Genomic DNA, 53,338 nt, shown 5'->3' with positions numbered 1-53,338 from the left:
GAGCTCGTCGATGTTCTGGCAAACGGCGTTGATGATCAGCGACTTTCCCGTTCCCGATGGGCCGTAGAGAAGCAGGTTCGGCGGACGCTCCTGCTGGATCACGACGCTGAGATACTGCGTGATCGACTCCAGCTGGGCGTCGCGACCGACGATACGGTCCTCGTCAACGACCTCGTTCGGATCGAGGAGCGTTCGGTCCCGGATGAGACTCGCCGTGTCCTCCTGTTCGAGAAGGAGCTCTCTGATCGAACTCCCCTCCGTTCGCTCGTCACCACCGGGACCGGACATACGCGTCCAAACTCATTCGCCCACCAAAAAGGTTCCCCCATCGATTTGTATTCCGCCGCCAGAAGCTACAGATCTTGCATTTTTCACAGTACAGGTACAAGAGTAGATAACCGTCGACGATATGCTCTTGCCGAGCGCTGACGAGGCCTTCTAGGCTGGTTCTGTTTGGATCGTCGGCATCGACTGCTGGCTGGAGGCACACCCACACACCTCTATCGATTTGTTTCGGCTGGTGGTGGGGAGGGGGTGAGAGCCATCTGGGCGATGCTATCCAGAAGACTCGCTAGGAAGTGAACGAGCCGCCCTGACAAGGAAGGCCACTCGGAGAACAAACCGATAGAGGTGCGAGAAAGACCAGCCGTAGTCGGGTCTAATGACCTCAGGCAGGTAGAACCCCGCTGCTGTGAACGATTGTTCGATGGCGGAGTGATCGGCGGACACGTCGTCGAGAACCAACACCCACACCCCTCTATCGATTTGTTCTGGCGGATCACGTGGGGGGCGGGGGTTTACTCCCGATATACCGATCTCGTGTTTGCAGTACATACTATGGCAGTATTCGTGGCGCACTACCGATTTCCATCCATCTTTCTCTTCTAGAACTAGCTATAGCTAGTATAGTAACTAGATGGACACACCCCGTTATCGATTTGTTGAATCCATATGCCGTACTGCGATTTTGGTGCCTCTCTAGTACTTAAACCACTAAGACTACAGCTTTGAGCATGCTACCGACGAGAAACGACCGATGTTCTTCATCCAACCTGTCGTCGTTCAACGACTCGTCTACTTCTGCGTCAATCAACTCCCTCTCTTTTTCCCGCGAACAAATCGATAGAGGTGTGTGGGTGTTAGGGCCGATCCGAGAAAGTTCTGGAAGGAGAGATAATCGGTGTCAATACTCCCGTCGACCGAGTCGCTGCTCGGAAAGCGATCGAAGAAGAGAACAAACGATCAACAATGGATACCGAATCGATAGAGATACCCACCACTATCTCCAGCTCTCTATACGACGACAGGCACTCGGCGAACGGGGTGGCCCCTACTTATCCCCCGAAACAAATCGATAGAGGGGTGTGGGTGTTGGCGGACTCACTTGGCCTCCTCCCAAGGATCCCTAGAAAAGGATATTCAGACATTGCGAAGTCGGCGAACCTCCGGACGTCCTCCGCGCCGTCGATCATCCCGGCCGGCGCGCTGCTCGTGCTCGCGTTCGACGATCGCGTTCTCGGAGATCTCGCAACGACCGACGCACCACCCATCCATCACTACCTCGATGAGAACACTCCTACCGCCTCTCGACGATCGCAAGGACGTCAGGTATGACCGCTGCGATTTCCGCAATTTCCAGATACCCGCGCCGAAGCGTTTCGAGCGCCAACGTCCACTCCTTCGCGCTGTCTCGGTTGACGTCGTCGAGCGTTTGTCCGATTCGGCGGTCCTCCCACTCCAGATCGTCGACCAGTTGGACGCACAGGTATCGACCGAGCGGGTCATCGCCGACCTCGTCGAGTCGCCCGGTCAACTCGTCGACCGCTCGCCGTTTGGCCGCGCGTACGTCCGCAGCCGTCGTGTCGAGTTCGCCGACCGCCGGATCGTCCGGATGGCTGACTTCCGGAATGTCCTCGAACGCTTCGAGGGACAACGCGGCGGCGGTCCGTTCTGCGGCCATCCGCGTCGCGAGTGCGAGCCGTCCGTCGTCGTACTCGTCAGCCCCGTCAGATTGGGGCCCCACTATCCACTCCGTCCAAATTTCCGTCGCGTGCGTCGACACGTCGTCATCGTATTCGAAGTCGGTCTCGTCGAGTACCGCTTCCGTTCGTTCGCGGAGCGTCCGATACCGATCGTCGAGGGTCCCGTCCATCGCCTCTGGGGTCGCTCCATCCTCGGCGTCGCGTCGCAGTTCCTCGATAAATCGGCGCACGTCACCGAGGCGGTGGCGCGCGTAGAGCGCTCTCCCGTACGAGTGCCGTGGCCGCTCGGGAATGTACCCCCGTCCCGTGCTGATGCTCCCCTGCACTCCTTCTAGTACGTCGTCCAGCTCCCCGTACGCGACGATCGCCCGCGTGACGTCGGAGGCGTAGTACTCTACCTCCTCGCCGGCGGTCCTGTACTCGTCGTCGAGTGCATCCAGTTCCGTCTCGATTCCTTCAACCGTCACCTCGTCGTGCGCGAGCTTCGCCAGTCCCAGCATCCGTCCCGCTCCTGTGAGCTCGCCGCGAAGCTCTTCGAGCAGGTCCAACCGTTCCTCTGCGTTCAGTTGCGCGAACTCGGAGCGTTTCGATTTCGCCTCCTCGAGCGTGGCTTCGGCGTTTTCGAGCCACGACTCGGCCCGCTCGATCACGTGTTCCTGATATTCTGTGAACTCGGTCTCCGACGCCGCATCCCGGGCGTTTTCGACGACGCGATCGAGATCAGCGAGGGCGGTTTCCAGGTGTGATTCGGTGACGGTGAGGTTCGTCGTCAGTTCCGCAGTCGGGTGGTCCATCGCGCGGGTCGCGTTCAGTCCCTCCTTCTCGGACCAGCGCTTGATCCGTCGGCGTTGATGATACCCCCCGAGTCCGAGGACGCCCGCGAGGCCGCCGGTAGAGAGCAGCAGGTTGCGGCGATTCATCGTCCGTATCGGCAGACTTGACCTCCCGGAACATATAATCGACCCAATTAATCGCGAGATGAAATGAGTACGTGCTGATAGATGAGAGTCCGCTCTCCCAGCCCAGACGGAACTCGGGTCCGTCACCGATCGCGCACTTCGTCGACGAATCGCGTGAACCGGTCGGCCATCTGGTCCCGCCGTGAGAGGCTCAGTTCGAGCCCGTCCGGCGTGACGTCGATCACGATCTTGTCGAGCGTCGCGCTGTACACTTTGTAGTGGTGCCCTTCGGAATCGGGCTGGAGATTCTCTTCGAGCAGGTCGCGCTCGACGAGATCGTCGAGTCGGCGGTACACGGTCTGGGGCGACACCTCGCAGACCTCGCTCAGGTCGTCGGCGGACATCGGTTCCGTGGTCGTCTCGATGAGGATACGCTGGGCGCATTCGTCCGCGAGCAGTGCTGCGATAGACCGTATCTCCTCGTCGTCGCTACCCATTGGCGTACCTGGTTGTACGGCTCGTCGTTCCCGGTACTACACTCGTAACCGACCGCTCACTAATTTCTTCGTATACATATTGTATCAGATATGCTGGTGATGGTTGGCCGGAATCACCGATCTCCCCGCTGCTGGCGGGATTGGGCGTTGCTCGTCCGTGCTCTGATAGGGAACTAGTTGCGCCCGCGATTGGCGGTGTTGCGGGATTGGATGTAGACGGCAGAAGCTGTCGCTGACGTCTCGGCGAGTTAGAACTGCAAAGCTTGCACGCGCAGACGGTCTCTGACAGCGGAGGCCGTCTGGCGCTCTTTTGCCGAAAGAAACGACGCGTCCGGTTCACGCAAAAACAGCCGGCGGTGCGCTACAGCTCCTGGCTATCGGCCGATTCGTCCTCGTTCAGCGCCTCCTTGATATCCCGGAGGGAATTAATCCCGTAGAGGCCGAGCGCTAGCCACACGATCGAGAACACGACGCCGAGGACCGCGAACGTCAGTCCGATGGTCGTTTCGTTGATGGCCACCATTGTATCTCGGTCTACACGCGCAAGGGACATAAGAAGGTGACCGCAGTTCCAACACTTGGAACTGTGCCGACGTATTGACCTTGGCACGCGCACTGGTATGCTATACAAAGCGTGAACGACGATCGGACGAGCACCACTCGCCTGACGGAGGAACCGTAACAGTCGTCCGACGAAGGTACTATCCATGTTCCGGAGATCCACTACTGGCAGCGTGCTGCGACACTGCGAACGGACCAGCGATGATCGTACAGGCACCGTGCAACTCCCGGCCCGTCGACGGTTCTCAACCACGAGTACGTCTCCTACGACGCTACTACAGTGGCATCTATTCGGGACCGGACTGCCCACCCCGCAAACGGTTCCGCCTCACGTTCGCCGGGTTCCGAGTACACACCACCCTGCTAACGCACGTCGGTGAGGAGATATGGTACAGTTACTCGCACAACTCGGCGTTCACACCGGCGAACCGGTCGGGTTCGCTCTCTCCGTCGTCGCCTCGGTTCTCGGGCTCGCGGTCGGCTATCTCGCGTTCAGGGGCTACCGGCAAAATCGGAGTTTGCCGATGCTGTTCATCGCCGTGGGATTCCTGCTCGCGTTCTGGACGCCGGTACTGCTTCTCGCCGGCTTCGGCGTTCTCGGAGTGGTCGGACAGTTTGCCCCAGGGATGGAGGCGACGGTCGATACGGCGTTTTCTCTTGCCGGTGAGACGAGTCGCATCATCGGTCTCTTGTGTATTCTCTACGGGCTGCGGATGCCGTTCGGTCGAGAGTGAACACCGGTAGCGGGTGTTTGGTTCTTCTATCAGAATGATGGTCGATCGGTGGTCGAACGCTCCGATCGGCGATCGACTGCCCGTGACGACTGTGTATCGCGCTACGGTTCGTTCTCCTCGAACTCGATCGAGTCTCCTGAGATCGTGATGTAGAGGTAGTGGTCGGTTGAGGGGAGTTCCCACTCGTAGCTATCCGACAGTCCGCTCGTCGTTTCGACCGCGAACCGATACCGCGTCGCCGACTCGAACACGTCGTCGTACTTGGCTGCCGCCGCTGCGTCGATGTCGGCCGTGTCTGCGAGAACCTCGTCCTCTGCGCCGATATTCGTGACCGTAACCGTTGCTGTCACCGAGGAGTCGGTGTCGTTGAATACGGTCACCTCGCCCGGGTCGCCGCCGAGAGCTCCCGTGATGGCCGAACAACCGGCGGTGAGCGGCAGTCCCATCGCGGCGACGGCGCGGCCGATCGACCGGCGGGAGACGGTTGCTGTGAGACGGTCTTCGTTTGCATCTTCGGATCGGTCGCTTGGTGAGGCGCGTGCCATACTCGTATGTGTTGCCGACGTCAAAAAGTGGCCCGAGCCGAGTTCCAGTCGGTGGAACCGTGCGTCTCGCTTAACAGCTATACCGTTCATCGTCGCGACCGCTGTCGACTCGATTCCAACCGAGCGGCGATCGCTACAGACGGCCACTCCCGATGTAGGCGAGGCCGAGACTCCCACCGAGAATCAACGCGCTCTGCGCAGCGCTCGGAAGCTGTACGAACTCCTCACCAACCACGCCGATGGCTACGAGCGCGACCGCCAGAACAGACGGTATCGGATGGACGACGAGCTGCTGTGCGAAGGCCCGAAGCGACCAGAACGTCATCATCAGGTTCGACGTGACTTTCTCCCCGAGCGGCCGGTTTCCGTCCGGGTTCTTGGCTTCCGGGCACTCGGCGAGCTCATCGGAGCGAACCGTCACGATTTCGCCGCTGTTCACGCGTTGCCCGTCGGCGTCCGCGACTCGGAGCAACGTCACCGTCCCGTCGTCAGTGCCGACGACACGATAGACGCCGTCCGGGTGGTCGAGGTCGGTCACCTGGAAATGTTCGTACACGGAGGGTGGGGTCATGCCTGAACAGTGTTTTACTCTCTTTGCCGTTGATACTTGTTCCCATCTGCATATATCATCCGTTTTCACAGATCACGGAGCGGACTCGGCCGCGGAAAGCGGTCAGGGTGGAGTGTATCGGTCGAACCGTCGTACTGCGCGCCGGTAGAGCAACGACGAGACGAGGACGCCGCCGATCAGCAGCGCCGCTGCCCCGCCGATCTGCAACTGCTCGAGTCCGATTGCCTGAATCGCCCGTCCGATGCCGCGAAACGGCTCGTCGGCCCCTGCGAGGAGCCCGCCGTTCGACGCCGCAAGCAGTTCGAGCAGGATCGCCGGGACGAACCCGAACACGCCGGCGAGGATCGCTCGCGCGACCGCCGGGGAAACAACGAGGATAGCAAGCAACGCGCCGGGTCCCACCGTCAGTGCGGCGTGGACGCCGACGGCGCTCATCCGCGGCGGGATCACGTCCCGACTCTGGCCGACGCTGATCGCGCTGAACCGTGGGAGCGCCATCCCGATCGCCGGCGCGATCACGACTGACACGACCGTGAGGTAGCCGCCGAGAGCGAGCAGGCCGCCCTGTTCGACGGGCGAGTAGGGCGAGGCGAGCCCTGCGATTCCGGTCACGACGAGGACGATCGGGAGCCCGAACACCAGTCCCGGCACCGTGAGGCCCCGAACGTACTGTTCCCCCGAGACTGCCGTGAGTGTCACCGGAAGCACCACACCCTCGTCGCCCAGCGGATTCATCGCGAACAGGGAGCCGGCGAGCCAGGGCAACCCAACCGCCCCGAGCGGCGCGGCCAGCGCGCCGATCGACCCGGATCGGACGCTCGTACTGACGAGCGGACTGCCGATGGCGAACACCGGGATCATCACGAACATCAGACGATTGGGATCGCGCCGCGTTCGGAGGAGCGCCCACTCCGCGACTGCTCGGACCGGCGCCGAAACGACGTTCGGGACGGTCAGGGGCCTCACGGCGGCCGAGAGGGAACTCCCCCGCGACAGCCGCGACGAGTCCCCGCTCCCCGCAGGCCCAGCCTCGCGATCCGCAGCCGACGGCTCGACGCTCACCGGTTCGGTGAACCACAGCGCCACGGTTTCGCGCTCGACGACGGCGCCGCCGCCGACGAGGTGCCCCGCGCTCGCGACGAGTACGCCCACCGCCCGGAGTGGCGATTCTGCGAGCCCGGTCCCGACGATCGCGAGATCGACGAACCACCCGACGGGCAGCCACGCGAGCGCCGCCTGGCTCGCCCACTCGATCTGCGGGAAGAAAAACAGAAAGTAGAACCCCATCCCGGCGAACGAGGCGACGGAGCCGATCACCATCTTGTGTCGGGCGACGAACCGCGACGTCGCGACGAGCCAGGCTACCGCGTACCCGGCCGCCGATCCTGCGACGACGACGGTCGCCGTGAAGAGCACTGCCGCTGCCGGGACGAGTACGAGCCCGGCCAGCGAGTCGAGGAGGAAGACGCAGATGCCAGTCAGCACGAGTACCGGCGCTCCGACGTAGGCGAGGACGCGAAGGATCTCCGCGACGATCAGCCCCGCCGCGACCGTTCGCGCCGACACGGTCGTCAGCATCAGCGACTCGGCCTCGATCCGCGTGCGCGCCGACACGACGCGCTGGCCGATCAGGAACACGGCGAACAGCCAGAACAGCGCGACCGTCCCGCGGACATAGGCCGGCGCGGGAAGCGTCTGGACGCCGCTGATCGACTCCGCGAATACGACGACGAGGGCGCTCGTCGTGAGCGAGGGGAGCAGGACGCCGAGGACGGTGAACGCGAACCGCGCCTTGTCCGCCCAGAGCGCGCGGACCGACCGACGAAACTCGAAGACGCCGATGTCGAGCGCGTGCCGCGGCCAGCCCCGTTCAGCCATCCCTCGCCTCCGCGTCGTCGGCGTGATCGGTCCCGGTCAACTCGAGGAACACGTCCTCGAGAGTCTGCGTCTCGCCGGTCGCGGCGCGCCGGGTCAGCGCGTCGGGAGCGTCCTCGGCGACGAGTTGCCCGTCGTAGAGGATGCCGACCGTGTCGGCGACCGCCTCGACGACGGGGAGGATGTGCGTCGAGAGGAAGACGGTCGTCCCGGCGTCGGCGAGGTCGGTGATCATCTCCCGAATCGTGCGAGCGGCCCGCGGATCAAGTCCGGCCGTGGGCTCGTCGAGGAACACGACGTCGGGTTCGTGGAGCACGGCCTGGATGTAGGCCGTTTTCTGGCGCATCCCTTTGGAGTAGTCCGCGATCCGCGTCGCGGCGTCGTCGCGGAGATCGAGCGCATCGAGGAGGTCGTCGATACGCGCTCGCGTCGGTTCCTCGGGCAGGTCGCGCAGCCCGGCGATGTAGTCCAGCTGCTCGTAGGCGGTCGCCTGCTCGTACAGCGGCGGTTCTTCGGGCAGGTAGCCGATGTGCGGCCGAAGGCTGTCCCGGTCCGTGATCGAGACGCCGGCCACGGACCCGCTCCCGTCGGACGGTCGAGCGAGTCCGGTCAGCATCCGCATCGTCGTCGTCTTGCCCGCGCCGTTCGGCCCGAGAAAGCCGTAGACGACGCCCTCTGGGATCGACAGCTCGAGGTCGTCGACGGCGAGCGTCTCGTCGTAGCGCTTGCTCAACGCCGTGGTCTCGATCGCCGTCATCAGAAGAGGTCCCCAGCCAGATCGCCGAGATCGAGAGACCGACCCAGTACTTCCTTGATCGCGATCAGCGCCGCGACGGGGCCGATCGCGGGAACGAACTCCGCAAAGGCGGCACGCAGCCCCTGGTCGTTCTCCCGCGAGCCGAAGAACAACACCAGCGGCTCCTCGGCCGGACCGTACACCGCCATCTCGCGGCCCTTCTCGGAGTAGACGGTATCGACGACCGCGACGAGCCCGGCTTCCTCGAGGTTGTCGAGGTGGTAGGTGGCGTTCTCCACGGACATCTCGAGGGACTCCGCGATCTCCGTCGGCGTCATCGGCTTCTCGGTCAGGGCACGAACGACGGACCGGGCGGTGTCCGACTGGACCGCGGCGAGGATCTCGTCGGCCCGATCGTCGTCGAGGCAGATCAACTGCGGATCGCCGCCTCGGTCGACTGTCGCCTCGCTGTTCGTCGGAAGTATCCGGGCCATGGGTTCTTACCGGAAGTTGTAATCCGATCAACAAAATCTCTTGGATGGCCAAAAACCCGTTTTCGGCCTACGGGAACTTGATCACCGCACGCGCTCTATCAGAGCACATGAGTTCGTCAACGCAGCGACGAGGGGTGACGGGGCCAACGCGGCTCGGCTGGGCGACGATCGTCGTCGGACTCGGCGTGATTTTGGTCGAGATCGTCGGCGTTTACGTCGCTCTCGGAAACTGGACGACGTCGCGCGCGATCACGTACGGCGGAGCGGCGGCGACGGCGCTCGTCGTCGGCGGTTCGTTTCTGGCCGTCGTCGGTCGACACGGCGTCGGCGCCGGATCGACGACCGACGCCGACGACAAATCGCGGTTCGCACGGCTCTCGGAACTGGTCGTTTCGGTGTCGGTGCTGACCGCCGTAACCGTCCTGCTCGGATCGGTTGGCGGGCTGGTGCTCACGATCATCGCAACGCTCGGCGGCCCCGATCCGAAAACGGCCGACGGTGAGTTGCTACGGGACCGACTGCTGAGTTGGGTACAGCGAAATCGCGAGTTCATGCGGCACAACGGCCGAGGCCGACTTCCGCTACATCCTTGAGTCGGGGGAGGATGTCCACGGTCGCCGGCGAGGTCAAAATGAGGGATCGGGACTCTCGCTTCGTGCTGGTTCGCTGCCGGTCGACTCGGTTTTCCGGATGGGGACCCCGAATTCTCCGCGTTCCTGCTGTCGGTACTCCCGGTGGAACTCGTCGCCGGCCTCCGCATCGATCTAGTGATACAGCGATTTTCGGGTCGTGATCGGTGACGAAACCGAACCCATCGCCCGTTTCGGGGTCGGCGTAGGTCGACGGCGACAGCGTCAGTACCCGGTCCCGAGGTAGGTATGAACGGCGTTCCCCTCCTCGAGTTCGTCGACGAGGGCGACGGCGAAGTCCTCCATCGAGATGTAGCTGTCGCCCTCCTCGTCGGCGACGAGCTCGCCCTCGGCGGTCCGGTACTCGCCGGTGCGCTCGCCGGGTTCGATCATTGCGGCGGGCGCGAGGTACGTCCAGTCGAGGTCGTCGGCCGCCTCGAGGACGTCGTAGGCGTCGATGGCCGCGCGGGCGAGAGACTCCCACTCCTCGGGGAAGTCGTCGGTGTCGACCAGGCGGGTGTCCGGGCCGACGTGCAGGCCGCCGGCTCCGCCGGTCCACACGAGGCGGTCGACCGACGCGCGGCCCAATCCCTCGATGACGGCTTCCATCATCTCGACGAGCACGTCCGGGGACTCGTCGTCGCCCGGGCCGAGCGTCGATGCCACCGCGTCGTGGCCCGCGGCGAGCCGTGCGACGTCGTCGGGATCGGTCGCGTCGCCCGCGACCGAAACGAGCTCCGGATCGTCGACGCCCTCGATCTCGCCGCTCCGCGAGACGCCGGTGACGCCGTGGCCCCGATCGAGCAGTTCGTCCGCGACGCGGCGACCGATACGACCGCTCGCACCCAGGAGAAGTACATCCATCGTATCGCTACCGTTCCGTCCGGTCCTTCCAATACCTTTGGACGACTGTCGGTCTTGCCCCTATACTTCCTTGCTTTCGTTGAGATGTCCTGTTTCCCCCGTTCCCCGGACGCTCACCTGTTTCACCACGAGTAGTCGCCCCAGTCGGGAAGCTCATCGATCTCCGTGAGCGCGACGGAGCGGGCGCGATACTCGGCGAAGACGTCGAGCGCCCAGTCGACGGCGTCCGGGTCGTCGGCGGTCGCGTCGAGGACGTACGCCCCGGACTGGCGGTCGTACGCGCGCAACTCGACGAGCGCGTCGTCGTAGATCGACATCCCCCACGCCGGCACGTCATCGTACACCCAGTACCGGGGCCGCGCCCCTCGCTCCAGGAGCTCGTCGTGGAGTTCCGGGAACCGCTCAAGGCGGTCTTTCACCTCCGATTTCGGGTAGATTGATTCGACTCGCGCCGCGTTGTCCGCGAGGGTGCGGAGGATCTTCTCGTGATAGAGGTCGGGGACGGGCGTCCAGTCGAGGACCCTGAGCACGTCGACGCCCTCGACTCGTTCGATCCCCCTGTCGATGGAGAACGACTGGTCCCCCGCGACCGTCCACTCGACGTCGGCGAAGACGTCGAACGCGACCGTCTCGCCCCCGCCGTTCGCAACCGTTTCGTCGGACGCATCGAACAGTTCGAGCAGCCGCCGCATCCGTGCCGCTCTCGCCACGCGTTCCTCGAACGTGGCCGTCTGCTCCGCGACGATGCGGCCGAACAGCGTCAGTTCGTAGCCCGCCTCGGTTCGCCGGATCAGTCCCCGTTCGTCGAACGACCGGAGGATCCGGTGACAGGTCGTTTTCGACACGTCGAGTTCCTCCTGCAGCGCGCGGCGTCGCCTCGACCCCTCCGATAGCGCCGCTAACGCGTCCTTGCGGGTCACGGCGAGTTCCAGTAGGTCGTCGTCACGTTCCATCCGGACTGTGGCTAGTGGTAGCAATCCCCCTCGTCTAAGGCGTTTCGGGAACCGAAACAGATCCGGTTTCCGGAACCGTTTCTGACTCCCGTAACCGTTCTGATGCGTGCCTACAAGCACCGGCAACGGCTACATTACAGCAGTACGGTGCCATGCGCGAAGCCATCGTCCGCCTGCACGACTGGGACCTGGCGTCCCTCGAACTCGACGCCGTCGTCGACGTGCTCAGAGCCGCCGGCCTGCAAGACGTCGCAGAGCTCGACTCCGAGGGCGTCCACCAGGTCCGCGTCGCGGAGCCGATCCCCGCCGCGGAACTGGAGCGACTGGACGCGATCGAATGGTGGGAAGCGGTCGACGAGTCGCAGTCCGGAGCCACGTACCTCTGGAAGGCTCGGGCGTCGCCCTGCGACGAAGCCTGTCCGCTGGACGAACACAGCACCGCCTACGAGATCTCGGCTGTCCGCGAGCGGGGCTTCGACCTCACGCTCGTCGGTTCGCACGACGAGATCGGCCGGAGCATCGAGCGGATGCTCGGAGCCGGCGTGAACGTCGATCTCGAACGGCTGTCGGAGCTCCGCGGACCGACGTCGACGATGGACCGCCTGACCGATCGCCAGCGCGAGGTGCTCCGGACTGCCCACTCCCTCGGGTACTACGACGTTCCCCGCCGGACTTCGACCGAGGACCTCGCCGAGGAACTCAATCTCGAGCCTTCGACGGTGTCGGAACACCTCCAGCGCGCCGAGCGCAACCTCGTGGACGACGTGCTTGTTCCGGGCGAGTGACCGACGTAGTCGGTGCCGACCCTCCCGATAGCGCCGCGAACTCCGCAAAAACGGACCTGGTCTGCTCGGAGCAACCGACTCGGGCGACGAGGCCGCCGATGCGCTCGGAGGCTCACACCATGCCACCCGACGACGAACGCGCGTCTCGCCGGCACCGGGACCCACTTTCATCATGCCCTCCCTCCAACTGTAGACTACGAACGTACGGCTTCCCCGGTGAGATGAAAATGGGTGCCTCGCCAGCGTCGGCGGAAACCTCAGTTTCGACGGACGTCGCGATCGTCGGGGCGGGAATCGCGGGTACCGCCCTCGCGTACCTCCTCGCGCGGAGCGGCGTCGACGTCGTGCTCGCGGAGCGCCACACCGACCTCTCGCGCGAGTTCCGCGGGTTCGGGTTTCAACCGCTCGCTCTGCAGTACTTCGACCGGATGGACCTGCTCGAGAAGGTGTACGCGCTCGATCCCGTGCGGATCCGGCGGCCTCACGTCCACGCGTTCGGGAAGCGCTACGCGATCGCCGATCTCTCGACGTACTCCGATATCTACGACCACGTGGTGTTCATGGAACAGCCGCCTCTCCTGCGACTGCTCATCGACGAGGCCGAGCACTACGCCACCTTCGAGTACCGCGACGGGACGCCCGTCACCGGGCTTCTGACCGAGCGGGACCGGATCGTCGGCGTCCGGGCCACGGATCGGGCGACTACCCGGGGGCTCGACGTCCGCGCGGACGTCGTCGTGGCCGCCGACGGCCGATACTCGACGGTCCGCGACGAGCTGGGACTCGGTGCGAACCGCTTCGAGTCCGACGTGGAACTCGTCTGGGTCAAGCTCCCCGATTCGACCGCCGCGGAGCCAGTGGACGTCTACATCAACGAACACGGCGTCCTCGCCAACTTCGGACTCCCGGGCGGCGAGGTCCAGCTCGGACTCCCCATCGAGGCGGGAACGTACCCCGACATCCGGGCGCAGGGGCCCGACGCGTTCGCGGCCCGACTCGCGGCGATCGCTCCCGGGTACCGGGAGACGATCGAGACTCACTTCACCGGCTTCGAGCAGTGCTCGCTCCTGCGGATCGCCCCGGGGATCACCGAGAACTGGACGCGGGACGGCCTCGTCCTGATCGGTGACGCGGCCCACGTCGCCTCGCCGTTCGGCGGCCAGGGGAACCTCATGGCCCTCAAAGACGCGGTCGCACTCCATCCAATTCTGGCGGACGCTCTCGCAGAGCGCGACGAGGGCACTCCCCTCTCCGAAGGCGCGCTTCGCGGGTTCGAGCGCACGCGCCGCCCACAGGTCGAAGCGACCGTCCGCCTGCAGCGACGGATGGGCGGCGGTATCGGGTGGATCGCACGCAACAGCGACGCACTCCCGCCGACAGCGTTTCGACTCCTGTTCCGGGCGCTGTTCACGCTGGGCGAGCCGATCATGCGAGATACCGTCCGGCACATGTTGTTCGGCGACGACCCGCCATCGGTAGCGCGGTCGTACTTCGCCGCGGCGCCGGAATCGTGCGAGTAACTGCCGCCTGGAACCCCGACGAGCGGCATTCAGCCGCTGATCGCTTGCTGTCGGACGAACAGGTCGAGTATCGGCGTGTGTTCGACGACGCCGTTCCGGAGCCGACGCAGCGGTTCGGACTCCACGAACGTGACTGCGGCTTCGACGCGCGCTTTCCGCTTCTCCCGTTCGACGGGCTTCCTGCGCCGCGCTTCGAAGCGGTCGAGCGCCGTCGAGACGCGCTCGGGCCGCGTCGTCGCGAGTTCCTGGGCGAGGACCCGAGCGTCCTGCAGGGCGAGCGACGCTCCCATCCCGGCGATCGGGTGGAGCGCGTGGGCGGCGTCGCCGACGAGCGCGACCCGGTCGGTCCGCCACCGCTCGCAGGTGACCTCGCGCACGCGGTCGAAGAACGGCTCCTCGTCAGTCTCCTCCAGGAGCGCCGGGCGCTGCCAGTCGACGGCGTCGGCCAGCGTCCGCAACTCGTCGAGTGCCGGCGGCTCCGGCGCGCTCTCGAGACGGGCGGCGAGGTTGACGCCGACGCGGTCGCCGACACGAGCGACGAAGCCCTCGCTGCCCGGCCCCCAGACGCTGACCATGTCTCCCCCGACATCGACGTCCTCCTCGACCCACAGCGACCAGACGTAGGTGTCGAGATCCCTGAGGGTCCACTCGGTGAAACACTGCTCGCGAACGGTCGAGTGGATCCCGTCCGCGCCGACGACGAGATCGAACGTCTCGGTCCGCCCGTCGTCGAAGGTGACGTCGACCCCGCCGCGTCGCTCTCTGATACGTGCGGGCGTCGTTCCCATCCGAATCCAGTCCGCCGGAACCGCCGTTCGAAGCGCCGCGTGGAGGTCGGCGCGATGGACGGCGAGCAGTAGCGTCCGGTCGGGCGGGATCGTCGTTTGCCTGAGGCGTTCGCCCCCGGTCGCGCGGATCTCGATTCGGTTCGGGTCGGCCGCTCGCTGCCGGACCGCCCCGAGACAGTCGAGCTCGTCCAGCACGGCGAGCCCGTCCGACCAGAGCCCGATGCCGTACCCGCTCGATCGCCACTCGGTCGCCTGCTCGACCACAGTGGGCTCGCACCCCTGTCGGGCCAGATACCCGGCGAGCCCGAGGCCGGCGATACCCCCGCCGACGATCAGCACGTCGAGGGTTGCGGAACGCGTCATGGATGAATGTCTAGCGGGTCCCCGTGAGCGTCTCGTAGCGACGGCTGTACTGGCTGTCCCGCGACGAGTCGAACCGCCAGCTGTTCGCTACCATCGTTCACCGTTTACTTTCTACCACAGACGGTAAAAAGCGGGTTTGTCTTCGTAAATCGTCGTCGGTGGGTTGCACCCTCCCCACGCGTACTCGCTCGTATCGCCGCTTCGCCGTATCGCCGCTTCGTCGTATCGCCGTTCCGTCGCGAACTACCGACCGCGGCCGCAGAGATGGACCGTCCGTTCGTCGAACGACCGGCCCGGACACGACCCGACCGTGACGACGCTCCCCGAGGGCAGGACGTGACGTACCTTCTCACCCGAGATCCGAGCGCTCGAACCGCCGGTACCCCAGCACGACCGGGAACACGCCCCACGCGAGCAACACGACGATCGAGAACCACTCCTGGAGGTAGAACGGGACGTCGCCGGCCAGCCGGTTCGCGAGCTCGAGCCGCTCGGGGGTCGCCGGCACGTCCTCGACGGGGAACTCGGGGACTGCGCTCACCTCCTCGTCGAGCACGGCGCTCGCGAGGACGCGGAACGCCTCCAGCGGGTTGAGCCGCTTCAGCAGGACGTACCACCGATCGGCGCGGAGCCCCGGCAGGGAGCCGGTGACCGCGTAGTACAGTCCCGCGGCGACGGGCTTCCAGAAGAACACCATCGCCACGAACGATCCGACGGTCAGCGTCATCGCCTGCCCGCGCGACGCCGCGGCGGCCGAGCCGCCGACGGCCAGGCCAGTGAAGGTTAGCCCGACCAGCACGCCGGCGCCCACGAATCCGGCGAACGCCGAGACGTCGGGGACGCCGTACAGCGCGACGACGAGCACGCTGCCGACGGCGTAGCCGACGGTGAGCGCCGTCGCGGTGACGCTGAGTCGACCGACGAGTTTCCCGACGACGACGTCGCGCCGGGAGAACGGGTAGCTCAGCAGGACGCGCAGGCTCCCCGACCGGCGCTCGCCGACGACGGCCATGTAGCCGGCCACCAGCGCGATGCCCGGGACGAACAGCTGCGCCAGCATCGCGACGCCCGACAGCGCCTTGGCGGGCGTGACGGTCACGGTTTCGGGAAACAGCTGCTCGGCGACGGGGAGCGACATCGCCAGGAACGCGACGAACACGGCGATGAACCCCCAGAGCATCTTCGAGCGCGCGGCGTCCGCGAAGTCCTTGCGAGCGAGGCTGGCCCAGGTTGCCGTCATGCGACCACCTCCCGCGCCTCGGGGGCGTCGTCCTCGCCGCCGTCCCGCTCTTGCCCCGTCGTGTAGGCGGTGAACACGTCCTCCAGCGATGGCTCGTCCGAATCGACGTCGAGCACCTCGACGCCGCGGTTCACGAGCCGTGCGACGACGGCCGCTTTCGCGCGCGGATCGTCGGTCGTCACCCGAAGCTCACGTCCGGCCCGGGCGACGGACGCGACGCCGTCGATCTCGCTCACGTCGACGGGGATGTCGGTCGCGACGCGGAGCCGGAGTTCGGACCCGGCGCCGACCGTCTCCCGGAGGCTCTCGACGTCGTCGACGGCGACGAGTCGGCCCTCCGAGAGGATCCCGACGCGGTCGCAGACCGCCTCCACCTCGCCGAGGATGTGACTGGAAAAGAAGACCGTCGTCCCGTCGGCGGCCTCCTCCCGGACGATGTTACGCATCCGGCGGATCCCGTGCGGATCCAGCCCCGACGACGGTTCGTCGAGGAGCAGGAGGTCCGGATCGCCGACCAGAACCATCCCCAGGGCGAGTCGCTGTTGCATCCCCTTGGAGTATCCGCCGACGGTCCGCGCGGCGTCCGCGGTCGAGAGCCCGATCCGATCGAGGATCGCGTCCGCGTCGTCGTCGGCGTCCTTCCAGTCGACGGCGAATTCGAGGTGGCGGCGCCCGGTGAGCCGGTCGTACAGATCGAGTCCCTCGGGGAGGACGCCGATATGACGTCGGAGTTCCTCGGACTCCGCGTGAACGTCGCGCCCGAGGATCGTCGCGGTCCCCTCGGTGGGCCGGACGTAGTCCAGGAGCATGTCGATGGTCGTGGACTTGCCGGCGCCGTTGAGACCGAGAAAGCCGAACACCTCTCCGGACTCGATCTGCACGTCGAGTCCGTCGACCGCGAGCACGCGCCGCTCGCCGGTGCCGTACCGCTTCGTCAGGTTGTCCGTTTCGAGTACCGTCATCGCCGATTCGTGCTGTACAACGCCGTCCCCCGACTGAACCCTTGATCCGGAGATGCTGGGATGATTTAAGAGTGCGACCGTCACATCCCGAATCCGAAAGCGAGCGGAGGCGCTGACTCCCCCGCCCCACGAGCGATCGATCCCCTCCCGTTACTCGCCAGGGTCCCGACGAGCGATCGTGACCGTATAGAGGCCACCGAGGAACTGTTCTCGCCGGCCGACGGTGAGGCTCGTATCGGCGAGCATCGGTTCGAGCGGGCGGTTGAGATCCGCAAACAGGAGACGGGCGATCGGATTGGCGATTCGCCTGGCGAACGACGGGTCGCCGTCCTCCGGGCCGAACTTGTCGTAGATCGAAACGCGACCATCCGGCGTCAGGACGCGCTCGGTTTCGGCGACCACGGCTGCGGGATCGGGGACCACCGAGAGGACGAGGTGCAGCAGGACCGCATCGAACGACCCCTCGGTAAACGGTACGTTGTGCGCGTCCGCGATTCCGACGGCGACGTCACGATCTAGAGCGGTCCCACGAGTTGCAGTCCGTCGGACCATCCGGGATGTCAGATCGATCGCCGTCACCGATACCGACTCCGGAAGGTACTCGAGATCCATTCCGGTTCCGCAGCCGAGAATCAGGATCCGACTGTCCAGGCTCGGATCGAGTCGCTCGATCGCCCGCTTTCGACCCCGTTCCAGCGGCCGCGCCACCGTGTCGTAGATCGGCGCGTACAGCCGGTACCGAACCCGGTTCCAGCGGTTCGTTAGCGCCATAGTCGAGGCCCGTTTTACTATCAAAATTAGACCATATAAAGATTCCAGCCGTATCGTACACGTCCGGGCGCCGCTCGACTCGAGGGTCGAATAACTGCACCTGTGACTGAATTGGTTGAGGTGGTGTCCCTGGGCGCCGACGGGCCCGTTCTCATCGTCGGATCCGTGTACTTACTGCGATCTCACCACCAGACTATTGCACCTATTGCAACTATTGTAACTTTTTCACCTATTGCGCATGGGTGGTTTTGGATCGGAGTAGCGTGGGGGCGTTGCTGGTTAGGCGGCTTGGCAGACGAGGGAAGAGAGTTCTGACTCGAGAACCGACTGGAGTCCTACTATCAGACGGGTATCTCCGAAAAAACACTAGTTCAGACGATTCACCGACTCGCCGCTACGCTCTACGAGGAGATTGTGGAGGAGACTAAGATACGAGAATGTTTCTGCGAGTAGCTGCCGAAACGTCGGTAAGTGGCTACGAGGCACTTCCTACTGGGAACTCGGCTCATCCTTCGATGGGTTTTCACCAGTAGAGCGGTAGTATACGCAGTATGAGCCAATTCGATCGGACCGCCGGCTCCGAGCCGGACGCGGACACGGATTCGGACTCCGAGAGCGACGCTGCGCCCGCCGCCCGGACCGAATCGGAGCTGCTCCCCGCGGACGTCTTCTCGACGCTCGGGAACGACACCCGCGTCGATATTCTCCGGGCGCTGCTCGAACTCGGCGCGGACGACCACCCCGTGAGTTTCACCGCCCTCTTCGATCAGGTCGACATCGACGACAGCGCGAACTTCAGCTACCACCTCCGCCAGCTCACCGGCCACTTCGTCAAGCAGAGCGACGACGGGTACGAGTTCCGCTACCCCGGCCGAAAGGTCGTCAGCTCGATCTTCACCGGCGCCCTCACGGAACGCGCGCAGCTCGGCTTCTTCCCCGTCGAAGGGTCGTGCTACGCGTGCGACGGCGAGCTCCACGGCTGGTACGTCGACGACACCCTCTCGATCGGCTGCGTCGACTGCGGCGCCGTCCAGGTGAGCTACCCGTTCCCGTCCGGCGGGCTCGACGACCGATCGACCGACGACCTCCTCGAGGCGTTCCATCACTACGTTCGCCACCACTACTGCCTGGCTGCCGACGGCGTCTGCCCCGAGTGCACCGGCGCCGTCGAGACGAGTCTCGTTCGCGATCCCGCGGATGCCGACCTCGACGTCGGCGTCGAGCACGTCTGCCAGCGCTGCCAGTACAGCCTCCAGTCGACGGTCGGCGTCACGCTGCTGGACCACTCCGACACGCTCGTCTTTTACGCGAACCGCGGCGTCGATCTGAACACCGAGCCGTTCTGGCAGTTCGACTGGTGCGTCAGCGACGAGTACACGACCGTCGTCTCGGAGGAGCCGCTTCGCGTCCGGCTGTCGCTGCCCTGCGGGGACGACAAGCTGGACGTGCTGATCGACGAGACCGTCTCCGTGATCGAGACGACTGTTCGCGAGCGGGCGGACCGGCAGTAGTTGCGTATAGCTGACGAGCGCGCAACGAGACAAGTACTACAGAATCACTGTTTGCATTTAGGGCCGCCATATTCAATTACTGGGGGGACGTAGAGCGGGTACGTGCATGAGAGACGCCGAAATAGAGGATGCGGCGCCTGGCGAACTCGTCTCCTACGGGAGAGAGTCGTACTACAGGCCCGCTCCGCTGCCCCCTTCGCGTGACCTCGCGGTAGACGCGGACTTCTACGATCTGATCGCCGACGCCACGTTCTGGCTCGGCAAGCTCAGCGGCATCAGCCTCGAACTCGATTTCCCGCCCGTTCTCTACACGTCGCTCCTCCGGAAGGAGGCGATGGAGTCTGCCGAGATCGAAGGCGCCGACGTCGACTACAACGCGCTCTACAGCCTCGAAACCCGCGCACTCGACGAGGGTGCGGACGGTCGTTCCGCCGAGTCCGTGCCGAGCGGAACGGGGATGAAGGATACGCAGGAAGTCCTCAACTACGAGCGGGCCGTCGAAAACGGCATCGACGCCATCGACGCCGGCGAGGAACTCTCCGTCGATCTTCTTCACGACCTCCACGAGACCCTCCTCGCGGACGTCTCGGACGACCGCGTCGACACCGACACGATCGGCGCCTACAAGACGGTGCCCAACCACCTCGGGGACTTTCTCCCGCCGGTACCGGATGCGGTCGACGGGCTGATGGACGCGCTGATGACGTACTATCGAACCGGCGGGAGCTATCACGCGCTCGTCGACATCGCCCTGTTTCACTACCAGTTCGAGACGATCCACCCGTACGGCGACGGGAACGGGCGACTCGGCCGCCTTCTCATTACGCTCCAGCTGTACGACGGCGGCCTTCTCGAACGGCCGAACCTCTACCTCAGCGAGTACTTCAACCGGAACAAGGCCTCGTACGTGGACCGAATGGAGGCGGTACGCACCCGCGGCGACTGGGAGGGCTGGCTCTCGTTCTTCGTGAAGGGAGTCGCCCAGCAAGCCGAGGAGTCCGTCGACCGCACCCTCGCGCTCGATGAGCTGCGGCGTCGCTACGAGAACGAGTACGGCGGCGTCCGGTACGCGAAAAACCGTCTGGCGTGCAAGCTGTTTGAGCAGCCCTACGTGACGACCAACACGGTCGCGGATATGCTCGACATCGAGCGGTCCACGGCGTACCGGGCGATCGACGCGCTGGAAGACGACGGCGTCTTGGAGGAAGTCACGGGGAAAGACCGTAATCAGGAGTATCGCGCGAAGGAAATCTTCGAGATTCTCGAACGGCCGCCCCAGACGTACTGAGTACTCGTTTTTCCTGTCCTGTGTCGTTGTTTCTGCAACTGCCTGCGATGGGATGTCTCAGCGTTGTTCCAACCGTCCGCTTTTTGTACGATAACTATAATTAGACCGTTATGAAGTGTGAGAGAGCATGTCACTGAGTGATGCCCACAGACCGGCGACCCGACGCGAGCGGTACCGGTTGATGACTGATGCCGCTACCCGGCCGTTTGCGGCCGGTGCTATCGCCGTTCCACTGGTACTTCCCATCTTGGGATATCTGTCAAACGACGTCCGAATCATGTTCACGGTCCACCTCTTCCTTGGTGCGTTCTGGTTCGGAACTGCGGTACTCGGAGCGGTCGTCCTTGGCCCCGTCATGGGGAGTCTCTCCGAGGAAGCAAATGCCGAGTTCGCCGAAGGGTTCGTCCCGAAGATGAATCTTCTCATGGAACCGGTTTCAGTCGGTACAATCGGATCGGGGATCGGCCTCGCCAGTATGATGCGACTGTGGGCCTCTCCATCACCGACCCTGTTGGCGGCGCTCGCTATCGCTATCGCACTGCTCATCCTCGGATTCGGTCCCCTACATACGTTTACAGCCGGGATGTTCGATGAGATCGCTGCCGAAGATACTGACCACGAGCGACTGGCGGCCCTGAATAAAAAATACGGAATGCTGAGCCTGGTCGAACTCGTGCTCATGATCGCCATCGTCATCACGATGTCCGGTCTCCGCTGGGGATTCTAGCGTTCGCCCGAATTCCCCTACTCACGTACGTAGGAACGTACCTGTGGAGGTATACTAGAACGCACTCGGGGACGTACTTGAGCTGGTGATAGATCGTTGTGATATCGCGTCGTACGGGGACTGGTTTATAGTTGCGTGCCAGTCTCTGTTCAGCGTGGCGGTCGCGCCCCGCCGACAAGTTACGCCGTTTGTCGATGTGACCCGCTGTTAAGTCGGTGTGCGTACCATCCGATGTTCTCCAGTATGCCACCCGGAGCACACCGTCATCATACCTGCTTATGGAGCGGGGAGATGTCTCTCTCCTATGCCCGATTCGAGTGGCGACGAGTTCGACCCGACAGCACCGGACCAACGCGAGATCGGCCGCGAAATGGTTGACGACAGTACGGGACTCGGGTCGGTGATGGCCCACGCCTACCGCGGAGAGATTGACCGAGTGGGGACGTGGCGGCAGCGCCTCGACGAGACGACGAAGTGGGCGGTGACGCTGATGGCAGCAATCTTGACGTGGGCGTTTTCAAGTACTGACAACCCACACTATATCCTGCTGATCGGGGTTGTCGTCGTCACCATCTTTCTGGGTATCGAAGCACGGCGGTACCGGGACTACGACGTCTTTCGCTCTCGTACTCGAGTCATCCAAGAGAACCTGCTTGCAAACGCCCTCGATCCGTCCCAAGGCACTGAAGATCACGACTGGCGAGCGGAACTGAGCAGTGACTATCGCAGGCCGACGCTGAAAGTCTCATTCTACGAGGCACTCGCAAACCGGCTCCGGCGCGTGTACCTTGCGCTACTCGGTGTCCTCTTGGTCGCGTGGGTCTTCCGGATCACAGCGTTCGCACCGCGCCAAGACTGGCTGACAACCGCTGGAATCGCCCGTATCCCCGGGATTGTTGTGATTGTCGTTGTGGGTGTGTTCTACGTCGTACTGCTGGGCGCCACTTTCTGGCCCCATGAGCGCCATGCCAAGGGCGAATTCCGTGAAGGAGACCCGGACGACTGGAAAGAGACAGATCAATGAATCCGTTGTCTTTAACTGCTGCTCGAAAAACAAGAGTCCAACCCGCTCTACGACACTTTCAGCTCAGCACCGAAAAAACGACTGCGGTAGAATACCTCTCGGTTGCGTGTCCTACTCGAACTGCTCGACGGCCTGCTCGTAGCGACTGGACGGCTCGTCCCAGTCGACGACCTCGAAGAAGTTCTCGACGAACTCGCCGCGGGCGGGGCCGTAGTCGTGGTAGTAGGAGTGCTCCCAGACGTCCAGCGCGAGGATGGGGTGGCTGCCCCAGAGGGCGCCCTGGTCGTGCTTGTCGACGACGACGTTGCGGAGCTGGTTGCTGTGAGAGTCGTAGACCAGCAGCGCCCAGCCGCCGGCGGCGGACGCCGCGGCCTCGAACTCGCCCTTCCAGGCGTCGTAGGAGCCGAAGTCCTCCTCGATCCGGTCGGCGAGAGCGCCGCTGGGCTCGTCGCCGCCCTCGGGGCTCATCGACTGCCAGAAGAGGTCGTGCAGCACGTGGCCGCTCCCGTTGTGCGTGACGTTGCGGATCGCGCTCGCCGACGACGAGAAGTCGCCCTCCTCGCGGTTCTCGGCGAGCGTCTCCTCGGCGGCGTTCCAGCCGTTGACGTAGCCCTGGTGGTGGGTGTCGTGATGCCAGGTGAGTACCTGTTCGGAGATGTGCGGTTCCAGCGCGTCGTAGTCGTACGGCAGCGGCGGTAGTTCGTAATCGCTCATATCTACACGCTTGTATATAGTCGGCAACCATATGAACGTTCTCTGTAGGACGTTTTAGTAACATTCACGAAATATGGGATAGCGGTGAAATCGTAGTTCTGGTGGCTATATGGCGTCTCTGAATATGATTGGTTCTAATCTTGCCAATTAAGAGGTTCTGCGAGCAAGACGCTTATCAGTTCCAATCCCTCAGATCCACTATGTCATCTGACGAGGTGCGAGACGCCGTCGCCGAGCCCGTGGCCGGAGGAACGGTCCGCCACGGGCCCGGCGTGACGGCGAACCGGGCGTTCCCGACCGACAGCTATCCCAGCCATCTCGATCCGTTCGTCCTCTTCGAGCGCTTCGACATCGATCCGGACCAGGGCTTCCCGATGCATCCCCATCAGGGCTTCGAGATTGTTACCTACATGCTCGACGGCGGGATGGACCACGAAGACTCGCTCGGCGTCGAGCACACCGCCTACGAGGACGAGGCGATGCACATCGTCACCGGGGGCGGCATCGAACACTCCGAGTTCGCAGCCGACGGCGAGGCGTGCAACGGGCTCCAGCTCTGGGTGAATCTCCCGCGAGACCAGAAAGAAGCTGACCCGACGTACACCGATACGGACAGCGAAGCACTCCCCACGGAGGAACTCGACGGGGCGACCGTCACGACGGTCGTCGGGACGGGTTCGCCGATCGATCCCGTCACTCGGATGGAGTATCTGGACGTTCGCGTTACGGATGCCTGGACCTGGTCGTTCCCGGACGAGTGGGCGGGCTTCCTCTACGGCGTCGCCGGCGAGGGCACCGTCGACGGCAGTCGCTTTGGCGAGGGCGACGTGCTGCCGGTGGCGGGGTCGCGCGACGTCGAACTCCGAACCGATGGTTCGCTGCGAGCCGTCGCCGTCTCCGGGCGACCGCACGGGGAACCGATTCAACAGCAGGGGCCATTTGTTTTCTAGAGGCGATCTTACCAACGAATACGTCACGCACAGACCGGCAGGCGGACTCCATGCCCGAGAACTAACGAGTTAACTGGCGAGGACGCCGTCGACGGTCAGCTCGTCGAGGGCGGGGCACCGGCTACGCCGTGCGAACTCCCGCCGGACGACGACCTCGAAGCCGGTCAGGAGTACCCGTGTCCCGAAGCGAGCCGCGCGGTCACGATTCGCTACGAGTTCAGCGTCGACTCGAACGGCGTTCCGTTCCGAACGATCGACGGTACGCGGTCGTACATCGAGAACGAACCCCACCGATCCGTCGCGATGCGAGTCCACGAGCGAAAGAGCGGCGGGACGGTCAAAGTGACCGACGACGGCCATGCGCTGACCTACCTCGGCGAGTCGCTTCTGTTCGTCGCTTCGTGCCTTCGAAAGCGGACATCACGTACGAAGAATCTGGTTCGATCGTCGACCCGGTCGACGACGAACTCCTCTAACTGCCTCTCTGGCTTGGCGGCTACTGCAGGTATCCCAGGTAGCGTGGCTTAGCTGCCTTAGTTACCTATCTTAGCTATTGTACTGGTCTCCCTGCCATGCGATCCGCAACGCTCGGACACTTTCATTGGAGAATAGTCTCCTATTGTAGATGTTGTCGCTATTGTGTTGGCATAGCTGTTGTACTCGAGACAGTTCTGCACGTGCTCGCTCGCCCAGGTTCGTGGTTCGCGTTCTTCTATCGCAGATATTGCACCTATTCTGCCTATTGTAGTCTAGTAATCCCACTTCCCAGGCTCGATCTCTGTGGGCCAGCTGTTGATACATAGCACTGAATCAAACTATTGGAGCTATCTCACCTATTGTTGTCTGTCCCTCCCTGTCTCGCTGTTTCTCGGGTCTATTTCGTGGGCCGGTCCGGGATATGCCTACCTTAGCTACCTCACCTATTGCATCTATTTCGCCTTGTTCGCCTCTGGCTGCTATGATTGCACTGTGGAATATACGAGGTCTCTCTGAGAATATGTGCATATCGTAGCTACCTCAGCTATCGCACCTATTGTACCTTGTTCACCTCCGGAAGCTTTAGTACGTTTGCGGAATAGTTGCAAAGCGACCGAAGGTGCGGGAGCTACCTATCGTAGCTACCTCAGCTATCGCACCTATCGTAACTGGCCCAACTATGACAGCTACCGAACCACGCGCCGTCGACGTCGTGATCCTGAAAGGCGGCGTCGGCAAGTCGACGATCTCGATGAACCTCGCCCGCCAGCTCGCCGAACAGCACCGCGTGCTGTTCGCGGACCTCGACCCGAACGGCCACGCGACCAACGGCCTCGGCTTCGAGGACGCCTACCAGTCCGACATCAACGTCGGGGACGTCGTGCTCGACCAGGGCGACGCAACGCTGGACGACCTGATCCAGCGGACTGAGTTCGGGTTCGACCTGCTGCCATCGTCGAACACGCTCGAAGACGTCGAAAACGACCTGAAGGGCGCGATCCAGGGCTCCGCCCGCGTCAAATCCAACGTCGTCGACCCGCTGCTGGGTGACGTGTACGACTACATCGTGTTCGACAGCCCGGCGTACCCGGGGATGCTCAACAACAACGCGCTCGTCGCGACCGGCAACGTGATGATCCCGATCGCCCCCGGCTCGAGCGCGATCGGCGGGTACAAGCGCACGATGGAACGGCTCATCGCGCCGGCCCAGGAGTACATCGACATCGACGTCCTCGCGGTCGTCCCGAACCAGATCCAGGACCGGATCGACCAGCAGACCGAGGCGCGCGAACTTCTGGAGAATCTCAACACCGCCGAAACCACCGAGGGCAAGGTGCCGAACTTTGCCCGCATCACTGCCGAGGAGTTCGAACAGATCGATGCTGGCGAGACGGCACCGCCGAAACCGGGAATCCGGCACCGCGCGGCGCTCTCTCGGTCGCTGAAGTACAACCAGCCACTGCAGGACTACGATCCGGACAACGACCAGATCCAGCACTTCGAGGAACTCGCTGGGATCGTCGAGAACGGAGGGATCGAGCGATGAGCGGGAATCCCTTCGACGACCTTGACGGGCTCGACGACGATGCCGATGACGACGCCGAAAGCGAGGCGTCATCGAGCGATTCGCAGTCGGACAGCTCCTCGTCAGCGGACCCGGGTGTCCAGCGCGACGAACGGGAGCCGTCGCCGGCTGCTGACGACCTCTCGGGTTCCCAACCCTCGACCGGCGCCGACGGCGTCGACACGACCTCCGATCCCGCGAGTCCGAGCGACGGACCCGCGTTCCCGTACGACGAGGTGACACAGCGCCCCCTGTACGCTCGCGAGGCAGCGTGGAACGCCTTCGAGGACGCGCTCGAACTGGACGTCGAACGAACGCTTCGGGAGTACGACGTGCGCGACGCCGCCGGTCGGGAGCTCCACGACGCGGCGCTCCGCGTCGCCGCCGAGCATCCCGAGGAAATCGCAAAGCAGTTGCTCGAACTCCGGGGCATCGACGTAAACCAATAACCGCGATATGAAGCTCGACCGCCGGCAGTACCAGAGTTTCGGAGGGTAGGTCAGTTTTAGAGTACATTCATCCGAATCGGGGCACTGTCTAGCTACGGAATGAGCAGGTCGAAGATAGGCGTCTATGCCGCTCAGCGACCTGCTCAGGGAGAAATTCGCGACGGATGATCTTGAGTGTCGGCAGCGTGAGCGGACGCCGACGCTCGTCAGGGCGTTCGGCGTCCGCCTCACCGCTGCCGGCGTATCGATCAAGTAACAACCGCCGTGTGACGGTTACTCGGCGTGGATCGATCGCACAGAGCGATCTGGTAATGACTCACCGGCTGGCCGACAGCCCTGACGGATCCGCCGACGGCGACGCCGTCGCGGATCGCTTTCGACGAGTTGGCTGTCCAAATCAACGGTGTGCTCCACTGTCTCTATGCAACGATCGACACCGACACAACCCCCGCTGGGCGCTGAGCTCTTCGAACACTGCGAAACGGATGCCGCAGAGGCGTTTCTGCGCTCGCTCAACCGGAAATACGAGTTTGCAGACATCGTGTTTCTGGTCGATGGCTACGGCTATCTGACTGTCCTCGCACGCCTCGATCTCAGCGATCAGCTCGACTACTCCTTCCGAAACCATATCCAAAGTGGTCTTAGACCCCAGAATGCGGAGCGACCGCTTTCATGCGTCCTGGGTGGGCAGTCAGGCGAGCCCCCAAGCAGTAGCTCGCTGTCTTCCTCGACTATTATAATTGACAGCGTCTGCATCAGGCATCAACCACAGTACGCCGGCTGCGGAGGTACTACACTAGATAGTGCCACAGATAACCCGTGTTCGAGGACGACTACGAAAACGGGCCTGAGTACCTACTCAGCGACGGCAATCAGGACGAACGTCTCCGGTCGAACTGCCTCGTGCTCGATGCGGAACCCGTTCGCTTCCAGCGCCGCGGCCGCCTCGGCGGCGCTGAATCGCTCCTCGATCGGCGGGCCGTCATCGCCGGACCCGCTCGCCGCCCAGTCGACGATCGAGAGTCTACCGCCGTTCCTGAGCACGCGGCGAACCTCGGCTAGCGACTCGTCGCTCGCGAACTCGTGGTAGGTCATCGTCGAGAACGCGGCGTCGAGTGCGTCGTCGTCGAACGGGAGATCGCTCACGTCGGAGGTGACCAGCTCGACGTTGTCCGGGACGCCCTTCTCCCGATAGTGGTCGTGCATCTCCTCCTGGACGTCGACGGCGTAGACGCGTCCCGCGTGCGGAGCGACCTCGTCGGTGTAGAACCCGGTGCCGCTGCCGAGGTCGGCGACGGTGTCGTCGGCGCTCGGATCGACCGCCCACAGCAGCTCTTCGGCCGAGAGGAACCGGTAGCGGCGCTCGGGCTGTTCGAGCTTCTCGGCGCGGGTCGCGTCGAACGTGTGGTACCCCATCGTCAGAGCTCCTCGAAGGCTTCGTCGACCAGTTCGCCCGTCTCGGCGATGATGTCGCTCATCTCGTCGTCGTCCGGCGCCATGCCGACGAGTCGCGCGATGCGCATGATCGAAACGTGGTAGACGCGCTGCGTGCCCGGTTCTTCCTCCCAGACGACGACGTTACAGGGGAACAGCCCGCCCATTCGCTTATCGGTCGCATCGAGTGCGCGATCGGCCACCGACGGGTTGCACGCCCCCAGCACGTAGTAGGGATCGCGGTCGGCGTCGACCTTCTCGTTGAGCATCTCGGAGGGGGAAAACTCGACGGGGATGCCGAACCCGGCGTCGGTGAACGCTTCGCGGACGTGCTCGATGGCCTCCTCGTGGTCCATCTCCAGGGTCGTCTGCTGCGTTCCGATCTCGTCGGGGTCGATCTGCGCCGGATCGATTGGGAGCGTCATTCGTGTAGAATATTGTGCCGGCCAAGAAAAACTCTTTCGCCACAAGTCCGACGCGGTCGCCCGGCGAGCCCGCTCCCGATCCGATTCGAACGGCGTTCAGATCGTTCGGACGGTGGCGATCGCACGCCATCCGAGATTTGTAATGTATAGTATTGTGGCTTTCGTAAACATACTTATCCCTCTCGCGCCCCTACGTACCGCATGAATGGTTGAGCCGGTGAGCGAGCGCCTGCGACGGGAACTGCAGTGCGTCGACCTGCTCGTGTACTTCTACGGGATGAACGACCGCGACGTGAGCGCCTTCGTCCTGCTCGGCGAAGCTGATCAGGAACTGACGGTCGACGAGGTCGCCGAGCGTCTCGGTTGCGAACGGTCGACGGCGTACCGGTCGATATCGCGGCTGCTGGAGGCCGGCGTAGTCGTTCAGGAGCAGGTGAACTACGAGACGGGCGGCTACTACCACGTGTACCGTACCCGCGAGAGCGGCGAACTCGCCGACGAGATGCGGCGACTGCTCAACGACTGGTACGCGAACGTCGGTCAGCTCATCCAGGAGTTCGAGGACGCGTACGGTCGGGATACGGAAGATCGAGAGCACCGATCGCTACAGTCGCGCTCCTGAATCCCGCGGCGTTCGTGTATCGCAGCACAGTATTGTATGAGTTATGCAAAAGTACTAAGTCCGAGCGATCCGTACGGTCGGTCGATGGCCGAGGACATCGAGGAGATTCGGCAACAGAAGATGGAGGAACTCCGCAACCGCGCCGGAGAAGAAGAGGACGCCGGAACGGTCGACCGGAATCCGACCGATCCGGTGCCGATCAGCGGGAAAGCCGATCTGACCGAGACCGTCGACGAGCACGGCATCGTTCTGGTGGACTTTTACGCGGACTGGTGCGGGCCCTGTCAGATGCTCGAACCGGTCGTCGAGACGATCGCCGCCGAGACCGACGCGACCGTGGCGAAAGTCGATATCGACGCCAACCAGCAACTCGCCGCCGAGTACAACGTCCGGGGCGTCCCGACGCTACTCCTGTTCGCCGACGGACAGCCGGTCGAGCGTCTCGTCGGGATGCAAGAGGAAGCCCAGCTCCGCTCCGTGATCGAGCAGCACGCCTGATTCGACGGGCACATGACCGACGAAGCACCCGATACGGAGCGACACCTGCCGGACGACCGTTCACTCGTTGCCGTCGCGAACCGACTCGAATCGGTACTGAACGACGACCTCGGCGGGACGTTGGTCGGAATCGCCTTCTACGAGGACGGGGAGTACGACGTCGCCTACCGGGACGACGCGGCGTCGGCACGGTACACCGATTCGGACGTCCGGGCGATCATGACGAACATCCAGTTGGACGCGATCGGCGCCCCGGCGTACGAGGACCACCACGGAGAGCCGCTCCGCGGAACCGTCCGCGTGTACGACACGCTGGTCACTGTCGCGGTACCCGTCGCGGAAACGGCCGGTATCGTCGTCGTGTTGCGGAACGACGGGTCGCACGATCCGTACTCGGTGATCGAGACGGTCGAAACCGAGACAGCGTAGACTACTCGGACGGGGATCGTCCGGCGGACCACAAGCTCTATCAAACGGTGGAAAGAGGTATTGGGCAAAGATGGACGGAGAGGGCAATATCACGCGGCGGCGAGCGCTCCTCGCCGGCGGCGGGACGCTCGCGTTCGGCGGGGGCGTCGCGTACGTCGCGTCGCGGTCCGGCTCGGGCGGCGAACGCTACGTGCCGGCTACGTCCCACACCAGCGACGAGACGACCAGCTTCGGCGTCGAACTCACCGGTCGACCGATCGCGGGCGAACGCGACGCCCCGGTCGACATCTACTACTGGACGGACTACCTGTGCCCGTTCTGCAAAGAGTTCGAGACGGAGACGTTCCCCGAGATCGGTCGAAACTATATCGACGCCGGTGACGTCCGCCTCGTAGCGCTGTACATGCCGAACATCGGCCGGTACTCGACGCCGGCGGCGATCTGGGGACGGTGCGTGTGGTCGCAGGTGGCCGACGCCGAGCCGAGCGCGTTCTGGAACTGGCACTCGGCCGCCTTCGACGAGCAGCCCAACTCCGGGAAGGACTGGGCCGACGACGAGACGTTCGCGGAAGTGGCCGAACGGACCGACGGCGTGGACCGCTCGGCGGTCGAAACCTGTCGCGAAGAGCGCGGTGAATCGATCCGCGAGAGTATGGATCCCAACCTCGGCGTCGCTCACGAGGCGAGAATCCAGGGGACGCCGGGGTTCGTGATCTACAATCGAGAATCCGAAGCAGCGGTGAAGGCGGTCGGCGCCCAGCCCTACGAGAACTTCGCCGACGCTATCGATCAGGTGCTAGAGGCGTGAGCGGTACTCCCAGCGCCAGTGGTCGGGACTGGGCTCGCGATCTCCGCGACGCGCTCGTCTACCCGCTCACCTCGGACTTGCGGTTGCTGTCGGCCGCCGTCGCGACGGTCCTCACGTACGTCGTTCTGGTGTTGAGTTCCTTTCCGCAGTTTTCGATCCAGGTGCTGACGAACGATCCGACCGACGTCGTCTACGCGGTCACCGCGCTCACGCGCGAAGTGTACCTGAGCACGGGCTGGCTCGGGATCGGTCTCGTCGCCGCCTACGCGGTACTGACGGGCGTCGCGACGATCAACGCGCTGGCGCTGGTCCGCCGCGCGCGCCGCACGGGCGCGTCGACGATCGTCGGCGTTCTGCCGGGAGTGCTCGCGGCCGGCTGCGCGAGCTGCGGCGCGGGCGTGCTCGGTGCGCTGGGATTCGTCGGCGCGATGGCGGCGCTGCCGTTCGACGGCAACCTCCTTCGGGTCGGCGGGATCGCCCTGCTCCTCTTTTTCCTCGGTCGAGCGGGCGATCCCCAAACGTGTTCCATCGACGGGGGAGGGGACACATGACGTCGCTGCCGAACCGCCGCCTCCTGCGGAGCGCCGGCGTGAGCGTCGGCGTGGTCGTCCTGTTCGGGACGGTGACCGGCCTCCTGCCGAACCCGATCTACGTCCGGATGGTCGAACGGACCCCGGCGGACTACCTGTTTCTCGTCACGACCGCCGCCTTCGCCGGGGCGTTCGTCTACCAGCGGTCGCTGGCCGAGGAGCCGATCGGCGATCGGTTCGCCGCCGGCGGGCTCGTCGGCGGATTTCTCGCCTTCGGCTGTCCGATCTGTAACGTCGCGCTGCTCGCGCTGTTCAGCTCGTCGGCGCTCATGACGCACTTCGACCCGCTCCGACCGCTGCTCGGCGCCGTGAGCGTCGTCTTCTTCGCCGGGGTCCTGTACTACCAGCGCCGGCGGTGCGAGGTGTGCTGACCGTGCGATCGACGCCGTCGTCGACCCAAAAACACATGCGCCGAGGGGCTGAAGTGGGGAGCAACCGATGACAGGTTCGGACGCCGATCCCGTGGCTGATACGGGTTCCGAGACAGATGCGAACTCCGACGCGGCGTCGACGCCTCCGTGGGGAGTACTCGGTGCCGGCGGTGCGGTGAGTCTCTGTTGTCTCTTCGCGGCGCCGGCGGCCAACGGCGTCGCGGGGGGCGCAGCGGTCGGCGGGGCGACGGCCGCCGCGGGCGGGAGTCTCACGTTGATCGTGGTGACGGCGCTGACGGTCGGCCTCCTGGGCGCCGCGTTCCGGCTTCGCTCGTCGGGGCGTTCTTGCAACTCGTAGCGATCCGGTCGTCGTTCCGAATCGGTTCGCTCTTTCGCCGTTCGGTCGGACGCGCGATCCTCTCGCTCCAGTCGTTTATAATATTGTGGTCTTTGAGAAATACTTTTGATGCGGCCGGCCCAACTAGGGGGTATGAGTGAGACGTTCGTGGTCGTTGGCGGTGATGCGGCGGGATGAGCGCCGCTCTTCCGATCGAGTACGTCCGCGAGCACCGCGAGGAACTGGTCGAACTCGCCCTCGATCTGATCGAGGTCGATACGTCGAATCCGCCCGGCGACACGCGCGAGATCGTCGCCGAGATCGAGCAATTCCTCGATCCGCTTCCGGTCGAGATCGAGCGCTTCGCGATCGATCCGGCGAAGCCGAACCTCCTCGTTCGGGTTTCCGGCGAGGCGGATCGAACGCTGCTGTACAACGGCCATCTCGACACCGTGCCGTTCGACGCTGACGCGTGGACCCACGACCCGCTCGGCGAACGCGTCGACGACCGCGTCTACGGCCGCGGCGCGACCGACATGAAAGGCGCCGTGGCGTCGATGCTGCTCGCGATCCGGGCGTTCGCAGCGACCGACGCCGAACCGCCGGTCGACCTCCTGTTCGCCCTGGTGAGCGACGAGGAGGTCGGCGGCGACGCCGGCCTGCCCGCGCTGCTGGAGGCCGGACGCCTCGACGCGGACGCCTGCGTGATCGGCGAGCCGACCTGCGAGGCGGGCCGCCACTCCGTCACGGTCGCCGACCGGGGTAGCATCTGGCTGACGCTCGACGCCGTCGGCGAGGGTGCCCACGGCTCCCGTCCGGCGCTCGGCGTCAACGCGATCGACCGGCTCTACGGCGCCGTCGAGACGCTGCGGGAGCGATTCGGGACGCGCGAGCTCGACATCGACGCCGACGTCGAGCCGATCGTCGAGGAGTCGGTCGAGTACTACGGCCCGTCGATGGGCGAGGACGTCGCCCGCGACCTGTTCCGGTACCCCTCGATCAACCTCGGCGTCCTCGCGGGCGGCGACGCGATAAACAGCGTCCCGCAGTCGGCCCGCGCCGAGATCGACGTGCGACTGACCGCGGGCGTCAGGACCCCCGACGTGCTCTCGGAGATTCGGTCCTGCGTCGCCGACTGCGAGGGCATCACGATCGCCGACGTCTCCTGGAGCGTCGGCACCGCCGAACCGGCCGACAGCCCGCTCGTCGAGGCCGTCGCGTCGACGGCGGCGGACGTCACCGGCGACCGCGTCTACCGACGGAGCGCGACGGGCGGCGGCGACGCCAAGTCGCTCCGGAACGCCGGCGTCCCGACCGTCGAGTTCGCACTCGGGACCGACACCGTCCACGCCCCCGACGAGTACGTGTCGGTCGACGCGCTCGTCGACAACGCGGCGGTCTACGCGCGGCTTCCGGCGGCGTGGGCGTCTCAGACGGAGCGGTAGCAGCCCGCCGACGCGGAAGTTTCGTGGTGCGACGGATCGGTGTCCGACCGTCGAGCAAGACTTAGGTTTCTGTATTGTGTATTAGTGATTATGGAGCACAATATCGGCTCGGCCGACAGACAAACTCGGGTAGTTGTCGGTGCGATACTGGCAGCTGTCGGACTGGCGACGCTGGGCGGCCTGCTGGGGTTCGGTCCGACGGTCGGCGCCGTCGCGACGCTGCTGGGCGTCGTCCTCGTCGCTACGGGACTCGTCCGAATCTGTCTGCTGTACCGCCTGCTGGGTATCGATACCTCGGAGTCCCGATAGCGATGGAACGGTTCCAGAACACCGGTCAGCCCGACTGGGACTGGTGGGGCAAGCTCTGGCCGACGCCCGGCGCGACGCTCCGGAAACTCGGCGTCGAGGCGGGCGAGTCGGTCGCCGAAGTCGGCTGCGGCAGCGGCTACTTCGCACTGCCGGCCGCCCGGATCGTCGATCCCGAGCCGGTGTACGCGCTCGACCTCGACGAGAAACTACTGGACGAACTCGACCGGATCGCCGACCGGCAGGGCATCGAGAACGTCGTCCCGATCCACGGCGACGCCCGGAACCTGGCCTCGGTACTGCCCGAACGTGTCGATACGCTCGTGGTGGCAAACACGTTCCACGGCGTCGACGACCAGCCCGGACTCGTCGCGCAGGCGTTCGACGCGATCGATCCCGGCGGGCGTCTCGTCGTCGTCAACTGGCACGACCGTCCGCGTGAGACCACGACCGTTGCGGACGAACCGCGGGGCCCGCCGACGGAGCTTCGCATGACGCCCGAAGAAACCGAGGATGCCGTGCTCTCGGCGGCGGAGTTCGCGCTCGATCGGCAGGTCGACCTGCCGCCGTACCACTACGCGCTCTTGTTCGACCGGTAATCCGAGACCGCGTCGCGGCGGACGGCTCTATCGTCTGACGCTCGAACGTGCCGGCGGTCCCGGCGCTCTCAGACGGATTTTCATAATCTTGGAATCGTAGCACAATACTAACGGCATCCAGTGCCAACGTACTCCTGTGAGATATCTATGACTGACATCGATCCCGACGACACCGTCGACGCTCGAGGTGCAGCCTGCCCCGGTCCGCTGATGGACCTGATCGGAAAGATGCGAAGCAGCGAGTCCGGCGACGTGATACGGCTCCTGAGCGACAACGATCAGTCGCTCACCGACGTGCCCGAGTGGGCCGAGGAAGCCGGCAACGAGCTGCTCGAGATCGAAGAGCTCGACGATCACACCGCGTTCTACGTGGAGAAAGCATGACGGAACACGTCGTCATCGTCGGCGGCGGGACCGGCGGGACCGTCCTCGCGAACGACCTCGCCGAGCGCCTCGACGCCGAGATCGACGCCGGCGACGTCCGCATCACGCTGGTCAACGACGATCCCGACCACGTCTACAAGCCGGTCTGGCTGTACGTGCCGTTCGGCCAGCGCGAACCCGAGGACGGGCGGCGCCGGCTCGACGAGCTCGTCGACGACGCCGTCGACCTCCGGATCGACCGCGTGACCGACATCGACACGGACAGCCAGCGGCTCCGGTTCCGCGGCGGCGCCCCGTCGGTCGGTTACGACTACCTCGTGCTCGCGACCGGGTCGACGCTGGAACCCGACCGGATTCCCGGTCTCGCTGAGGGAGGCCACAACTACTACAGCGAGGCGGGCGCGACCGATCTCCGCGAGGAACTCCTGGAGTTCACCGAGGGCGAACTCGTGTTGAGCGTCATCGGGACGCCCCACATGTGCCCGGCGGCGCCTCTGGAGTTCGTGTTCATGGCCGACGACTGGTTCCGCGAGCGCGGGCTCCGCGAGGACGTCGACATCACCTACACCTACCCGATCCAGCGCGTCCACGGCAACCCCCACATCGCCGAGTGGGCCCGGCCGATCATGGAGGAGCGCGACATTCGGGTCGAGACGTTCTTCAACGCCGACGAGATCGATCCCGACGCGGAGACGATCACCTCGATGGAGGGGACCGAACTCGACTACGACCTCCTCGTGACGATCCCGCCCCACGGCGGCATCGACCTGATCGAGGAGGCCGGACTCGGCGACGACGGCTGGGTCGACGTCGACAAGCACACGCTCGAAGCTGAGGCTGCCGAAAACGTGTACGCGCTCGGCGACACCGCCGACACCGGCGTTCCCAACGCGGGAAGCGTCGCCCACTACCAGGCCGGTGTCGTCGGCCAGCGCCTCGCCAGCGAGATCCGCGGGCATCCCGCGACGGCGACCTACGACGGCAAGACGCTGTGCTTCATCGAGACGGGGATGGACGCGGCGTCGTTCGTCGAGTTCGACTACGAGAACCCGCCGTCGCCGGCGCCGCCGTCCCAGAAGCTCCACTGGTCGAAGCTGGCGTACAACGAGTCCTACTGGCTCACCGCGCGGGGGCTGCTCTGATCATGTCCGAGGAACAGCTATCCGAGCCGACTGATCTCGAAACGGCGATCGAGCAGAATCCCGAGGCGGTCGCCGAGTTCGTCGAACACCTCGACGCCGTCAACGAGCTGCTGGACGTGCTCTCGCTCGGCGAGAGCGCGCTCTCCGACGAGATGGTCCGAGAACTCTCGGCCACGGGCTCCACGCTCGCCGAGTCCGCCGACGGGATCGCGACCGACGAGACGGTCGCCCTGGCCGAGACGGTCGGCGAGAACGGCGACGAGCTGCGCGAAGCGCTCGACACGCTGATCGTGCTCCAGAAAAGCGGCACGCTCGACGAACTGGCCGAGATCGCGGAGGTCGGGTCGCTGGCGACGGCCGCGCTCGACGACGAGATGGTCACCTCGCTGGCCGGCACCGGCGCCGCGCTCGGCGAGGTCGCGCAGACGGCCGCGGACGACGATACCCGCGACGGCATCGAGACGCTGCTCGACGGCGTCGGCGAGGCCGAGCGCGGCGACCCGGAGCAGGTCGGCCCCGTCGGACTGCTCCGCGGGCTCCGGAATCCGGACGTCCAGCACGGGCTCGGCTACCTGCTGGCGCTTGCAGGTTCGATCGGCCGCCAGCGCTCCGGCGGGAACTCGCGCTGATCGGCCTCGTTTTTGACGTCCGGGTCTGTCGTTTACCGCTGTCGAGATCCGAACAAAGCTATATTGTGCAGTAGTCCCAAGACTATTATACGGCCAGTGCGTAGGTATCTCTAATGGCAACGCAGACGAGGAAGACTGACAGCGTGGTTTCGCTCGGCGACGACGACATCGAGGCGGCCGTCGAGACCGACGGCGTCGCCCTGGCGGAGTTCTACACCGAGTGGTGCGGCTCCTGCCAGCGGATGAAGCCGATCCTCGAGACGATCGCCGCCGACACCGACGCGACGATCCTGACGATCGACGTCGAATCGCACCTCGAAACCGCGATCGAGTTCGGCGCCCAGAGTACGCCGACGTTCGTCCTGTTCGCGGACGGCAAGCCGGTGAAACAGCTCCGGGGAGCACAGGACGAGGGAACGCTCCGGGAGCTGATCGCCAGGTACAGCGACTGATTCGAGAGGACATCGATGAAACCCACAGAACTTCGCGCCGACACGCCCGCACTGCACGAGGACGTCTACCTGAACTTCGGCGCTCACGGCCCGAGTCCGCAGTACGTCGTCGAGACCGAGGACGGTCGCGTCGACCCCGAATCGTTCGCGGAGGCCGTCGACGGCGCGCGACTGGCGTGTTTCAGTGCAGTAACGTGGACACACGGCACCCGGTTGCCCGTCGCCGAGCTCGTCGACATCGCCCACGACGCCGGCGCGCTCGCGCTCGTCGACGCCGTCCAGGTCCCAGGCCAGCTTCCGATGGACGTCGAAGAGTGGGGCGCCGACGCCGTCGCCGCGGCGGGCCACAAGTGGCTCATGGGGCTGTGGGGCGGCGGGTTCCTCTACGTCGACCGCGACGTCGCCGAAACCCTCGCACCGAGGACGGTCGGCTACCGGAGCGTCGAGACGCCGACAGCGGACCCCTACGAGTTCGCGGCCGGCGCCCGGCGGTTCGAGGTCGGGTCGTCGAACCCGGCCCCGCACGTCGCGCTGGCCGAAGCGATCGACGCGATCGACGAGGTCGGCATCGATCGCATCGCGGATCGGATCCGGAAACTGGTGGAACATCTGACCGATAGCGTCCCCGACGATCGGCTTCGCAGCCCCGCGACGCCCGAGTCGGGCCTCGTGACGATCGACGTCGACGAACCGGCCGCGACGGTCGAGCGCCTCGCGTCGGAGGGTATCGTCGTCCGCGCGCTGCCGACGCCGAACGCGATCCGCGCGTCGATCCATGCGGTCAACACCTCGAACGAGGTCGATCAGTTGCTCGACGCGCTCGATTCGGAATGGGAGTAAGCCGGACGCTGCTGTTTTTCCGTCGGCTCACGGTAAGTTACGACTCCGAAATATAGCCAGCTCACGCTAGCCCTCTCTCAGAGTATCGCTGGTCGTAGAACGCGACCGCCGGTACTCGAACGGCATGTGCCAGCTGGTTTCTGGCCGCTGAGAGAAAATTGTGGTCTCGTTGATGATCTCCAGCGATGACGGGTTTTAGGCGTCGTATTGAATAGAACGCGCATATATCGCACGGCGGTCGCACAGGAGTTCACGTACTGGGGTCGGTACAGACAATCTACCGAGCAAGTGCCTTGGACTTCTCTGTCGGTTAATGGGGGGAAAGGACTACGAAATACGGGGATGACTGTGGTATCGCCGTGTCACTCCTTGCTGTGTTCCTTTGACCAGTAATATATCAGGGGTGTTCCCACGATTGTCGGCCATAACCACGCCAGAATACCCAACACGGGGGTGAGATTGACTGCGGACACGGCGCTGATCGTCGCAATAAACGCAGCAATCATCCGTTGAAGATGACTAACTAGCCACTCACCGGATGTATCTCTCTGGAAGGCTCGAATATCCATCGTTCCGAATGTTACTCCAATTCCGCCGAAGACGAGCATCACGAGCCCGAATGAGTTACCGGTGACGACCCAAACAATCCCCCAGACACCCAATCCGAGACACGCCAGCACCACGCTCCCGGTTGCGATCCAATCCAGACGCTGAGGGGTGGCAGCCGGCCGCTTCCGGGAAAGCACGCGATATCCGGAGAACGCAAGATATCCACTGAAGACGGCGACCAACGTGAGAATGATCCGAAATGAGGTCGGATTGAGAGCGAGGAGCACGAACACCGTCCCGACGACGACGCCCATTGAGACGAGGAAGAGTTTGCCAGCTTGTCGGTGTCGGTGTCCTCCTTTCTTCGTCACGAGCGCACCTGTCCCGGCGAGGACGGCCAACACGCCTGCAGCGATATGCACCCACAGTGACCACGCCTCGATGGTTGGCATATCCCCTCTTTATATGTAACCATAATAAACATCCCCGCCTCTCGGAAGGTCTTACGTTCCAACTCTCAATTTCACCGTGCAAAATTCGCACAGCTACTGAACAGCTAGTTCATCCGTCATAGGGGGAAACAAACAAGGTTGCCGTGCTGAACGCGTCCTCTGTATTCAGCACACGGTTCCTATCAACCGATGTGGTTTCAACGGAGAGAAAACTGTCCGGCTCAGCTGATCTGCACGCGACCGCTCTCGTCGACGACGACCTCGTGCCCGCGGTACGTGAAGCGAATTTCGAGCTCTGACGCCGTCGGCTCTTCGAGCAGCGTCTCGAGCGCGTCCGGATCGACGACCTCCGCCAGCGGCGGATTGAGCGCGGCCGGCTCGACGTCCTCCGCTTCGGCGACGGCGTCGACGATTCGTGGGATCGGTCGCTTTGCGAGTGTGTTCATCGGTGAATCAGACGAGCAGCTGGATGTCGGCCTCGGCCATATCCTGGATGGCCGTCGCGGCGCCGACGCCGGTGGTGACGCCGTCGTAGAAGTCGTCCTCGTCGTAGTCCATCAGATCGATCGTCATCTGGCAGGCCTGGAACTCCACGCCCATGTCGAGCGAGGTGTCGATGAGCTCCTCGATCGTCGCGGTGTCGTTGTCGTCGATCTTCTTTTCCATCATCGACGTGGTCACGCGATCCATGCCGGGCAGCGCGGCGACCGCGTTCGGCACGGGCATGTTGGGGTTGCCGACCGAACTCAGCTTGAGGTTCTTCGAGCGCTCCTCGTGGAGGATGTCGAGCCCCCAGAAGGTGTGGAACACCGTCACCTCGTAGCCGAACGCGGCGGCGGTGCTGGCGAGGATCAGCGGCGGGTACGCCATGTCGAGCGTCCCCTTCGTCGCGATGATCGACATCTTCTTCGAGTCGTCGCCGGCGTCGCTCGTCGCCTCCGACAGCTGTTCCTCCAGTTCGTCGATGCGCGCGGCGAGCTCCGCGCGGGAGGGGGCGTCGCCGGCTGACGCGTCTGGTGTGTCCGTGCTCATCGTTACTCCGTCTTCCGCACGTAGTGCTTGTACACGTCGTCGCCCTCCGACTGGTCGACGAGCTCGACGCCGCCGGTGCCCGAGGCCCAGCCGTCGATGTCGCTCATGCTGCCGGGGTCGGTCGCCAGCACCTCGAGAACCTCGCCTTCGGCCAGGTCGTCGATTGCGCCTTTCGTCTTGACGACCGGCATGGGGCACGATGCGCCTTTCACGTCGAGCGTCTCCGCGATGTCGTATTCCGAACTCATGTGTTTTGATCTGCTCCGGTGGTCTGTCTTGGAGCTAACGCACAATACCATCTCCGGGGTTAAAAGAATGTTGGTTCTTGTGAATACGTCGAACATCCAAATGCCAATGAGAAGGTCAGATAGTGTTGTTTACGCGTGTATGGGCCGTATAGGGGATCTCCTTCGGCCAACTGTATTGTGGGGTTACTGAATTTCTATGAAAACCCTTTTGTACGTCACCCCTGTAGATGGGGGTGTACGATGAACGCAGACGACTTTCCCACCCCGGACGTCGAGGTGGCAACGATCGCTCCGGAGACGCTGAAGGACCGCATCGACGCGGGCGAGGAGCTCACGCTCCTCGACGCGCGAATGAGCTCGGACTACGAGGAGTGGCGCATCGACGGCGAGACCGTCGAGTCGATCAACGTCCCCTACTTCGAGTTCCTCGACGACGAGATCGACGAGGACGTCCTCGAGCGGATCCCCGACGACCGCGAGGTCACCGTCCTGTGCGCGAAGGGCGGCGCCAGCGAGTACGTCGCGGGCACGCTCGCCGAGCGCGGCTACGACGTCAACCACCTCGAGGACGGGATGAACGGCTGGGCCAGCATCTACGAGGCCGTCGAGGTCGAGCGCTACGACGGTCCTGGGACGCTCCTGCAGTACCAGCGTCCCTCCTCGGGCTGCCTGGGCTACCTGCTGTACGACGACGGCGAGGCCGCCATCGTCGATCCGCTGCGCGCCTTCACCGACCGCTACCTCGACGACGCCGACGAACTGGGCGTCGACCTGCAGTACGCCATCGACACGCACGTTCACGCAGACCACATCTCGGGCGTCCGAGAACTCGCAGAGTTCTCGGGCTCGTCACGAGCGGAGCGAAGTGACGGTGTGCGCGATCTCGACGCGGAAGGCGTCGAGGGCGTCATCCCCGCGGCCGCTGTCGACCGCGGCATCACTTATGCCGACGATCTGACTACCGCCGAGGACGGCGACACCTTCGCGGTCGGCGACGCCGAAATCGAGACCGTTTACACGCCCGGTCACACGACCGGGATGACCTCCTACCTGCTCGGCGATAGCCTGCTCGCAACCGGCGACGGGCTGTTCGTCGAGTCGGTCGCCCGGCCCGATCTCGAAGAGGGCGACGACGGCGCGCCCGACGCCGCGCGTATGCTGTACGAGTCTCTCCAGGAGCGCGTCCTGGCGCTCGACGATGACGTGCTCGTCGGCGGCGCGCACTTCAGCGATGCCGCCAAGCCCGCCGAGGACGGCACCTACACGGCACCGATCGGCCAGCTCGTCGAGGAGATGGATGCGCTCACGATGGACGAAGACGAGTTCGTCGAGCTGATCCTCTCGGACATGCCGCCCCGACCGGCAAACTACGAGGAGATCATCGCGACGAACCTCGGCCAGGAGTCGGTCGACGACGACGAGGCGTTCACGCTCGAGCTCGGCCCGAACAACTGCGCCGCCAGCCAGGACTCCCTGGCCGGAGACTGAATCGATGGTCGTCGATCCGGTACCGCTCCAGCTGGCCGGCGAGCTGTTCCCCAACGGGATCAGTCGCTACGCCGTCGGCGGACTGCTCGTCGGTCTCGGCGCGGTCGTGATCTACGTCGGGACGGGCATCGCCGCCGGCGCGAGCACGTTCCTCGAGTCGACGCTGTCGTACGTCTCGGACCAGTCGCGGTTCCAGCAGTACGTCGCCTCGCGCGACTGGCGCGTCGTGTTCACGCTCGGGATCATCCTCGGCGGGCTGGCCTTTGCCGCGACCGTCCAGTCCGGAGTCGTCACGACGTCGCTGTACGAGCCCGGAACGACCGGCGAACTCTACGAGGTCGGCGGCCTGACGCTCTGGTCGACCTCGGTCCAGCCCTGGCGGCTGTTCGTGGGCGGCGTCCTGGTCGGGATCGGCACCCGGATCGGCAAAGGGTGTACGTCCGGCCACGGGGTCTGTGGCGTCGGGTCGGCGTCGAAGACGTCGCTCGTCGGCGTCGCGACGTTCCTGACCGTCGCCGTCGTGACCGCCCAGATCGTCGCGGCACTGGGGGTGAGTCCGTAACGTGAGTCAGAATCGTCATCCCCTGTTCATGCCGCTGATCCTGCTCGGCGGCCTGATCTTCGGGTTCGGGCTCGGCTTCAGCCAGATGGCGCGGCCGGAGGTCGTGCTGAACTTCCTGCAGTTCGAGGACTTCGGGCTGCTGTTCGTGATGTTCGGCGCGGCGATCGTCTCCGGAATCGCCTTCGCGGTGATGCCGCGGATCAGCGACGCGGCGCCGCTGACGGGCGATCGGTACGAGCGCCGGCTGAAGCCGTTCGACCGGAACGTCCTGATCGGCGGCGGGATCTTCGGCGTCGGCTGGGGCCTCTCGGGCATCTGTCCGGGCGCGGCCTACGCCAGCCTCGGCGTCGGTAACGTGACGATCCTCTGGGCGCTCGCCGGGATGTTCGTCGGCGCGTACCTCCAGGGGTACTGGCGCAGCCAGTCAGCCGACGCCGGGGCCGCAGTGACGCGCGCCGACTGATCGATTTTTATCTTCGTACTGATGGATATAGCCACTGTCGTTCTCTTCGTCGTCGCAGCGCTCGCCAGCCTGTTTATGGCGTGGGTCATCGGCGCCGGCTCCAGCGGCGCGACTCCGTTCGCACCGGCGGTCGGCGCGAACGCCGTCTCGACGATGCGTGCGGCGTTTATCGTCGGCATCTTCGGCTTCGCCGGCGCCGTCACGCAGGGATCGAACGTCTCGAAAGCCATCGGCAGCGGGCTCGTCGGCGGCATCAGCCTTCCGGTGATGGGCGTCATCGTCGTTCTGCTGATCGGGGCGGGGCTGATGGCGATCGGTATCTGGACCGGCTACCCGATCGCGACGGCCTTCACCGTGACCGGTTCGGTCGTCGGCGTCGGCCTCGCGCTCGGCGGGACACCCGTCTGGCCGAAGTACGCCCAGATCGGCTCGGTCTGGGTGCTGACGCCGTTCGTCGGCGGCGGGATCGCCTACGGGATCGCAAGCGTCCTCCCCCGAGAGGACGTCCCGGAGCGATACAGCGTCCCGGTGTTAGCCGGGCTCGTCGGCGCGGTACTGACCAACGTCGAGTTCTCGTTCCTCGGTCCGGGCGGGACGGCTGGCTCGCTGTCCGGCCTCGCGCGGCGGACGCTCGGCGTCGACGGGCTCGCGGTCCCGGTCCTCGTGACGCTGCTCGCCGCAGTCGGGATCGCCGTCGCGGTGTCGCTGGACATCCGACGAGACAAGTACGGCGGACTGCGACGAGTGCTGCTGTCGCTCGGCGCGCTCGTCGCGTTCTCGGCCGGCGGGAGCCAGGTCGGGTTGGCCGTCGGGCCGCTGCTCCCACTCCTCGACGACGTCGGGATGATCTCGCCGCTCGTCGTGCTCGTCGGCGGCGGACTCGGCATCCTCGTCGGGTCCTGGACCAGCGCCCCGCGGATGATCAAGTCGCTCGCGCGGGACTACTCCTCGCTGGGACCGCGGCGGTCGATCTCGGCGCTCGTCCCCTCGTTTCTCATCGCCCAGCTGGCGGTGCTGCTGGGCGTGCCCGTGTCGTTCAACGAGATCGTCGTCAGCGCGATCATCGGCAGCGGCGCGGCCGTCGGGGGCGGCAGCGCCGTCAGCTCGCGGAAGATGCTCGTGACCGTCGGCGCCTGGGCGGGGTCGCTCGTGCTCGCGCTGGGCCTCGGTTACGCGTCGGTCGCCGTGTTACCGATCGGCTGACGGGAACCCCTCGCAGTTAGGCCGTCCGCGGCGGCGGGACCAGGTAGACGTTCCCTGCTGCTCTGGCAACGATTTCCTCGGAGACGCTTCCGAGCAGCAGCCGCCGGAGCCGGCTCCGGCCGCGCGAGCCGAGCAGCGTCGTCGTGGGTGTGACCGACTCCTCGACGTCGAGAATCTCGTCGGCGGCGTCGCCGTACCGGAGCTCGATGCGTGTGTCGATGTCCCAGTCCTCCAGTCGCTCGGCGAACTCCGAGAGCTGCGCCTCGGGGTCGTCGACGGGGTCTTTCGGCGACTCGACGTGGACGAGCGTCGCTTCCTCGGTCGCGTGGCGCAGATACGAGAACGCCTCGAACGCCCGTTCGGCGTTCTCCGAGAAGTCGGTCGCGTAGAGAACCCGCCGAAAGAGGTGTTCTCGAACCACCTCGGGCTCGTCGGTCGCCCGCTCGACCCGGTTGACCAGCAGCGGGACGACGGTGGTTCGTGCGAGGTTCCGTGCGGTCGATCCGATCACGCGATTTTCGAGCGGGCTCTGTCCTCGCGACCCCACGATCGTCAGCTCGGCCCGGACGGACTCGGCGATGCCGTTGATGCGTCGGTGCGGCGTCCCGCGCACGACGTGGGCCTCGACCTCGAACCCGGCGTCTTCCATCACGTCCCGGTAGCGCTCGAGGGCGCGGCGCCGACGCCCCTCGAAGTCCATCCCCGGCATCCCCGAGTGGACGTTCGACGGCACGACCGTCACGAGGTGGATCTCGTCGACGCCGACGCGCCGGAGGTAGTCCAAGCACGTCTCGTTCTCGATCGCCGCCTCGCTGGCCGCCGACAGGTCGGTCGCGTAGATCGCTCTCACGGTTCTCACGACGTGGCCGTTCGTAATATCGGTTAGCGTGTGAAATTTCCACAGTTGTACGGTCGGGGAAGTTGCGCCCGAACGCCGCGCGCGGCGTGCGCTCCTCTCTCATTTGATCGCGCGCCGAAGTCCCGTATCCACATACGTTACGCGTATATCTCCGTGGGATACGCCGTGTATCCATAGTAGTAATATTGTGTGGTTCGTCCAAAACCGTTATTATCCCCACTCTGCTAGGATAGAGCGAGTACGAAAAAGTATGATCCAGACATTACCGCACAATCGTGACGGTGTGAGAGAATGCTAGATATCAGCGGTCTCCCCGCCGCCGCGGAGGCCGGCGTGTTGATCGGCGCCGTTCTGCTCGAAGCCATCGTGCTCTACGTGGGCTACGGCCTCGCGGAACAGGCGTTCGGGAGTGCAGTGATCGAACGGCTCAAAGGGATCTAACGATGGAGATACTGGGAATCAGCCTGGCGCTGTTGACCCTGTTCGTCGGGTTCGGCCTGCTCATCGGGATCCTCTTCGGATTCTTCGGGATGGGCGGGTCCTTCCTCGTCACGCCCGCGCTCCTCGTGATGGGCTATCCTTCGCGCGTCGCCGTCGGGAGCGGCCTGGCGTTCGTGTTCGGGACGTCCGTGATCGCGACGCTGAAACACCGCGACCTCGGGCAGGTCGACTACAAGCTCGGCGTGTTGATGATCGCCGGCACGACCGCCGGCATCGAGGTCGGCAAGGAGATCGTGCTCCACCTCGAGGAGCTGGGGCTGGCCGGCAGCATCATCAGCGTCACCTACGTGTTCCTGCTGGGCGGCATCGGCGTCTTCGTCACCTACGAGGCGCTGAAAGGCGGCGACGGCGCGGGCGTCGACCACGACGCCGCCGACGCCGATCTCGACGACGCGGACATCCCCGACCTCGCCAAGAAGATCCAGTCGTACCGCGTGCCGCCGATGATGAGCCTTCGCGGCGGCATCTCGGTGTCGCTGTGGATGATCCTCGGCGTCGCGTTCGCGACGGGGCTACTGTCGGGCTTCCTCGGCGTCGGCGGCGGGTTCATCCGGATGCCCGCGCTGTTCTACCTGATCGGCGTGCCGGTGCCGATCGCGGTCGGAACGGACCTCTTCGAGATCGTCTTCTCGGGCGGGATCGGGAGCTTCCTCTACGCGATGGACGGTGGCGTCGACCTCTCGATCGTCCTGCCGCTGCTGGCCGGGAGCGCGCTCGGCGCGCGGGTCGGCTCCGCCGCGACGAGCATCGTCGACGAGGACGAGATCAAGGTGTACTTCGGGCTGATGCTGCTGGGCGGCTCGATCGCCGTCGCCGTCCGCGAAGTCGGGAACGTCTACGGCATCCCGATCTTCGACACCGTCAGTCTGGTGTTGATCCTCGGCTCGGCGCTGATGGTCAGCGGGGCCGTCGTTTACAGCAGCGTCACCGCGCTGCGCGAGGAGCCGACGTCGGCGGCGTCGCCGACCGAAGACTGAGCCGATCGCAGGATTGTACAATCTCTACACAAGTCTTTTAACGGCGTAGTGCGTACGTGAACGTGATAACAATGCCAGATTCGATGTCCGAACAACTCAGGCAGGATATGGAGTGCGAGGGGCTCCTCGAGTGTTTCCACGGGCTCAAACAGCTCGACAAGGAGTGCTTCCAGGCGCTCGTCGAGACCGAAGAGCCGCTCACCGTCGACGAGATCGCCGAGGCCGTCGACCGCGAACGGTCGACCGCCTACCGGGCGGTCCAGCGGCTGCTCCAGACCGGCTTCATCCAGAAAGAGCAGGTCAACTACGAGCAGGGCGGCTACTACCACGTCTACGAGCCGACCGACCCCTCGAAGATCGCCGACGACATGCAGCGGATGCTCAACGACTGGTACGCGAAGATGGGCCAGCTCATCGGCGAGTTCGAGACGAAGTACGAGCAGCAAGACGCCGCGTCGGCGTCCGCCGAGAGCTGATTCGGCGGTTTCTCCGATATCTCCGGTTCGCCGTTCTCTCCGTCTTCCCATCGGTCGATCGTGCTCCTTTTGATCCGCCTCTGTCCCCGGGAGAAGCGTGGGGGCTCGCAAAATAGTATTGTGTGATTCATCCAAAACTCTTAACTACTACCGTCCCGTACTAGACGGTGATGACAGTCGAAACCGCTTCCGACGCAAGCACAGCCACGCCCGACGAACCGGTCTACGTGAACGGGCAGGACGAGCTCGACGACACCGTCGCCGACTACGACGTCGTACTCGCGGACTTCTACGCGGACTGGTGCGGTCCGTGCCAGATGCTCGAACCGGTCGTCGAGACGCTCGCCGAGGAAACTGACGCCGCCGTCGCCAAGATCGACGTCGACGCCAATCAGCAACTCGCCGGCGCGTACGGCGTCCGCGGCGTCCCGACGCTCGTGCTGTTCGCCGACGGCGAGCAAGCCGAGCAGGTGGTCGGCGTCCAGTCCGAGGACCAGCTGCGGTCGCTGATCGAGGGGTACACCGAGTAAATGACCGGCGAACGACGCGACCTCGTCATCGCCGGATCGGGCGTCGCGGGGCTCTCCGCGGCGGTGTACGCCGCCCGCGCCGACCTCGACCCGCTCGTCCTCGAAGGCGACGAGCCGGGCGGCCAGCTGACGCTCACGACCGACGTCGAGAACTATCTCGGCTTCCCCGACGGCGTCGGCGGCATGGAGCTCATCCAGCGCGGGAAGGAACAGGCCGAGCAGTTCGGCGCCGAGTTCCGGCACGGTAGCATCGAGACGGCGGACGTCGACGGTCGGCCGTTCGAGCTCACGCTGTCGACCGGAGACACGGTGCAAACGCGTGCACTGGTCGTCGCCACCGGCGCGAGCGCTCGATGGGTCGGCGCCGAGAACGAGGCGGAGCTGATGGGATACGGCCTCTCGACGTGTGCTACCTGCGACGGAGCGTTCCATCGGGGCGACGACGTGCTGGTCGTCGGGGGCGGCGACTCCGCGATGGAGGAGGCGCTGTTCCTCGCGAAGTTCGCCGACTCGGTGACGGTCGTCCACCGCCGCGAGGAACTTCGCGCGTCCGAGATCATGGCCGATCGTGCACGCGCCCACGACGACATCGAGTTCCGCTGGAACACGGAACTGCTGGCACTCGAGGGGTCTCAGGAGGACGGCGTGACCGGTGCGACGCTGGTCTCTCACCCGGACGGGTATCCGGTCGAGAAGTACGAGGCGGGCGACGACGTGACCCGCGCGGACGTCGACGTCGGCGGCGTGTTCTACGCCATCGGCCACGAGCCCAACACCGACTTCCTCCGAGAAACGCCGGTCGAACTCGACGACGACGGGTACGTCCGGACGGCGCCCACGGGCGACGCCGCGATGACGACGGAGACGGCGGTCGACGGCATCTTCGCGGCCGGCGACGTGATGGACCGCACGTACCAGCAAGCGGTCACTGCCGCCGGCACGGGGAGCATGGCCGCCCTCGACGCCGAAGCGTGGCTCGAAGAGGACGCCCCGACGGCGGCGACGGTCAGCGACCCCGTCACCTCCGAAGCGGGGGACTGATGATCTGTCGGCGGAAGCGGTGTTCCTGTCTTTCGTCCCTCTTCAGGCAACGGTCGGCCCGCTGCAATTCTAACACGGTCGGGGGCGTTTCACAGAGGGTCACAGGAAGAGGGCAGGAATCGTGTTCCTGAAGATGTTGAGAGAGATAACGAACAGGAGCGCGACGACGAACCAGTTGAACTTCTGTTCGTCTACTTCTAGCCGCCGCAAGTAGGTTCCGAGGAGGAGGCCGACGATCGTGACGACCGCGATCACCGATCCGAGCCACAATCGATACGTCGTCAGGAGATCGGTGAACAGAGCCATCTGCACGATTCGGATCGTAAAAATCGCCCCGAGGACCATCGACAGACCGCCGATGTACCGTTCGGTATCTCTCTCGAAAGTGTGGAAGTACGCCGGGAGAAGCGGACCGAGGTTCGCCACTGCCAACAGGAATCCTTCGAGGAACCCAGCTGTACTAAGAGCGACCGGGTTGTGTGAGCGTTCGACCGTCACGAAGTCCTGGACGACCTGAAAGACGACGTACCCGAAGATGATGAGCCCGATAACGAAGGGTACGGCCGGACCTGTACTGAACTCGGCCAAGAACGCGACCCCGAGAACGGTACCAACGATAGCGAGCAGAAGGAGTATCCACTCCTCTCGTACGAACGTCCATCCAGTGTCTGTCTCCCCGACCTGAAACATATTGATCATCCACGGAGGGATCGTGAGGACGACGACGGCGAACGTCGGATCGACCACCAGGGCGAATATCGGGGTTGTGATGAGCGCGTATCCGAATCCGACCATCCCTTTGACGACACCTGCAACGATTGCTACGACGATGAACATCCCCAACAGCCCAAGCGATACGTCAGACTGGATCCCCTTGCCCAGGTTATCCATCCCGGGGAAGAAGACGATAGAGCTCACAACGACAGCAAGCGTCGCGAAAACCATCATCACCTCTCGGTACTGGAATTCGAAGAAGTTCCGGAGGAACTGTTCGACATCGATAGTAGAGTCTGGAGCGCTCATAGTGGTTCGATTTCGGGTAACGGCGGCGCGGAATCGCCTTTGCGGTCTTTAGTGCTGACGGTCGTATCCCACTATCTTCTTCGGCGAAATCTACGGAGTTTTAGGTCGAAACCAGACTCATGAAGCAACGGATACGGACAGAGTAGAAGCGGCTACGCACTATACACCTGGAACTTGTCCGTCATAGCCTCTGGTAACATTTTCCGGGATCAATCGAAGGGATGAGTGCTTCTCAACGAAACCGCGTAAGGGATGTCGTAGCGGTCGAGGCAAGCCTTTGACAGGCATCATCGTCTCGGTCTCCTCGTCTTCGGTTTCTGGTTCCTATTTCCACTACCACACTCTGGTACGTATGAACCGCCCCTTGATTGGGGATTCGAGACGGGACGGACCGCTGCTAATTTCGGTCCCAGTTCATAACTCAATTCCCCACCATACTGTGCAGCAATTGTGCTTAAGACGTTCAAGACTGTACGTCCAAAGGGTAACAATGTTCGAGAAAATCACTGCTCGAGAGTTGGCGGACAGGCAGGACTCGGACGACGATAACTACACACTCATCGACACGCGTCCCGAGGAGAGTTACGAAGCGTGGCATATCACGGGGGCGGAGAACATCCCGTTCGGGCCGGCAGAAACCTTGGACGATGACCAGCGAGAAGTGATCGACGAGCGAGCCGACGGGGACGAGATAATCACGATCTGTGGGAAGGGCGCAACGTCGTCGGCGCTCGCCTCCGAGTTGGATGCCAACGACTACGACGACGTTGCGGTCGTCAAAGGCGGGATGCGTGACTGGAATTCCCTTTACGAGTCTGCTCGCGTCGACACCGAGAACGATGACCTCGTTATCATCCAGTTCCAGCGCCGAGCAAAAGGCTGTCTCAGTTACCTCGTCGGGTCACGAAGCGCCGGGGAAGCCGCCGTCGTCGATCCAACTCGCCACACTGACCAGTATATAACGACGACCGCCGAAGAAGGGCTAGAGATCACGCAGGTAATGGATACTCACGTCCATGCAGATCACATTTCTGGCGGTCACGACCTCGCAACAAAACTTGACGTTCCGTACCGTCTCGGCAACCATGCAACCGACCGAAACCTCAGTTATGAGTTCGATCCCTTGACGGACGGCGACACGGTCTCGGTTGGCGATGTCGAGATCGAAGTGCTGTACACGCCTGGCCACACTACTGAGATGGTCAACTACCGTATCGACGACGAAGCGATACTGACGGGCGACGCTCTGTTCCTCGACTCGGTTGGCCGCACGGAACTGGAATTCGGTGAGGAGGAAGCCGAAGAAGGCGCGAGGATGCAGTACGAGACGCTCCACGACACCTTGCTAGAACTTCCGGACGAGCTCACAGTGCTGCCGGGGCACGTCACGGTGAACAACGACGGCACCTATGAGAACGGGGCGCCGGGCGAACTCGTCGGCGCGTCACTCGCGGATGTCCGCAGCAGTCTCGACCTGGCTGATCTCGACGAGGCCGCGTTCGTCGAGCGGTTGATCGAAAACATTCCCGAAAAGCCGGATAACTACGAGACGATCATCAGCATCAACCGTGGCAAGGAGAGTGTCGAGAGTAGTCGCGATGCTACGATGCTCGAGACCGGTGCCAACAACTGCGCTGCCTGACGTCGTCGGTTCTGTCAGCGCGGGCTGGGTTCATTGTTTCCGGGTCTTTCGGAGGTCGTCAGTTTGTAGTTCTCATCTACCCGTGTCAGGTTCGGGGCTGAACCGCAACGACGACCGGACGAGATACGAACCACCAACAATAGCTGAAATGAAGACTCCTATCATGATTCGAATGCTTCGTTCGTTGGCCACGTTTCCGACGCGAATGCCCTATCCTGGACATGTACCGATAGCAGTTGAGTGTTGCAGAAGGTGTACGGACGTAGGTGCGTGAATAGTATATCAGTCGGCTGAAGTCGACCAGATGTCCTAATCCGGGGCGGCATACAGTCATTCTGTTGCCGAAACCCCCTCATCGACTTGCTGCGGGGAGGCCATCTATGACCGCCATTTTGTGCTCTGAGAGCGGCCTACAAGAGTAATGACTCGACCATACATGATTACCAGAACGACGGCAGCACTTCTTCCCGGTACAGCTCTAGGAGCGCGTCCTGGTCGTCCCCGATCTGCATGACGTAAACGTGATCGTACCCCGCATCGATCGCCTCTTGGATCGCGTCGATGTGCTGCTGGGCGTCCGGCGTGGTCAGGATGCTCCCCTCCGCGATGTCGTTCTCCGAAACCATCTGGGTCGCCTGCTCGAAGTGGGTCGGCGTCGGCAGGATGGAGCTCAGTTCCCCCGGCAGGGCCGAGTTCGGCCATTTCTCGTGGGCGGTGGCGACGGCCTCGTCCTCGCTGTCGGCGACGCAGGCCTGGAGCTGGCAGAACCGCGGCCCCTCCCCGCCGTGTTGTTCCCACGTTTTGACGACGTCCTGCGGGCCCACGGACCAGAATCCGTCGCCGAACTCTGCCGCCGCCTTTGCGGCGCGCTCGCCGTAGGCCGACACGCAGATCGGCGGTCGTTCCTCCGGGAGCGTGAACAGCGTCGCGTTCTCGACGGTGTAGTGTTTTCCGTGGTGGCTGACCTGCTCGCCCGTCCAGAGCTTGTCGACCACCTCGACCGCTTCCTCGAGCATCTCCAGGCGCACTTCGTGCTCCGGCCAGTGGTCGCCGAGAACGTGTTCGTTGAGCGCCTCGCCCGTCCCGACGCCGGCGAAGAACTGTCGGCCGTCGAACATCGCGGCCGTCGTCGCGGCCGCCTGCGCGTAGACCGCCGGGTGGACGCGCACGATCGGCGCCGAGACGCCCACGCCGACGTCGATCTCGTCGGTCGCCGCGGCGACGCCGCCGAGGGTCGACCAGACGAACGGCGCTTCCCCCTGCGCGCTCACCCACGGGTGGAAGTGATCCGAGATCGAGAGGAAATCGAAGCCGATCTCCTCGGCCCGCGTCGCGTACTCGACCAGATCGTTCGGGTGATGCTCCTCGCTCGAGAGGGTGAATCCGATGTCGGTCATCGTTCGGTGGCCCCCGCGAACTCGTCGACGATCGCGTCTGTGAACGCGTCCAGGTCGTCGGGGTCGCGGCTCGTCACGACGCTGTCGTCGACGACGCCGGCTTCGACTAGCGTCCACGGGCCGTGGCAGATGGATCCGAGCGCGCCGTCGGCCGCGCGGTGATGCTCTAGCAGCTCGACGGCATCCTCGTCGGCGCGAAGCGTGTCAGCACCCACGATCCCGCCGGGAACGATCCGCCCGTCGCACTCGTCCGCGGCCGCCTCCGAGAACGTTTTGTCGACGCCGTACGCGTCGGATTCGTCGAGATCGTTGTTCACGGTCCGGGCGTCGTCGGCGTCGCCGCCGAGAACGTCGACGTCGGCTCCGGCGTCCGACATGGCCGCCTTCGGCTCAGTGAACTCGACCTCCTTGGTGCTCTCCTGTGCGACGAACACCCCCACTTTCACGCCGTCGAGCTCCTGTCGGTCTGATGCGCTCATACGGATATAGACGCCACGGTTCTGGGGTTAAAGCTATTTTACAGTGCTCGGTAAGTGTCGGACGATTAGCTATCGAGGTGATCGGTCGTCTTTCCGATGCTAGCGCCGCCGCGCGTCCTCTCCTTGTTGAGCGCGTTGCTCATGTGCGGTTAGTACCCTCTTGCGAGCGGTCGCGCACGCACGCGCGATCTTTTCGAGCGCTTGGCTGAGCTCGCCGATGGAGTTCCGGTCGAACGTAGCGCACCAGAACGAGTCGTGAGGATGGAGATGTGTGTGGTCCGTACCCTTGCGTAGATATCACGAACGGCATCTAATGCAACGGCGTTTTATATCCCCGGTGCATTCGATATTGATGTGAACGCGTCGCCGGCTACGAAAGGCCGGTGACAAGAGATGAGGATTCCACCCCTGCGGTCCGCCGTACAGATGGGATCTGACGTTAGCCTTGGTAGTTCGGTGACACCCATCCGATCGACGGATTGTGTGTTCACCGATCTACGGACCCATGCAATAGACGATCGTGGTCCCTGACGGGGACCACACATTATGGTGTTGTCTCCCTTTGGGAGACATCCCGCCCACCGCCCCCACTCTGGGGGCACATTCCGGTTGATCCTGCCGGAGGCCATTGC

63 protein-coding genes and 1 pseudogene (1 of these 64 cut by a window edge) are annotated in these 53,338 nt (G+C 64.2%); 37 read left to right on the top strand and 27 right to left on the bottom strand.

What is annotated here, in order from left to right; all coding sequences use genetic code 11:
* The 4 genes from ABDZ81_RS17015 to ABDZ81_RS17000 all read right to left on the bottom strand — a co-directional run.
* Nucleotides 1-288 carry the 5' portion of an orc1/cdc6 family replication initiation protein gene (locus tag ABDZ81_RS17015; protein WP_343775496.1) on the bottom strand. 1,032 nt of this gene lie to the left of the window's left edge, so only the first 288 of its 1,320 coding nucleotides appear in the window; its start codon is at nt 286-288; its stop codon lies beyond the left edge, outside the window.
* A gap of 1,288 nt (nt 289-1,576) precedes the next feature.
* The gene (locus tag ABDZ81_RS17010) at nt 1,577-2,902 is read right to left on the bottom strand and encodes a hypothetical protein (protein ID WP_343775493.1); all 1,326 of its coding nucleotides are present in this window, start codon (nt 2,900-2,902) and stop codon (nt 1,577-1,579) included.
* Nucleotides 2,903-3,024: 122 nt separating this feature from the next.
* Nucleotides 3,025-3,378 carry a helix-turn-helix domain-containing protein gene (locus tag ABDZ81_RS17005; RefSeq protein ID WP_343775490.1) on the bottom strand — a complete coding sequence of 118 codons (354 nt, stop codon included), beginning with the start codon at nt 3,376-3,378 and terminating at the stop codon, nt 3,025-3,027.
* A 361-nt stretch (nt 3,379-3,739) separates the two neighbouring features.
* On the bottom strand, nt 3,740-3,901 hold the full coding sequence (locus ABDZ81_RS17000; protein ID WP_343775488.1) for a hypothetical protein: 162 nt from the start codon (nt 3,899-3,901) through the stop codon (nt 3,740-3,742).
* Nucleotides 3,902-4,325: 424 nt separating this feature from the next.
* On the opposite strand from ABDZ81_RS17000, the gene ABDZ81_RS16995 reads away from it, so the two are divergent.
* Nucleotides 4,326-4,673 (top strand): hypothetical protein, encoded by a 348-nt coding sequence (locus ABDZ81_RS16995; RefSeq protein WP_343775485.1) that lies wholly within the window; start codon nt 4,326-4,328, stop codon nt 4,671-4,673.
* 101 nt (nt 4,674-4,774) lie between these two features.
* Here the strand turns inward: ABDZ81_RS16995 and ABDZ81_RS16990 are convergent, their stop codons facing one another.
* From ABDZ81_RS16990 to ABDZ81_RS16970, 5 genes are all read right to left on the bottom strand, one after another.
* Nucleotides 4,775-5,395 carry an Ig-like domain-containing protein gene (locus ABDZ81_RS16990; protein WP_343775483.1) on the bottom strand — a complete coding sequence of 207 codons (621 nt, stop codon included), beginning with the start codon at nt 5,393-5,395 and terminating at the stop codon, nt 4,775-4,777.
* Nucleotides 5,352-5,756, bottom strand: coding sequence for a hypothetical protein (locus ABDZ81_RS16985; protein ID WP_343775481.1), 405 nt, complete (start codon nt 5,754-5,756; stop codon nt 5,352-5,354). Before ABDZ81_RS16985 ends, ABDZ81_RS16990 begins: the two co-directional genes overlap by 44 nt.
* 135 nt (nt 5,757-5,891) lie before the next feature.
* On the bottom strand, nt 5,892-7,667 hold the full coding sequence (locus tag ABDZ81_RS16980; protein ID WP_343775479.1) for a hypothetical protein: 1,776 nt from the start codon (nt 7,665-7,667) through the stop codon (nt 5,892-5,894).
* Complete coding sequence (locus tag ABDZ81_RS16975; RefSeq protein ID WP_343775476.1) at nt 7,660-8,421, bottom strand: ABC transporter ATP-binding protein; 762 nt, start codon at nt 8,419-8,421, stop codon at nt 7,660-7,662. Before ABDZ81_RS16975 ends, ABDZ81_RS16980 begins: the two co-directional genes overlap by 8 nt.
* Complete coding sequence (locus ABDZ81_RS16970) at nt 8,421-8,894, bottom strand: ArsR/SmtB family transcription factor (protein WP_343775473.1); 474 nt, start codon at nt 8,892-8,894, stop codon at nt 8,421-8,423. Before ABDZ81_RS16970 ends, ABDZ81_RS16975 begins: the two co-directional genes overlap by 1 nt.
* A 107-nt stretch (nt 8,895-9,001) precedes the next feature.
* Between ABDZ81_RS16970 and ABDZ81_RS16965 the strand changes: the two genes are divergently transcribed.
* Nucleotides 9,002-9,487, top strand: coding sequence for a hypothetical protein (locus ABDZ81_RS16965; RefSeq protein ID WP_343775471.1), 486 nt, complete (start codon nt 9,002-9,004; stop codon nt 9,485-9,487).
* Nucleotides 9,488-9,748: 261 nt separating this feature from the next.
* On the opposite strand, the gene ABDZ81_RS16960 is transcribed toward ABDZ81_RS16965, so the two are convergent.
* Together ABDZ81_RS16960 and ABDZ81_RS16955 are read right to left on the bottom strand one after the other, a co-directional pair.
* The gene (locus ABDZ81_RS16960) at nt 9,749-10,387 is read right to left on the bottom strand and encodes an NAD(P)-dependent oxidoreductase (protein WP_343775468.1); all 639 of its coding nucleotides are present in this window, start codon (nt 10,385-10,387) and stop codon (nt 9,749-9,751) included.
* 122 nt (nt 10,388-10,509) lie between these two features.
* The gene (locus tag ABDZ81_RS16955) at nt 10,510-11,340 is read right to left on the bottom strand and encodes a helix-turn-helix transcriptional regulator (RefSeq protein WP_343775466.1); all 831 of its coding nucleotides are present in this window, start codon (nt 11,338-11,340) and stop codon (nt 10,510-10,512) included.
* A gap of 152 nt (nt 11,341-11,492) precedes the next feature.
* On the opposite strand from ABDZ81_RS16955, the gene ABDZ81_RS16950 reads away from it, so the two are divergent.
* Together ABDZ81_RS16950 and ABDZ81_RS16945 are read left to right on the top strand one after the other, a co-directional pair.
* Nucleotides 11,493-12,125 carry a helix-turn-helix domain-containing protein gene (locus tag ABDZ81_RS16950; RefSeq protein WP_343775462.1) on the top strand — a complete coding sequence of 211 codons (633 nt, stop codon included), beginning with the start codon at nt 11,493-11,495 and terminating at the stop codon, nt 12,123-12,125.
* 227 nt (nt 12,126-12,352) lie between these two features.
* Nucleotides 12,353-13,645, top strand: a complete 1,293-nt coding sequence (locus tag ABDZ81_RS16945; protein WP_343775460.1) for an FAD-dependent oxidoreductase — start codon at nt 12,353-12,355, stop codon at nt 13,643-13,645.
* 29 nt (nt 13,646-13,674) lie between these two features.
* Here ABDZ81_RS16945 and ABDZ81_RS16940 read toward each other — a convergent pair whose 3' ends face one another.
* The 4 genes from ABDZ81_RS16940 to ABDZ81_RS16925 form a co-directional block, all read right to left on the bottom strand.
* On the bottom strand, nt 13,675-14,796 hold the full coding sequence (locus tag ABDZ81_RS16940) for an FAD-dependent oxidoreductase (protein ID WP_343775457.1): 1,122 nt from the start codon (nt 14,794-14,796) through the stop codon (nt 13,675-13,677).
* A gap of 349 nt (nt 14,797-15,145) precedes the next feature.
* Nucleotides 15,146-16,036 carry an ABC transporter permease subunit gene (locus tag ABDZ81_RS16935; RefSeq protein ID WP_343775454.1) on the bottom strand — a complete coding sequence of 297 codons (891 nt, stop codon included), beginning with the start codon at nt 16,034-16,036 and terminating at the stop codon, nt 15,146-15,148.
* On the bottom strand, nt 16,033-16,998 hold the full coding sequence (locus ABDZ81_RS16930) for an ABC transporter ATP-binding protein (protein WP_343775451.1): 966 nt from the start codon (nt 16,996-16,998) through the stop codon (nt 16,033-16,035). The genes ABDZ81_RS16935 and ABDZ81_RS16930 overlap by 4 nt, the downstream gene beginning before the upstream one ends.
* Nucleotides 16,999-17,148: 150 nt before the next feature.
* Nucleotides 17,149-17,769 carry a class I SAM-dependent methyltransferase gene (locus ABDZ81_RS16925; protein ID WP_343775448.1) on the bottom strand — a complete coding sequence of 207 codons (621 nt, stop codon included), beginning with the start codon at nt 17,767-17,769 and terminating at the stop codon, nt 17,149-17,151.
* 551 nt (nt 17,770-18,320) lie between these two features.
* Here ABDZ81_RS16925 and ABDZ81_RS16920 point away from each other — a divergent pair.
* From ABDZ81_RS16920 to ABDZ81_RS16905, 4 genes are all read left to right on the top strand, one after another.
* Entirely contained in the window at nt 18,321-19,280 is a 960-nt protein-coding gene (locus ABDZ81_RS16920; RefSeq protein ID WP_343775446.1) for an ArsR/SmtB family transcription factor, read from the top strand.
* A gap of 106 nt (nt 19,281-19,386) precedes the next feature.
* Entirely contained in the window at nt 19,387-20,568 is a 1,182-nt protein-coding gene (locus tag ABDZ81_RS16915; protein ID WP_343775444.1) for a Fic family protein, read from the top strand.
* 277 nt (nt 20,569-20,845) lie between these two features.
* Nucleotides 20,846-21,295 carry a hypothetical protein gene (locus ABDZ81_RS16910; protein WP_343775442.1) on the top strand — a complete coding sequence of 150 codons (450 nt, stop codon included), beginning with the start codon at nt 20,846-20,848 and terminating at the stop codon, nt 21,293-21,295.
* A gap of 304 nt (nt 21,296-21,599) precedes the next feature.
* A complete protein-coding gene (locus ABDZ81_RS16905; RefSeq protein ID WP_343775440.1) occupies nt 21,600-22,319 on the top strand; it encodes a DUF2270 domain-containing protein in 720 nt (239 codons plus the stop codon).
* 111 nt (nt 22,320-22,430) lie between these two features.
* Here ABDZ81_RS16905 and sod read toward each other — a convergent pair whose 3' ends face one another.
* The gene (gene sod, locus ABDZ81_RS16900) at nt 22,431-23,033 is read right to left on the bottom strand and encodes a superoxide dismutase (RefSeq protein ID WP_343775438.1); all 603 of its coding nucleotides are present in this window, start codon (nt 23,031-23,033) and stop codon (nt 22,431-22,433) included.
* Between the two features lie 200 nt (nt 23,034-23,233).
* Between sod and ABDZ81_RS16895 the strand changes: the two genes are divergently transcribed.
* Nucleotides 23,234-23,983, top strand: a complete 750-nt coding sequence (locus ABDZ81_RS16895; protein WP_343775436.1) for a pirin family protein — start codon at nt 23,234-23,236, stop codon at nt 23,981-23,983.
* A gap of 69 nt (nt 23,984-24,052) precedes the next feature.
* Here the strand turns inward: ABDZ81_RS16895 and ABDZ81_RS16890 are convergent, their stop codons facing one another.
* On the bottom strand, nt 24,053-24,343 hold the full coding sequence (locus ABDZ81_RS16890; RefSeq protein ID WP_343775434.1) for a hypothetical protein: 291 nt from the start codon (nt 24,341-24,343) through the stop codon (nt 24,053-24,055).
* Nucleotides 24,344-25,139: 796 nt separating this feature from the next.
* Here ABDZ81_RS16890 and ABDZ81_RS16885 point away from each other — a divergent pair.
* From ABDZ81_RS16885 to ABDZ81_RS16875, 3 genes and pseudogenes are all read left to right on the top strand, one after another.
* Nucleotides 25,140-26,006, top strand: a complete 867-nt coding sequence (locus ABDZ81_RS16885) for a ParA family protein (protein WP_343775432.1) — start codon at nt 25,140-25,142, stop codon at nt 26,004-26,006.
* On the top strand, nt 26,003-26,473 hold the full coding sequence (locus ABDZ81_RS16880) for a DUF7970 domain-containing protein (RefSeq protein WP_343775430.1): 471 nt from the start codon (nt 26,003-26,005) through the stop codon (nt 26,471-26,473). The genes ABDZ81_RS16885 and ABDZ81_RS16880 overlap by 4 nt, the downstream gene beginning before the upstream one ends.
* A gap of 124 nt (nt 26,474-26,597) precedes the next feature.
* Nucleotides 26,598-27,217, top strand: a pseudogene (locus tag ABDZ81_RS16875) (transposase domain-containing protein).
* 111 nt (nt 27,218-27,328) lie between these two features.
* On the opposite strand, the gene ABDZ81_RS16870 reads toward ABDZ81_RS16875, so the two are convergent.
* Both ABDZ81_RS16870 and ABDZ81_RS16865 read right to left on the bottom strand, forming a co-directional pair.
* Nucleotides 27,329-27,889 carry a class I SAM-dependent methyltransferase gene (locus tag ABDZ81_RS16870; RefSeq protein ID WP_343775428.1) on the bottom strand — a complete coding sequence of 187 codons (561 nt, stop codon included), beginning with the start codon at nt 27,887-27,889 and terminating at the stop codon, nt 27,329-27,331.
* A 2-nt stretch (nt 27,890-27,891) separates the two neighbouring features.
* Nucleotides 27,892-28,332, bottom strand: a complete 441-nt coding sequence (locus ABDZ81_RS16865; protein WP_343775425.1) for a DUF302 domain-containing protein — start codon at nt 28,330-28,332, stop codon at nt 27,892-27,894.
* A 205-nt stretch (nt 28,333-28,537) separates the two neighbouring features.
* Here ABDZ81_RS16865 and ABDZ81_RS16860 point away from each other — a divergent pair, with 205 nt between their 5' ends.
* From ABDZ81_RS16860 to ABDZ81_RS16790, 15 genes are all read left to right on the top strand, one after another.
* Nucleotides 28,538-28,954, top strand: a complete 417-nt coding sequence (locus ABDZ81_RS16860; protein ID WP_343775422.1) for a helix-turn-helix domain-containing protein — start codon at nt 28,538-28,540, stop codon at nt 28,952-28,954.
* A gap of 84 nt (nt 28,955-29,038) precedes the next feature.
* Entirely contained in the window at nt 29,039-29,452 is a 414-nt protein-coding gene (gene trxA / locus ABDZ81_RS16855) for a thioredoxin (protein ID WP_343775419.1), read from the top strand.
* Nucleotides 29,453-29,464: 12 nt separating this feature from the next.
* Nucleotides 29,465-29,881, top strand: a complete 417-nt coding sequence (locus tag ABDZ81_RS16850; RefSeq protein WP_343775417.1) for a DUF7522 family protein — start codon at nt 29,465-29,467, stop codon at nt 29,879-29,881.
* Between the two features lie 70 nt (nt 29,882-29,951).
* A complete protein-coding gene (locus tag ABDZ81_RS16845) occupies nt 29,952-30,689 on the top strand; it encodes a DsbA family protein (RefSeq protein WP_343775415.1) in 738 nt (245 codons plus the stop codon).
* Nucleotides 30,686-31,240 (top strand): hypothetical protein, encoded by a 555-nt coding sequence (locus ABDZ81_RS16840; protein ID WP_343775413.1) that lies wholly within the window; start codon nt 30,686-30,688, stop codon nt 31,238-31,240. The genes ABDZ81_RS16845 and ABDZ81_RS16840 overlap by 4 nt, the downstream gene beginning before the upstream one ends.
* The gene (locus ABDZ81_RS16835; RefSeq protein WP_343775411.1) at nt 31,237-31,650 is read left to right on the top strand and encodes a hypothetical protein; all 414 of its coding nucleotides are present in this window, start codon (nt 31,237-31,239) and stop codon (nt 31,648-31,650) included. Before ABDZ81_RS16840 ends, ABDZ81_RS16835 begins: the two co-directional genes overlap by 4 nt.
* A gap of 67 nt (nt 31,651-31,717) precedes the next feature.
* The gene (locus ABDZ81_RS16830) at nt 31,718-32,008 is read left to right on the top strand and encodes a hypothetical protein (protein ID WP_343775409.1); all 291 of its coding nucleotides are present in this window, start codon (nt 31,718-31,720) and stop codon (nt 32,006-32,008) included.
* Nucleotides 32,009-32,181: 173 nt separating this feature from the next.
* Nucleotides 32,182-33,432: a M20 family metallopeptidase gene (locus ABDZ81_RS16825; protein WP_343775405.1), complete on the top strand. Its 1,251-nt coding sequence runs from the start codon at nt 32,182-32,184 to the stop codon at nt 33,430-33,432.
* A 90-nt stretch (nt 33,433-33,522) separates the two neighbouring features.
* Nucleotides 33,523-33,741 carry a YgaP family membrane protein gene (locus ABDZ81_RS16820; RefSeq protein WP_343775402.1) on the top strand — a complete coding sequence of 73 codons (219 nt, stop codon included), beginning with the start codon at nt 33,523-33,525 and terminating at the stop codon, nt 33,739-33,741.
* Nucleotides 33,742-33,743: 2 nt separating this feature from the next.
* Nucleotides 33,744-34,337: a class I SAM-dependent methyltransferase gene (locus tag ABDZ81_RS16815; protein ID WP_343775400.1), complete on the top strand. Its 594-nt coding sequence runs from the start codon at nt 33,744-33,746 to the stop codon at nt 34,335-34,337.
* A 147-nt stretch (nt 34,338-34,484) separates the two neighbouring features.
* Nucleotides 34,485-34,721, top strand: coding sequence for a sulfurtransferase TusA family protein (locus tag ABDZ81_RS16810; protein ID WP_343775397.1), 237 nt, complete (start codon nt 34,485-34,487; stop codon nt 34,719-34,721).
* Nucleotides 34,718-35,863 carry an NAD(P)/FAD-dependent oxidoreductase gene (locus ABDZ81_RS16805; protein ID WP_343775395.1) on the top strand — a complete coding sequence of 382 codons (1,146 nt, stop codon included), beginning with the start codon at nt 34,718-34,720 and terminating at the stop codon, nt 35,861-35,863. Before ABDZ81_RS16810 ends, ABDZ81_RS16805 begins: the two co-directional genes overlap by 4 nt.
* 2 nt (nt 35,864-35,865) lie before the next feature.
* A complete protein-coding gene (locus ABDZ81_RS16800) occupies nt 35,866-36,492 on the top strand; it encodes a helical membrane plugin domain-containing protein (protein WP_343775393.1) in 627 nt (208 codons plus the stop codon).
* A 113-nt stretch (nt 36,493-36,605) separates the two neighbouring features.
* On the top strand, nt 36,606-36,944 hold the full coding sequence (locus ABDZ81_RS16795; RefSeq protein ID WP_343775390.1) for a thioredoxin family protein: 339 nt from the start codon (nt 36,606-36,608) through the stop codon (nt 36,942-36,944).
* 15 nt (nt 36,945-36,959) lie between these two features.
* Nucleotides 36,960-37,784, top strand: a complete 825-nt coding sequence (locus ABDZ81_RS16790; RefSeq protein ID WP_343775388.1) for an aminotransferase class V-fold PLP-dependent enzyme — start codon at nt 36,960-36,962, stop codon at nt 37,782-37,784.
* Between the two features lie 362 nt (nt 37,785-38,146).
* On the opposite strand, the gene ABDZ81_RS16785 is transcribed toward ABDZ81_RS16790, so the two are convergent.
* From ABDZ81_RS16785 to ABDZ81_RS16770, 4 genes are all read right to left on the bottom strand, one after another.
* Nucleotides 38,147-38,785, bottom strand: a complete 639-nt coding sequence (locus ABDZ81_RS16785; protein WP_343775386.1) for a DUF2306 domain-containing protein — start codon at nt 38,783-38,785, stop codon at nt 38,147-38,149.
* A 221-nt stretch (nt 38,786-39,006) separates the two neighbouring features.
* Nucleotides 39,007-39,231, bottom strand: coding sequence for a HalOD1 output domain-containing protein (locus ABDZ81_RS16780; protein ID WP_343775384.1), 225 nt, complete (start codon nt 39,229-39,231; stop codon nt 39,007-39,009).
* 7 nt (nt 39,232-39,238) lie between these two features.
* Nucleotides 39,239-39,817, bottom strand: a complete 579-nt coding sequence (locus ABDZ81_RS16775) for a DsrE/DsrF/DrsH-like family protein (protein ID WP_343775382.1) — start codon at nt 39,815-39,817, stop codon at nt 39,239-39,241.
* A gap of 2 nt (nt 39,818-39,819) precedes the next feature.
* Complete coding sequence (locus tag ABDZ81_RS16770; RefSeq protein ID WP_226007105.1) at nt 39,820-40,065, bottom strand: sulfurtransferase TusA family protein; 246 nt, start codon at nt 40,063-40,065, stop codon at nt 39,820-39,822.
* A gap of 240 nt (nt 40,066-40,305) precedes the next feature.
* Here ABDZ81_RS16770 and ABDZ81_RS16765 point away from each other — a divergent pair, with 240 nt between their 5' ends.
* From ABDZ81_RS16765 to ABDZ81_RS16750, 4 genes are read left to right on the top strand one after another with little or no spacing between them, the layout of a single operon-like run.
* Entirely contained in the window at nt 40,306-41,553 is a 1,248-nt protein-coding gene (locus ABDZ81_RS16765) for an MBL fold metallo-hydrolase (protein WP_343775378.1), read from the top strand.
* Between the two features lie 4 nt (nt 41,554-41,557).
* A complete protein-coding gene (locus ABDZ81_RS16760; protein WP_343775376.1) occupies nt 41,558-42,115 on the top strand; it encodes a YeeE/YedE family protein in 558 nt (185 codons plus the stop codon).
* A 1-nt stretch (nt 42,116) separates the two neighbouring features.
* Nucleotides 42,117-42,578, top strand: coding sequence for a DUF6691 family protein (locus ABDZ81_RS16755; protein WP_343775374.1), 462 nt, complete (start codon nt 42,117-42,119; stop codon nt 42,576-42,578).
* Nucleotides 42,579-42,599: 21 nt separating this feature from the next.
* The gene (locus ABDZ81_RS16750; protein WP_343775372.1) at nt 42,600-43,781 is read left to right on the top strand and encodes an inorganic phosphate transporter; all 1,182 of its coding nucleotides are present in this window, start codon (nt 42,600-42,602) and stop codon (nt 43,779-43,781) included.
* Nucleotides 43,782-43,797: 16 nt separating this feature from the next.
* Here ABDZ81_RS16750 and ABDZ81_RS16745 read toward each other — a convergent pair whose 3' ends face one another.
* Nucleotides 43,798-44,631: a universal stress protein gene (locus ABDZ81_RS16745; protein WP_343775370.1), complete on the bottom strand. Its 834-nt coding sequence runs from the start codon at nt 44,629-44,631 to the stop codon at nt 43,798-43,800.
* 300 nt (nt 44,632-44,931) lie between these two features.
* On the opposite strand from ABDZ81_RS16745, the gene ABDZ81_RS16740 reads away from it, so the two are divergent.
* From ABDZ81_RS16740 to ABDZ81_RS16720, 5 genes are all read left to right on the top strand, one after another.
* Complete coding sequence (locus tag ABDZ81_RS16740) at nt 44,932-45,081, top strand: DUF7512 family protein (protein WP_343775367.1); 150 nt, start codon at nt 44,932-44,934, stop codon at nt 45,079-45,081.
* Nucleotides 45,082-45,083: 2 nt separating this feature from the next.
* Nucleotides 45,084-46,118 (top strand): sulfite exporter TauE/SafE family protein, encoded by a 1,035-nt coding sequence (locus tag ABDZ81_RS16735; protein ID WP_343775364.1) that lies wholly within the window; start codon nt 45,084-45,086, stop codon nt 46,116-46,118.
* A 71-nt stretch (nt 46,119-46,189) separates the two neighbouring features.
* Complete coding sequence (locus ABDZ81_RS16730) at nt 46,190-46,594, top strand: helix-turn-helix domain-containing protein (protein WP_343775361.1); 405 nt, start codon at nt 46,190-46,192, stop codon at nt 46,592-46,594.
* Between the two features lie 170 nt (nt 46,595-46,764).
* Entirely contained in the window at nt 46,765-47,124 is a 360-nt protein-coding gene (gene trxA, locus ABDZ81_RS16725; protein ID WP_343775359.1) for a thioredoxin, read from the top strand.
* Complete coding sequence (locus tag ABDZ81_RS16720) at nt 47,125-48,165, top strand: NAD(P)/FAD-dependent oxidoreductase (protein WP_343775356.1); 1,041 nt, start codon at nt 47,125-47,127, stop codon at nt 48,163-48,165. It abuts the gene before it with no gap.
* Nucleotides 48,166-48,264: 99 nt separating this feature from the next.
* Here the strand turns inward: ABDZ81_RS16720 and ABDZ81_RS16715 are convergent, their stop codons facing one another.
* The gene (locus ABDZ81_RS16715) at nt 48,265-49,188 is read right to left on the bottom strand and encodes a sulfite exporter TauE/SafE family protein (protein ID WP_343775353.1); all 924 of its coding nucleotides are present in this window, start codon (nt 49,186-49,188) and stop codon (nt 48,265-48,267) included.
* A gap of 490 nt (nt 49,189-49,678) precedes the next feature.
* Here ABDZ81_RS16715 and ABDZ81_RS16710 point away from each other — a divergent pair, with 490 nt between their 5' ends.
* On the top strand, nt 49,679-50,830 hold the full coding sequence (locus ABDZ81_RS16710) for an MBL fold metallo-hydrolase (RefSeq protein ID WP_343775350.1): 1,152 nt from the start codon (nt 49,679-49,681) through the stop codon (nt 50,828-50,830).
* A 440-nt stretch (nt 50,831-51,270) separates the two neighbouring features.
* On the opposite strand, the gene ABDZ81_RS16705 is transcribed toward ABDZ81_RS16710, so the two are convergent.
* On the bottom strand, nt 51,271-52,227 hold the full coding sequence (locus ABDZ81_RS16705; protein WP_343775348.1) for a TIGR03557 family F420-dependent LLM class oxidoreductase: 957 nt from the start codon (nt 52,225-52,227) through the stop codon (nt 51,271-51,273).
* A complete protein-coding gene (locus tag ABDZ81_RS16700; protein ID WP_343775346.1) occupies nt 52,224-52,706 on the bottom strand; it encodes a DJ-1/PfpI family protein in 483 nt (160 codons plus the stop codon). Before ABDZ81_RS16700 ends, ABDZ81_RS16705 begins: the two co-directional genes overlap by 4 nt.
* Between the last annotated feature and the right edge of the window lie 632 nt (nt 52,707-53,338).

It is taken from the genome of Natronoarchaeum mannanilyticum (assembly GCF_039522665.1).
Lineage (GTDB): Archaea > Halobacteriota > Halobacteria > Halobacteriales > Natronoarchaeaceae > Natronoarchaeum > Natronoarchaeum mannanilyticum.
This window is presented reverse-complemented; position numbering and strand designations above follow the sequence as displayed.

What these genes read in the sequence shown, in the direction of transcription:
- ABDZ81_RS17010 (WP_343775493.1), bottom strand. Translation starts at nt 2,902, where the DNA reads ATGAATCGCCGCAACCTGCTGCTCTCTACCGGCGGCCTCGCGGGCGTC.
- ABDZ81_RS17005 (WP_343775490.1), bottom strand. Translation starts at nt 3,378, where the DNA reads ATGGGTAGCGACGACGAGGAGATACGGTCTATCGCAGCACTGCTCGCG.
- ABDZ81_RS17000 (WP_343775488.1), bottom strand. Translation starts at nt 3,901, where the DNA reads ATGGTGGCCATCAACGAAACGACCATCGGACTGACGTTCGCGGTCCTC.
- ABDZ81_RS16995 (WP_343775485.1), top strand. Translation starts at nt 4,326, where the DNA reads ATGGTACAGTTACTCGCACAACTCGGCGTTCACACCGGCGAACCGGTC.
- ABDZ81_RS16980 (WP_343775479.1), bottom strand. Translation starts at nt 7,667, where the DNA reads ATGGCTGAACGGGGCTGGCCGCGGCACGCGCTCGACATCGGCGTCTTC.
- ABDZ81_RS16975 (WP_343775476.1), bottom strand. Translation starts at nt 8,421, where the DNA reads ATGACGGCGATCGAGACCACGGCGTTGAGCAAGCGCTACGACGAGACG.
- ABDZ81_RS16970 (WP_343775473.1), bottom strand. Translation starts at nt 8,894, where the DNA reads ATGGCCCGGATACTTCCGACGAACAGCGAGGCGACAGTCGACCGAGGC.
- ABDZ81_RS16965 (WP_343775471.1), top strand. Translation starts at nt 9,002, where the DNA reads ATGAGTTCGTCAACGCAGCGACGAGGGGTGACGGGGCCAACGCGGCTC.
- ABDZ81_RS16960 (WP_343775468.1), bottom strand. Translation starts at nt 10,387, where the DNA reads ATGGATGTACTTCTCCTGGGTGCGAGCGGTCGTATCGGTCGCCGCGTC.
- ABDZ81_RS16955 (WP_343775466.1), bottom strand. Translation starts at nt 11,340, where the DNA reads ATGGAACGTGACGACGACCTACTGGAACTCGCCGTGACCCGCAAGGAC.
- ABDZ81_RS16950 (WP_343775462.1), top strand. Translation starts at nt 11,493, where the DNA reads ATGCGCGAAGCCATCGTCCGCCTGCACGACTGGGACCTGGCGTCCCTC.
- ABDZ81_RS16945 (WP_343775460.1), top strand. Translation starts at nt 12,353, where the DNA reads ATGGGTGCCTCGCCAGCGTCGGCGGAAACCTCAGTTTCGACGGACGTC.
- ABDZ81_RS16940 (WP_343775457.1), bottom strand. Translation starts at nt 14,796, where the DNA reads ATGACGCGTTCCGCAACCCTCGACGTGCTGATCGTCGGCGGGGGTATC.
- ABDZ81_RS16935 (WP_343775454.1), bottom strand. Translation starts at nt 16,036, where the DNA reads ATGACGGCAACCTGGGCCAGCCTCGCTCGCAAGGACTTCGCGGACGCC.
- ABDZ81_RS16930 (WP_343775451.1), bottom strand. Translation starts at nt 16,998, where the DNA reads ATGACGGTACTCGAAACGGACAACCTGACGAAGCGGTACGGCACCGGC.
- ABDZ81_RS16925 (WP_343775448.1), bottom strand. Translation starts at nt 17,769, where the DNA reads ATGGCGCTAACGAACCGCTGGAACCGGGTTCGGTACCGGCTGTACGCG.
- ABDZ81_RS16920 (WP_343775446.1), top strand. Translation starts at nt 18,321, where the DNA reads ATGAGCCAATTCGATCGGACCGCCGGCTCCGAGCCGGACGCGGACACG.
- ABDZ81_RS16915 (WP_343775444.1), top strand. Translation starts at nt 19,387, where the DNA reads ATGAGAGACGCCGAAATAGAGGATGCGGCGCCTGGCGAACTCGTCTCC.
- ABDZ81_RS16910 (WP_343775442.1), top strand. Translation starts at nt 20,846, where the DNA reads ATGTTCACGGTCCACCTCTTCCTTGGTGCGTTCTGGTTCGGAACTGCG.
- ABDZ81_RS16905 (WP_343775440.1), top strand. Translation starts at nt 21,600, where the DNA reads ATGCCCGATTCGAGTGGCGACGAGTTCGACCCGACAGCACCGGACCAA.
- sod (WP_343775438.1), bottom strand. Translation starts at nt 23,033, where the DNA reads ATGAGCGATTACGAACTACCGCCGCTGCCGTACGACTACGACGCGCTG.
- ABDZ81_RS16895 (WP_343775436.1), top strand. Translation starts at nt 23,234, where the DNA reads ATGTCATCTGACGAGGTGCGAGACGCCGTCGCCGAGCCCGTGGCCGGA.
- ABDZ81_RS16890 (WP_343775434.1), bottom strand. Translation starts at nt 24,343, where the DNA reads ATGGCCGTCGTCGGTCACTTTGACCGTCCCGCCGCTCTTTCGCTCGTG.
- ABDZ81_RS16885 (WP_343775432.1), top strand. Translation starts at nt 25,140, where the DNA reads ATGACAGCTACCGAACCACGCGCCGTCGACGTCGTGATCCTGAAAGGC.
- ABDZ81_RS16880 (WP_343775430.1), top strand. Translation starts at nt 26,003, where the DNA reads ATGAGCGGGAATCCCTTCGACGACCTTGACGGGCTCGACGACGATGCC.
- ABDZ81_RS16870 (WP_343775428.1), bottom strand. Translation starts at nt 27,889, where the DNA reads ATGGGGTACCACACGTTCGACGCGACCCGCGCCGAGAAGCTCGAACAG.
- ABDZ81_RS16865 (WP_343775425.1), bottom strand. Translation starts at nt 28,332, where the DNA reads ATGACGCTCCCAATCGATCCGGCGCAGATCGACCCCGACGAGATCGGA.
- ABDZ81_RS16860 (WP_343775422.1), top strand. Translation starts at nt 28,538, where the DNA reads ATGGTTGAGCCGGTGAGCGAGCGCCTGCGACGGGAACTGCAGTGCGTC.
- trxA (WP_343775419.1), top strand. Translation starts at nt 29,039, where the DNA reads ATGGCCGAGGACATCGAGGAGATTCGGCAACAGAAGATGGAGGAACTC.
- ABDZ81_RS16850 (WP_343775417.1), top strand. Translation starts at nt 29,465, where the DNA reads ATGACCGACGAAGCACCCGATACGGAGCGACACCTGCCGGACGACCGT.
- ABDZ81_RS16845 (WP_343775415.1), top strand. Translation starts at nt 29,952, where the DNA reads ATGGACGGAGAGGGCAATATCACGCGGCGGCGAGCGCTCCTCGCCGGC.
- ABDZ81_RS16835 (WP_343775411.1), top strand. Translation starts at nt 31,237, where the DNA reads ATGACGTCGCTGCCGAACCGCCGCCTCCTGCGGAGCGCCGGCGTGAGC.
- ABDZ81_RS16830 (WP_343775409.1), top strand. Translation starts at nt 31,718, where the DNA reads ATGACAGGTTCGGACGCCGATCCCGTGGCTGATACGGGTTCCGAGACA.
- ABDZ81_RS16825 (WP_343775405.1), top strand. Translation starts at nt 32,182, where the DNA reads ATGAGCGCCGCTCTTCCGATCGAGTACGTCCGCGAGCACCGCGAGGAA.
- ABDZ81_RS16820 (WP_343775402.1), top strand. Translation starts at nt 33,523, where the DNA reads ATGGAGCACAATATCGGCTCGGCCGACAGACAAACTCGGGTAGTTGTC.
- ABDZ81_RS16815 (WP_343775400.1), top strand. Translation starts at nt 33,744, where the DNA reads ATGGAACGGTTCCAGAACACCGGTCAGCCCGACTGGGACTGGTGGGGC.
- ABDZ81_RS16810 (WP_343775397.1), top strand. Translation starts at nt 34,485, where the DNA reads ATGACTGACATCGATCCCGACGACACCGTCGACGCTCGAGGTGCAGCC.
- ABDZ81_RS16805 (WP_343775395.1), top strand. Translation starts at nt 34,718, where the DNA reads ATGACGGAACACGTCGTCATCGTCGGCGGCGGGACCGGCGGGACCGTC.
- ABDZ81_RS16800 (WP_343775393.1), top strand. Translation starts at nt 35,866, where the DNA reads ATGTCCGAGGAACAGCTATCCGAGCCGACTGATCTCGAAACGGCGATC.
- ABDZ81_RS16795 (WP_343775390.1), top strand. Translation starts at nt 36,606, where the DNA reads ATGGCAACGCAGACGAGGAAGACTGACAGCGTGGTTTCGCTCGGCGAC.
- ABDZ81_RS16790 (WP_343775388.1), top strand. Translation starts at nt 36,960, where the DNA reads ATGAAACCCACAGAACTTCGCGCCGACACGCCCGCACTGCACGAGGAC.
- ABDZ81_RS16785 (WP_343775386.1), bottom strand. Translation starts at nt 38,785, where the DNA reads ATGCCAACCATCGAGGCGTGGTCACTGTGGGTGCATATCGCTGCAGGC.
- ABDZ81_RS16780 (WP_343775384.1), bottom strand. Translation starts at nt 39,231, where the DNA reads ATGAACACACTCGCAAAGCGACCGATCCCACGAATCGTCGACGCCGTC.
- ABDZ81_RS16775 (WP_343775382.1), bottom strand. Translation starts at nt 39,817, where the DNA reads ATGAGCACGGACACACCAGACGCGTCAGCCGGCGACGCCCCCTCCCGC.
- ABDZ81_RS16770 (WP_226007105.1), bottom strand. Translation starts at nt 40,065, where the DNA reads ATGAGTTCGGAATACGACATCGCGGAGACGCTCGACGTGAAAGGCGCA.
- ABDZ81_RS16765 (WP_343775378.1), top strand. Translation starts at nt 40,306, where the DNA reads ATGAACGCAGACGACTTTCCCACCCCGGACGTCGAGGTGGCAACGATC.
- ABDZ81_RS16760 (WP_343775376.1), top strand. Translation starts at nt 41,558, where the DNA reads ATGGTCGTCGATCCGGTACCGCTCCAGCTGGCCGGCGAGCTGTTCCCC.
- ABDZ81_RS16750 (WP_343775372.1), top strand. Translation starts at nt 42,600, where the DNA reads ATGGATATAGCCACTGTCGTTCTCTTCGTCGTCGCAGCGCTCGCCAGC.
- ABDZ81_RS16740 (WP_343775367.1), top strand. Translation starts at nt 44,932, where the DNA reads ATGCTAGATATCAGCGGTCTCCCCGCCGCCGCGGAGGCCGGCGTGTTG.
- ABDZ81_RS16735 (WP_343775364.1), top strand. Translation starts at nt 45,084, where the DNA reads ATGGAGATACTGGGAATCAGCCTGGCGCTGTTGACCCTGTTCGTCGGG.
- ABDZ81_RS16730 (WP_343775361.1), top strand. Translation starts at nt 46,190, where the DNA reads ATGCCAGATTCGATGTCCGAACAACTCAGGCAGGATATGGAGTGCGAG.
- trxA (WP_343775359.1), top strand. Translation starts at nt 46,765, where the DNA reads ATGACAGTCGAAACCGCTTCCGACGCAAGCACAGCCACGCCCGACGAA.
- ABDZ81_RS16720 (WP_343775356.1), top strand. Translation starts at nt 47,125, where the DNA reads ATGACCGGCGAACGACGCGACCTCGTCATCGCCGGATCGGGCGTCGCG.
- ABDZ81_RS16715 (WP_343775353.1), bottom strand. Translation starts at nt 49,188, where the DNA reads ATGAGCGCTCCAGACTCTACTATCGATGTCGAACAGTTCCTCCGGAAC.
- ABDZ81_RS16710 (WP_343775350.1), top strand. Translation starts at nt 49,679, where the DNA reads ATGTTCGAGAAAATCACTGCTCGAGAGTTGGCGGACAGGCAGGACTCG.
- ABDZ81_RS16705 (WP_343775348.1), bottom strand. Translation starts at nt 52,227, where the DNA reads ATGACCGACATCGGATTCACCCTCTCGAGCGAGGAGCATCACCCGAAC.
- ABDZ81_RS16700 (WP_343775346.1), bottom strand. Translation starts at nt 52,706, where the DNA reads ATGAGCGCATCAGACCGACAGGAGCTCGACGGCGTGAAAGTGGGGGTG.